45 protein-coding genes and 1 pseudogene are annotated in these 42,566 nt (G+C 72.7%); 9 read left to right on the forward strand and 37 right to left on the reverse strand.

From position 1 onward, the window contains the following. The 4 genes and pseudogenes from GUI43_RS27015 to GUI43_RS34745 all read right to left on the reverse strand — a co-directional run. Positions 1-517 (reverse strand): Trp biosynthesis-associated membrane protein (locus GUI43_RS27015; protein ID WP_112700069.1); only part of this gene is annotated, 517 nt, incomplete at its 3' end. Between the two features lie 55 nt (positions 518-572). Continuing rightward, positions 573-2,126: an anthranilate synthase component I gene (locus tag GUI43_RS27020; protein ID WP_112700060.1), complete on the reverse strand. Its 1,554-nt coding sequence runs from the start codon at positions 2,124-2,126 to the stop codon at positions 573-575. A gap of 58 nt (positions 2,127-2,184) precedes the next feature. Beyond that, positions 2,185-2,616: a phosphoribosyl-AMP cyclohydrolase gene (hisI, locus tag GUI43_RS34740; RefSeq protein WP_112582823.1), complete on the reverse strand. Its 432-nt coding sequence runs from the start codon at positions 2,614-2,616 to the stop codon at positions 2,185-2,187. 186 nt (positions 2,617-2,802) lie between these two features. Continuing rightward, positions 2,803-3,081: pseudogene (locus tag GUI43_RS34745) on the reverse strand (phosphoribosyl-AMP cyclohydrolase); the annotation flags it as partial. 597 nt (positions 3,082-3,678) lie between these two features. Here GUI43_RS34745 and GUI43_RS27030 point away from each other — a divergent pair. From GUI43_RS27030 to GUI43_RS27040, 3 genes are all read left to right on the forward strand, one after another. Beyond that, the gene (locus GUI43_RS27030; RefSeq protein ID WP_112700061.1) at positions 3,679-4,434 is read left to right on the forward strand and encodes an ABC transporter ATP-binding protein; all 756 of its coding nucleotides are present in this window, start codon (positions 3,679-3,681) and stop codon (positions 4,432-4,434) included. Then, on the forward strand, positions 4,431-5,186 hold the full coding sequence (locus GUI43_RS27035; protein WP_112582720.1) for an ABC transporter permease: 756 nt from the start codon (positions 4,431-4,433) through the stop codon (positions 5,184-5,186). Before GUI43_RS27030 ends, GUI43_RS27035 begins: the two co-directional genes overlap by 4 nt. 91 nt (positions 5,187-5,277) lie before the next feature. Next, positions 5,278-5,874: a TetR/AcrR family transcriptional regulator gene (locus GUI43_RS27040; RefSeq protein ID WP_112582721.1), complete on the forward strand. Its 597-nt coding sequence runs from the start codon at positions 5,278-5,280 to the stop codon at positions 5,872-5,874. Between the two features lie 39 nt (positions 5,875-5,913). On the opposite strand, the gene GUI43_RS27045 is transcribed toward GUI43_RS27040, so the two are convergent. The 3 genes from GUI43_RS27045 to GUI43_RS27055 all read right to left on the reverse strand — a co-directional run bounded on the left by GUI43_RS27045 (position 5,914) and on the right by GUI43_RS27055 (position 10,536). Then, positions 5,914-6,663, reverse strand: a complete 750-nt coding sequence (locus tag GUI43_RS27045) for a DUF2470 domain-containing protein (RefSeq protein WP_112582722.1) — start codon at positions 6,661-6,663, stop codon at positions 5,914-5,916. 84 nt (positions 6,664-6,747) lie between these two features. After that, complete coding sequence (locus GUI43_RS27050; RefSeq protein ID WP_112700062.1) at positions 6,748-8,538, reverse strand: ABC transporter ATP-binding protein; 1,791 nt, start codon at positions 8,536-8,538, stop codon at positions 6,748-6,750. A gap of 114 nt (positions 8,539-8,652) precedes the next feature. Further along, positions 8,653-10,536 carry an ABC transporter ATP-binding protein gene (locus GUI43_RS27055; RefSeq protein WP_112582724.1) on the reverse strand — a complete coding sequence of 628 codons (1,884 nt, stop codon included), beginning with the start codon at positions 10,534-10,536 and terminating at the stop codon, positions 8,653-8,655. A 172-nt stretch (positions 10,537-10,708) separates the two neighbouring features. Between GUI43_RS27055 and GUI43_RS27060 the strand changes: the two genes are divergently transcribed. Together GUI43_RS27060 and GUI43_RS27065 are read left to right on the forward strand one after the other, a co-directional pair. Next, positions 10,709-11,338, forward strand: coding sequence for a TIGR03085 family metal-binding protein (locus GUI43_RS27060; RefSeq protein WP_112700070.1), 630 nt, complete (start codon positions 10,709-10,711; stop codon positions 11,336-11,338). A 198-nt stretch (positions 11,339-11,536) separates the two neighbouring features. After that, the gene (locus tag GUI43_RS27065) at positions 11,537-12,412 is read left to right on the forward strand and encodes a terpene synthase family protein (protein ID WP_225855049.1); all 876 of its coding nucleotides are present in this window, start codon (positions 11,537-11,539) and stop codon (positions 12,410-12,412) included. Between the two features lie 43 nt (positions 12,413-12,455). Here the strand turns inward: GUI43_RS27065 and GUI43_RS35180 are convergent, their stop codons facing one another. Beyond that, the gene (locus GUI43_RS35180; protein WP_112700064.1) at positions 12,456-13,574 is read right to left on the reverse strand and encodes an RNA-guided endonuclease TnpB family protein; all 1,119 of its coding nucleotides are present in this window, start codon (positions 13,572-13,574) and stop codon (positions 12,456-12,458) included. 485 nt (positions 13,575-14,059) lie between these two features. Between GUI43_RS35180 and GUI43_RS27075 the strand changes: the two genes are divergently transcribed. Further along, the gene (locus GUI43_RS27075) at positions 14,060-15,886 is read left to right on the forward strand and encodes an AMP-dependent synthetase/ligase (RefSeq protein WP_112582727.1); all 1,827 of its coding nucleotides are present in this window, start codon (positions 14,060-14,062) and stop codon (positions 15,884-15,886) included. A 45-nt stretch (positions 15,887-15,931) separates the two neighbouring features. On the opposite strand, the gene GUI43_RS27080 is transcribed toward GUI43_RS27075, so the two are convergent. Together GUI43_RS27080 and yczR are read right to left on the reverse strand one after the other, a co-directional pair. Further along, positions 15,932-17,236 (reverse strand): low temperature requirement protein A, encoded by a 1,305-nt coding sequence (locus GUI43_RS27080; RefSeq protein ID WP_225855050.1) that lies wholly within the window; start codon positions 17,234-17,236, stop codon positions 15,932-15,934. Between the two features lie 88 nt (positions 17,237-17,324). Then, complete coding sequence (gene yczR, locus GUI43_RS27085) at positions 17,325-18,779, reverse strand: MocR-like transcription factor YczR (protein ID WP_112582729.1); 1,455 nt, start codon at positions 18,777-18,779, stop codon at positions 17,325-17,327. Between the two features lie 59 nt (positions 18,780-18,838). Between yczR and yczE the strand changes: the two genes are divergently transcribed. Beyond that, positions 18,839-19,510: a membrane protein YczE gene (yczE, locus tag GUI43_RS27090; protein ID WP_112700065.1), complete on the forward strand. Its 672-nt coding sequence runs from the start codon at positions 18,839-18,841 to the stop codon at positions 19,508-19,510. Positions 19,511-19,611: 101 nt separating this feature from the next. Beyond that, positions 19,612-20,073: a hypothetical protein gene (locus GUI43_RS27095; protein ID WP_091407765.1), complete on the forward strand. Its 462-nt coding sequence runs from the start codon at positions 19,612-19,614 to the stop codon at positions 20,071-20,073. 5 nt (positions 20,074-20,078) lie between these two features. Here the strand turns inward: GUI43_RS27095 and hisF are convergent, their stop codons facing one another. The 12 genes from hisF to hisD all read right to left on the reverse strand — a co-directional run bounded on the left by hisF (position 20,079) and on the right by hisD (position 28,233). Further along, positions 20,079-20,846 carry an imidazole glycerol phosphate synthase subunit HisF gene (gene hisF / locus GUI43_RS27100; RefSeq protein WP_112582731.1) on the reverse strand — a complete coding sequence of 256 codons (768 nt, stop codon included), beginning with the start codon at positions 20,844-20,846 and terminating at the stop codon, positions 20,079-20,081. Positions 20,847-20,919: 73 nt separating this feature from the next. After that, positions 20,920-21,915 carry an NADP-dependent oxidoreductase gene (locus tag GUI43_RS27105; protein ID WP_112700071.1) on the reverse strand — a complete coding sequence of 332 codons (996 nt, stop codon included), beginning with the start codon at positions 21,913-21,915 and terminating at the stop codon, positions 20,920-20,922. Between the two features lie 47 nt (positions 21,916-21,962). Then, positions 21,963-22,394 carry an organic hydroperoxide resistance protein gene (locus GUI43_RS27110; RefSeq protein ID WP_112582825.1) on the reverse strand — a complete coding sequence of 144 codons (432 nt, stop codon included), beginning with the start codon at positions 22,392-22,394 and terminating at the stop codon, positions 21,963-21,965. A 5-nt stretch (positions 22,395-22,399) separates the two neighbouring features. Continuing rightward, positions 22,400-22,846 carry a MarR family winged helix-turn-helix transcriptional regulator gene (locus tag GUI43_RS27115; RefSeq protein WP_112582826.1) on the reverse strand — a complete coding sequence of 149 codons (447 nt, stop codon included), beginning with the start codon at positions 22,844-22,846 and terminating at the stop codon, positions 22,400-22,402. A gap of 81 nt (positions 22,847-22,927) precedes the next feature. After that, complete coding sequence (locus GUI43_RS27120) at positions 22,928-23,317, reverse strand: RidA family protein (protein ID WP_112582733.1); 390 nt, start codon at positions 23,315-23,317, stop codon at positions 22,928-22,930. Further along, positions 23,314-24,039, reverse strand: coding sequence for a bifunctional 1-(5-phosphoribosyl)-5-((5-phosphoribosylamino)methylideneamino)imidazole-4-carboxamide isomerase/phosphoribosylanthranilate isomerase PriA (gene priA / locus GUI43_RS27125; protein ID WP_091407754.1), 726 nt, complete (start codon positions 24,037-24,039; stop codon positions 23,314-23,316). Before priA ends, GUI43_RS27120 begins: the two co-directional genes overlap by 4 nt. A 14-nt stretch (positions 24,040-24,053) precedes the next feature. Then, on the reverse strand, positions 24,054-24,377 hold the full coding sequence (locus tag GUI43_RS27130) for a hypothetical protein (RefSeq protein ID WP_091407752.1): 324 nt from the start codon (positions 24,375-24,377) through the stop codon (positions 24,054-24,056). A 36-nt stretch (positions 24,378-24,413) separates the two neighbouring features. Next, positions 24,414-25,046 carry an imidazole glycerol phosphate synthase subunit HisH gene (hisH, locus tag GUI43_RS27135; protein WP_091407748.1) on the reverse strand — a complete coding sequence of 211 codons (633 nt, stop codon included), beginning with the start codon at positions 25,044-25,046 and terminating at the stop codon, positions 24,414-24,416. A 13-nt stretch (positions 25,047-25,059) separates the two neighbouring features. Continuing rightward, positions 25,060-25,230 carry a CG2302 family histidine operon protein gene (locus tag GUI43_RS34025; protein ID WP_167362522.1) on the reverse strand — a complete coding sequence of 57 codons (171 nt, stop codon included), beginning with the start codon at positions 25,228-25,230 and terminating at the stop codon, positions 25,060-25,062. Further along, on the reverse strand, positions 25,230-25,841 hold the full coding sequence (hisB, locus tag GUI43_RS27140) for an imidazoleglycerol-phosphate dehydratase HisB (RefSeq protein ID WP_030334475.1): 612 nt from the start codon (positions 25,839-25,841) through the stop codon (positions 25,230-25,232). Before hisB ends, GUI43_RS34025 begins: the two co-directional genes overlap by 1 nt. Continuing rightward, positions 25,838-26,911, reverse strand: a complete 1,074-nt coding sequence (locus tag GUI43_RS27145) for a histidinol-phosphate transaminase (protein ID WP_112582735.1) — start codon at positions 26,909-26,911, stop codon at positions 25,838-25,840. The genes hisB and GUI43_RS27145 overlap by 4 nt, the downstream gene beginning before the upstream one ends. Beyond that, entirely contained in the window at positions 26,908-28,233 is a 1,326-nt protein-coding gene (gene hisD, locus GUI43_RS27150; protein ID WP_112582736.1) for a histidinol dehydrogenase, read from the reverse strand. Before hisD ends, GUI43_RS27145 begins: the two co-directional genes overlap by 4 nt. A 106-nt stretch (positions 28,234-28,339) precedes the next feature. Between hisD and GUI43_RS27155 the strand changes: the two genes are divergently transcribed. Next, positions 28,340-29,038, forward strand: a complete 699-nt coding sequence (locus GUI43_RS27155) for an LON peptidase substrate-binding domain-containing protein (RefSeq protein ID WP_112582737.1) — start codon at positions 28,340-28,342, stop codon at positions 29,036-29,038. On the opposite strand, the gene GUI43_RS27160 is transcribed toward GUI43_RS27155, so the two are convergent. The 15 genes from GUI43_RS27160 to GUI43_RS27230 all read right to left on the reverse strand — a co-directional run. Further along, entirely contained in the window at positions 28,953-29,783 is an 831-nt protein-coding gene (locus GUI43_RS27160) for a DUF2567 domain-containing protein (RefSeq protein ID WP_112603515.1), read from the reverse strand. The two genes, GUI43_RS27155 and GUI43_RS27160, sit on opposite strands and share 86 nt — an antisense overlap. Positions 29,784-29,839: 56 nt before the next feature. Further along, positions 29,840-31,507 (reverse strand): MinD/ParA family ATP-binding protein, encoded by a 1,668-nt coding sequence (locus GUI43_RS27165; protein WP_425271079.1) that lies wholly within the window; start codon positions 31,505-31,507, stop codon positions 29,840-29,842. A gap of 95 nt (positions 31,508-31,602) precedes the next feature. Beyond that, complete coding sequence (locus GUI43_RS27170) at positions 31,603-32,634, reverse strand: hypothetical protein (protein ID WP_112582740.1); 1,032 nt, start codon at positions 32,632-32,634, stop codon at positions 31,603-31,605. 42 nt (positions 32,635-32,676) lie between these two features. Further along, positions 32,677-33,621, reverse strand: coding sequence for an RluA family pseudouridine synthase (locus GUI43_RS27175; protein ID WP_112700067.1), 945 nt, complete (start codon positions 33,619-33,621; stop codon positions 32,677-32,679). Further along, complete coding sequence (gene lspA / locus GUI43_RS27180; protein WP_112603533.1) at positions 33,618-34,235, reverse strand: signal peptidase II; 618 nt, start codon at positions 34,233-34,235, stop codon at positions 33,618-33,620. The genes GUI43_RS27175 and lspA overlap by 4 nt, the downstream gene beginning before the upstream one ends. Before the next feature lie 64 nt (positions 34,236-34,299). Beyond that, positions 34,300-34,719 (reverse strand): TraR/DksA family transcriptional regulator, encoded by a 420-nt coding sequence (locus GUI43_RS27185; protein WP_091407724.1) that lies wholly within the window; start codon positions 34,717-34,719, stop codon positions 34,300-34,302. Positions 34,720-34,944: 225 nt separating this feature from the next. Then, positions 34,945-36,444: a potassium/proton antiporter gene (locus GUI43_RS27190; RefSeq protein ID WP_112582741.1), complete on the reverse strand. Its 1,500-nt coding sequence runs from the start codon at positions 36,442-36,444 to the stop codon at positions 34,945-34,947. Positions 36,445-36,466: 22 nt separating this feature from the next. Further along, positions 36,467-36,772: a DUF167 domain-containing protein gene (locus GUI43_RS27195; protein WP_112582742.1), complete on the reverse strand. Its 306-nt coding sequence runs from the start codon at positions 36,770-36,772 to the stop codon at positions 36,467-36,469. Between the two features lie 10 nt (positions 36,773-36,782). Further along, positions 36,783-37,514 carry a hypothetical protein gene (locus tag GUI43_RS27200; RefSeq protein WP_112603523.1) on the reverse strand — a complete coding sequence of 244 codons (732 nt, stop codon included), beginning with the start codon at positions 37,512-37,514 and terminating at the stop codon, positions 36,783-36,785. Between the two features lie 80 nt (positions 37,515-37,594). Continuing rightward, positions 37,595-38,404: a DivIVA domain-containing protein gene (locus GUI43_RS27205; protein WP_036411965.1), complete on the reverse strand. Its 810-nt coding sequence runs from the start codon at positions 38,402-38,404 to the stop codon at positions 37,595-37,597. A 44-nt stretch (positions 38,405-38,448) separates the two neighbouring features. Then, positions 38,449-38,754: a YggT family protein gene (locus GUI43_RS27210; protein WP_030334503.1), complete on the reverse strand. Its 306-nt coding sequence runs from the start codon at positions 38,752-38,754 to the stop codon at positions 38,449-38,451. Between the two features lie 30 nt (positions 38,755-38,784). Continuing rightward, positions 38,785-39,477, reverse strand: a complete 693-nt coding sequence (locus tag GUI43_RS27215) for a cell division protein SepF (protein ID WP_112582744.1) — start codon at positions 39,475-39,477, stop codon at positions 38,785-38,787. A 191-nt stretch (positions 39,478-39,668) separates the two neighbouring features. Beyond that, on the reverse strand, positions 39,669-40,412 hold the full coding sequence (locus tag GUI43_RS27220) for a YggS family pyridoxal phosphate-dependent enzyme (protein ID WP_112700068.1): 744 nt from the start codon (positions 40,410-40,412) through the stop codon (positions 39,669-39,671). 9 nt (positions 40,413-40,421) lie between these two features. Then, on the reverse strand, positions 40,422-41,537 hold the full coding sequence (gene ftsZ / locus GUI43_RS27225; protein WP_091407710.1) for a cell division protein FtsZ: 1,116 nt from the start codon (positions 41,535-41,537) through the stop codon (positions 40,422-40,424). A 245-nt stretch (positions 41,538-41,782) separates the two neighbouring features. Continuing rightward, positions 41,783-42,566, reverse strand: a 784-nt coding sequence (locus GUI43_RS27230; protein ID WP_249037859.1) for a cell division protein FtsQ/DivIB, incomplete at its 5' end; no start/stop codon positions are given.

The following is a 42,566-nucleotide window of genomic DNA, read 5'->3' on the forward strand; positions in this document are numbered from 1 at the left end:
GGATCCAGCCCGGCGGCCAGCAGCGCCTGCCGCCAGCCGTCGATCCGACCCACGCTGTCGAACCAGTCGGTCGGCCCATCGCCGGCCAGTCACCGCCACGCGCCGCCGTCCACCAGCCGCCCCCGGCGGCCAGCAGGCCGCCGACCAGGCAGAGCGCCGGCCACTGCCGGCTCACGTCGCCACCGATGTCGGCTACCAGCCCATACCCGCCGCCGGCCGCCACGGCCAGACCGAGCACGCCGAGCAGCGCCCCGAGCACCCGACGCAGGCGGCCCCGGGTGGCCAGCACCGCGCCACCCCCGGCCAAGGTCACCAGGGCCAACGCCGGCAGCCAGGGCAGCAGGCTCGCACCGCTGCGGGTGTCACGCACCGGCGGCAGCGGGGCCGGACGTACCGTCAGCTCGACCGACCAGCTGCGCGTCGCGGCCCACAGCGCCAGGGCCGCGCCGGCCAGGCAGAGCAGCACGGCGTACGTCAACGCGCGCCGGCCCACGACAGACCGCTCCCCGCCGCTCACGAGTTCATCCCTTCGTTCGCGACTGCGGCGCTCCGCTTCGCTGCACTCCTCGCGTTCACCGTGCCGGCCGGAGGGTTTCGGCGGCCGCGATCGCGGCCAGCACGGCCGCTGCCTTGTTCCGCGTCTCCTGGTCCTCGGCGGCCGGGTCCGAGTCGGCCACCACCCCCGCTCCGGCCTGGACGTAGGCGCGACCGTCGCGGATGAGCGCGGTCCGGATGGCGATCGCCATGTCCAGGTCGCCGCCGAAGCCGAAGTAGCCGACGGTGCCGCCGTAGAGGCCACGGCGGACCGGCTCCAACTCCTCGATGATCTCCATGGCGCGCACCTTTGGCGCCCCGGAGAGCGTGCCGGCCGGGAAGGTCGCGGCGAGCGCGTCGAAGGCGCTCTGGTCGTCACGCAGCGTGCCGGTGACGGTGGAGACGATGTGCATGACGTGGCTGTACCGCTCGATGGTGGCGAACTCGGGCACCTCCACGCTGCCGGGCTGACAGACCCGACCCAGGTCGTTGCGGCCGAGGTCGACCAGCATCACGTGCTCGGCTCGTTCCTTCGGGTCGGCGAGCAGCTCGGCGGCGAGCGCGGCGTCGGCGGCGGGGGTGCCGCCCCGCGGCCGAGTGCCGGCGATCGGGTGCAACAACGCCCGGCGCCGCCCGTCCGCGGCCCCGGTGACCTTCAGGTGCGCCTCCGGAGAGGAGCCGACGATGTCGAACCCGTCGAAGCGCAGCAGGTACATGTACGGGCTGGGATTGCTGGTGCGCAGCACCCGGTAGACGTCCAGCGGGTCGGCGTGGGTCGTCCGCTCGAAGCGCTGGGAGAGCACGATCTGGAAGCACTCACCGGCCCTGATCGCCTCCTTGGCCGCCTCCACCGCCTTCGGGTAGCCGCCGTCGGGCGTACGGCAGAGCACCTCGCCGGCCGGCGGACGCTCGACCGTGGAGATCATCGGCGGGATGGGTCGGGACAGCGCCGTGGTCATCGCGTCCAACCGGCCGACCGCGTGGTGGTAGGCGGCGGCGACCTGCGGGGCGCGGTCCTGGGCGTCCAACGGCGGCAGTACCGCGTTGGCGACCAGGATCGCGGAGCCGTCGTAGTGATCGAGCACCACCAGGTCGGTGGCGAGCATCATGCCCAGCTCCGGGACGCCCAGGTCGTCCTCGGTCAGCTCGGGCAACCGCTCGAAGCGCCGGATCAGGTCGTAGCCGAGGTAGCCGACCATGCCCCCGGTCAGCGGCGGCAGACCGTCGGACGGGTCCCCGACCGGGCCGGCCAGCGCCTCCACCGTCTCCCGCAGCATCCGCACCGGGTCACCCTCGGTGCTCAGCCCGGCCGGCGGCTGGCCGAGCCAGGTCGCCACGCCGTCGCGCTCGATCAGGGTCGCGCTGCTGCGTACGCCGATGAACGAGTACCGCGACCAGGCCATGCCGGCCGAGCCGACGCCCTGCTCGGCCGATTCCAACAGGAACGTGCCCGGTCCACCGGCCAACTTCCGGTAAACCCCGACCGGGGTCTCCGCGTCGGCCAGCAGCCGCCGGGTGACCGGCACGACCCGCCAGTCGGCGGCCAGCGCCGTAAAGGTGGCCAGGTCGGGGCTGAGGGTGCCGTCGGTCATCAGCCGACCCGCCTTTCGGTCGCGTCTGCGGTGCCTCGCCGCGCTGCACTCCGCGCGCTCACGGTGCCTCCGTCCCGGTGACGGGCAGCTCGGTGAAGAAGCAGGTCCGGTGCCCGGTGTGGCAGGCCGCGCCGACCTGGTCCACGCTCACCAGCAGCGCGTCCCCGTCGCAGTCCAGGGCGACCGACCGCACGTACTGGTGGTGCCCGGAGGTGGCGCCCTTGACCCAGTATTCGCGGCGGCTGCGCGACCAGTAGGTGGCCCGGCCGGTGGTGAGGGTGCGGTGCAACGCCTCGTCGTCCATCCAGGCGACCATCAGCACCTCACCGGAGTCGTGCGCGCGCACCACTGCGGCGACCAGACCGTCGGCGGTGCGGCGCAGCTGGGCCGCGATGGCCGGGTCGAGCCGGGACGGGCGCGCCGGCGCGGGCGCGGGCAGCTCGTTCGGATCGCTGGGGACGCCGGTCACCGGCGGGTCAGGTACGGGCACAGTCACCAATTCTCCCGCACGCGGCGCGGGCACCGCCGACCGCTCCCGGCAGGGCTGCGGCGGGGGCCCGGCCGGCCGGGCCAGTTGGGCGACGTAGCGGTCCAGCCGGGAGTCGACCAGGGCGGCGGCCAGGTCCGGGCCGGCCGTGTCGGCGATCTCCTCGGCGTACGGTCGGATCAACGGCAGCGTGCCGGCGACCAGCCGTACGGCAGCGGCCCAGAGTTGCCCGGTGGCGCCGGGGCGCAGCCCGAGGCAGAGCAGCATGTCCGTCCGGTAGCCGGATGGTGCCACAGGCAGTTCCAGGGCCGCCGCGAAGGCCGCCCGACGGGAGTGGACCCGCACGGACGGGTTGGCCGGTCGCAGCACCGAGGGGCAGAGCCGCGCCAGGTCGGCGACGGCGAGCCGGACCCCGAGGCGGTCGCCGGCCGCGCGGGCGGAGGCGGCCTTACCCAGCGTGGCGATCATCTCTTCGAGTCGGGGTGGCTCGGCGGGCTGGCAGAGCACCGGCAGGTCGATCCGGGGCCGCCAGTGCGGGTCGGCCCAGAGCAGCCGCGCCGGCGCGGTTACCGGCAGCCCGAACGCCCAGTCGGCCGGTTCGCCCAGTCGGTGCACCCAGGACCGGATGTCCCGGGCGGCCACCGAGACATGGGTGACCTGGCCTGCGGACGCGTCCAGGTAGGCCCGGCGGGCAGCGTAGGGGGCGCCGCCGACCAGGACGTCGAGGTCGACGTCGCTGTGCGCGGTGGCGGCGCGGCGGGCGTGGCTGCCGCGCAACAGGATGCCGACCACCGGCCGCTCGGCGGCCTGCCGCAACCGCGCGGCCCAGTCCTCAAGAAAACCGCTATCCGGTAACGGAGCGTGACCCACCGCGCCATCGTGCCGTACGTCCGATCGGCGCGCAATGCCCGTTGGCGGACTTCGTGTCCGGTCCGGAGCCTACTGCCCGTTCTCGCGCTCCGCGCGACGGTCGGCTCCCCGAAGACCGGCGCGGGCGTTGCGCCCGGCGCGGTATTTCATCTAGCGTTGAGTTCAACAGGTGATGAGTTTCTGTGGAGGTGCGTGATGGACGATGCGATAGCCGTCCGAGACCTGGTCGTGGACCGGGGTGGGCGGCGGGTGCTGGACGGCATCAGCTGCCGGGTCCCGCGCGGCGCGGTCACCGGGCTGCTCGGCCCCAGCGGCAGTGGCAAGACCACGTTCATGCGGGCGGTGGTCGGGGTGCAGCTGGTCAGTGGCGGGACGGTCACCGTGCTCGGCCAACCGGCGGGCACCCCCGCGCTGCGGCACCGGGTGGGCTACCTGACCCAGGCCCCGAGCGTCTACGCCGACCTGACCGTCCGGGAGAACGCCCGCTACTTCGCGGCCCTGTACGGGCGCGGGCGCGTCGAGGCCGACCGGGCGATCAGCGATGTCGGGCTGGCCGAGGCCGCCGGTCAGCTGGTCGGCACCCTCTCCGGCGGTCAACGCAGCCGAGCCTCGCTGGCGTGTGCCCTGGTCGGGGAGCCGGAGCTGGTCATCCTCGACGAGCCGACCGTCGGCCAGGACCCGGTGCTGCGGGCCGACCTGTGGGCCCGCTTCCACGCGATGGCCGCCGCCGGCACCACCCTGCTGGTGTCCAGCCACGTGATGGACGAGGCGGCGCGCTGCGACCAACTGCTGCTGATCCGCCAGGGGCGGTTGATCGCCGACGACAGCCCCGCCGCGATCCGCGCCGCCGCCGGTGTGGACGACCTCGACGAGGCGTTCCTGCGGCTCATCCGGGCCGGCGAGGCCGCCGCCACCAGCACCGACGCGACAGCCGCACGGGAGACAGCATGAACGCGCGAATTCTCGCCGCCACCACCGGCCGCATCCTGCGTCAGCTCCGGCACGACCGGCGGACCATCGCGCTGCTCGTGGTGGTTCCGGCCGTCCTGCTCACCCTGGTCTACTTCATGTACGCCGACCAACCGACCCCGCCCGGCCAGCCGACGACCTTCGACCGGGTCGCGCTGGTGATGCTCGGCATCTTCCCCTTTGTGATCATGTTTCTGGTGACCAGCATCGCCATGCTGCGCGAACGCACCTCGGGCACGCTGGAGCGGCTGCTCACCACACCGCTGGGCAAGCTCGATCTGCTCTTCGGGTACGGCATCGCGTTCGGGCTGGCCGCCGCCGTGCAGGCAGCCGTCGCCGCCGCGGTGGCGTACTGGATCTTCGATCTGGAGACCGCCGGCGGCATCGGGCTGGTGATCGGGATCGCCGTGCTCGACGCGGTGCTCGGCGTCGCCCTCGGGCTGCTGTGCAGTGCCTTCGCGCGCACCGAGTTCCAGGCAGTACAGTTCCTGCCAGTCGTGGTGATCCCCCAACTGCTGCTCTGCGGGCTGTTCGTGGCCCGCGACCAGATGGCCGGCTGGCTCCAGGCGCTCAGTGACGCCTTCCCCCTGTCGTACGCCATCGAGGCGTTGCAGGAGGTCGGCGCCCACGCCGAACCGACCGGCCGGATGTGGCGCGACGTCGCTGTGGTGTTCGGCGCTGTGGTGCTGGCGCTGGTGCTCGCGGCGGCCACCCTGCGCCGACGCAGCGGCTGACCGCCGGCGCCGGGGGCGGCGGCCAGCGCGGCAGCCGACCCCGGCGTGGCCGGGCCCACGACGGGCCGAGGCGGACGAACGAAGGGCGGCGATGACGCGGCGGACCGGCCGGCGACCCGGCAACCCGGGCACCCGGGAGGCGATTCTCGACGCGGCGCGGACGGCGTTCGCCGAACGTGGCTACGACGCCGCCTCGATCCGGGGCATCGCCGCTACGGCGCAGGTCGACCCGGCGCTCGTGCACCACTACTTCGGCAGCAAGGACCAGCTCTTCCTGGCCGCGATGAACTTTCCGGTCGACCCCGGTCAGCTGGTGCCGAAGGTGCTCGCCGGCGACCGGGACGGCGTCGGTGAGCGGATGGTGCGCATCTTCCTCGGCGTCTGGGACTCCCCGACCGGCAGCGCGGCGCAGGCACTGCTGCGCTCCGCGGTGAGCAACGAGTGGACCGCTCGACTGCTGCGTGAGTTCGTCACCACCCAGGTGCTGCGCCGGGTGCTGGAAAACCTCGACGTCGACCCGGTCGAGCTACCGCTGCGGGGCTCCCTGGTGGCCACCCAGATGATCGGCCTGGCCATGATGCGGCACGTGGTGCGCCTTGAGCCGGTCGCCTCGGCGGATCCGGAAACCCTGGTGGCCGCGATCGGCCCCACGATCCAGCGTTACCTCACCGGCCCACTGCCGAGCTGACCCGACAGCGAAGGCGGCAGCCCGACCAGCGGAGGGCGGTCAGCGCGGGGGTCGGGCGTCGGCTGTGAGTCGCAGCGGCGGCAGCAGCCGCGGCAGCTCGGCCGGGTCGGCCACCGGGCCCGGAAAGGCCAGCCGGACCCGACGCCGGGCACCGGGTTGGCCGAGGGCCACCACCAGCCCGTAGCGGTCGATGCGCACCACCCGGGGCGGCCCCTCCGGGGTGTGCTCGGTCAACCCGAGCTGCCGGCGCAGGTACTCCGTCACCTGGGTGCCGTGGCACTCGGCGAGGTCGGCGAGCAGGCGGGCCTCGACCGGGTGCACCGGGTCCGGCTCGGCCTCGGCGTACTCCACCGGGTCGATCCGGTGCACGACGCCGGCCCGCTCCCAGCGGACCTCGACCACCTCGAAGCGGAACAGTCGGAACCGGGTGCCCAGGTCGAGCAGGTCGCCGGTCGGCTCCACCGCGGCGAACTCGACCGCCGCGTGGCGGGCCTCGTCGCCGCGCAGCTCGGCCGCCCAGCCGGACACCCAGGCGCGACCCAGCCCGGGCGCGCCGGCGGCGGGCGGCAGGTCGAGCACGTCGAGCACCACCGCGACGTCGCTGCCCCCGGCGGCCGGTTGCAGGGCGGCGGCCAGATGGCTGGCCACCGGCACCAGCAGCAGCACCCGCCCGTCCGAGTCGGTGACGTGCCGGGCGTGGTGCGGACCCGGCCGGTGGGCCAGGTGCACGAGGCCGGGCAGGCGGCCGGCGACGAGGGTACGGACGATCTCGGCGGAGTTGGGCCGCATGGGTGCGACCTCCTTCAGAGGTTAGGCTTACCTAACCCGGAGCCTAGAGCACCCGCCCGTCGACGTCCACCACACCGCCGCACCTCACCGGGTCTGTTCCAGCCAGGAGGCGTAGAGCAGGCCGTACACCGAGTCGGCGTCGCGAACCAGCTCGTCGTGCGGGCCGCGCTGCACCACCCGGCCCCGGTCCACCACGATCACCTCGTCGGCGGCCTGCGCCGTGGAGAGCCGGTGCGCGATGGCGAGGGTGGTCCGGCCCCGGGTGACCGCGTCCAGCGTGCGTTGCAACCGCACCTCCGTCGCCGGGTCCACCGCGCTGGTCGCCTCGTCGAGCACCAGCAGGTCCGGGTCGGCCACGTACGCGCGGGCCAACGCGACGAGCTGCCGCTCCCCGACGCTGAGCGCCTCGCCGCGCTCCCCGACCGGAGTGTCCAGGCCCGCCGGCAGACCCTCCAGCCAGTCCGACAGGCCCAGCTCGGTGAAGGCGGCGCTCAACTGCTCGTCGGTCAACTCCGGCCGGGCGAACCGGACGTTGTCCCCCACTGTCGCGTCGAAGAGGAACCCGTCCTGCGGCACCATCACCACGCGGGAGCGCAGCGAGCCGAACCGGACGTCGGTCAGCGGCACCCCGGACAGCAGCACCGCCCCGTCCGACGGGTCCATCAGTCGGGTCAGCAACTTGGCGAACGTGGTCTTGCCGCTGCCGGTCTCACCGACCACCGCCACCCGGCTCTTGGCCGGGATCTCCAGGTCGATGTCGTGCAGCACCGGCGGACCACCCGGATAGGCGAACCGCACACCGGAGAACCGGATGTCCAGCGGCCCGCCCGGCAGCTCCCGCCCCTGCTCCCCCGGGTCGGCCACGTCCGGGGCTACGTCCAGCACGTCCAGCACCCGACGCCAACCCGCGATCGCGTTCTGCGCCTCGTTGAGCACCTCGGTGGCGATCTGCACCGGCTGGATGAACAGCGTCACCAGGAAGAGGAACGCGGTCAGCTGGCCGATCGACAGCGTGCCGTCCACCCCCAACAGCACGCCGAGCACCACCACGCCGGCCAGCGCCACCCCCGCCGCCAACTCCCCGACCGAGCTGCCCACGATGCTGATCCGGATCGCCCGCTGCTGCGCCAGCCGCTGCCTGTCGATCGCCTCGTCCAGCCGCCGCTCGGTGCGCCCGGCGATCCCGTACGCCCGGATCACCGGCGCGCCCACCACGCTCTCGCCGATCGCGCCGAGCAACGTCCCGGTGCGTTGACGCACCGTCGCGTACGCGCTGCCGAGGCGACGTTGCAGCTGCCGGATGACGAACACCGCCGGCAGGAACGCGGCCAACACCACCACTGTCAACTGCCAGGAGTACGCCAGCATGACGGCGGTGGTGACCACCAGCTGACCGAGGTTGACCAGCAGGATCACCCCGCCCCACTGGAGGAACTGGGTGATCTGGTCCACGTCGCTGGTGACCCGCGAGACCAGCGAACCGCGCCGCTCCGACTGCTGGTGCAACATCGACAGGTCGTGCACGTGGCGGAACGCGCGCGTGCGGACGTTGGCCAGAGCCGTCTCGCTGACCGTGAACAGCCGGCGCATCATCAGGTAGCCGCAGATCGTGGTGATCGTCAGGATCGCCGCGGTGATCGCCACCACCGTCCAGACCACGTTCAGATCCAGACCACCGACGAGGCCCCGGTCGATGCCCTGCTGCACGGCGACCGGCACGGCAACCCGACCGACCATGTAGACCAACGCCAGGGCCAACGTGCCGGCCAGACCGATCCGTAGCTCCGGCGAGAGCGCCAGGCCCCGACGCAGGGTCTGCCAGGTCGTCTCCTGCCGGGCCTCCGGCGTGTCACTCGTTTCCGTGGTCGCGCTCACCGGGCCCGCCTCTCGTTCGCGACTGCGGGACTCCGCTGCGCTGCACTCCTCGCGCTCACCGGTCTGGCCTTTCGTTCGCGACTGCGGGGCTCCGCTGCGCTGCACTCCTCGCGCTCACCGGTCCACCTCGATCTCCAGGCCCGACGGCAGCGGTGCCACGTCGTCGCCGTAGGAACTTTCCTGTGCCCGCTCCACCTCGGCCTGCTCGTAGGCGGTGACCAGGTCGACGTAACCGGGCACGGTGGCCAACAACTCGGTGTGGGTGCCCCGGGCGACCACCCGTCCCTGCTCCACGTAGATGACCTCGTCGGCGAGCGCGATGGTGGCCCGGCGGTACGCCACCACCAGGATCGACGCGGCCGGAACTCCCGCCTGCGTGGTCGACGACCGCAGCCCCGCCAGGATGGCCGCCTCCACTCGAGGATCGACAGCGCTTGTCGCGTCGTCGAGCACCAGCAGGCGCGGTCGACCGGCCAGCGCGCGGGCCAGTGTGAGCCGCTGCCGCTGACCGCCGGAGAGCGAGGTGCCCCGCTCGCCGACCATGGTGTCCAGACCATCGGGCAGCGCGGCGACGAACCCGTCCGCCTCGGCCAGCCGCAGCGCCGCCCAGACCACCTCGTCGTCGACACCGGGCCGGTCGAGGGCGATGTTGGCGCGCACCGTGTCGTCGAAGATGAAGGGCACCTGGGCGACCAGGGCCACCGTGCCGGCCAACGACGCGGAGGTCAGCTCGCGCACGTCCACGCCGTCCAGGCTCACAGTGCCGGAGTCCGGGTCGACGAGGCGCACCGCCAGCGAGGCGATGGTGGACTTGCCGGCGCCGGTCGGCCCCACCAGGGCCACCGTCTTACCGGACGGCACCGTGAAGCCGACCTCGCCGAGGACCTGCGCGCCGGGCGGGTGCGCTTCGGCCGGCGGGTAGGAGTAGTGCACGTCGGTGAAGGTGAGGGTGGCCGGGCCGGCGCCGGCCGGGTCGAGCACCCGCTGCCCGTACGGCATCTCGCCGGTGGCGTCGAGCACCCGGCGCACCCGGTCCCACCCGGCGACGCTGCGCGGCAGCTCGGCCAGCACCCAACCGATGGCCCGCACCGGGAAGGCCAGCACTGTGAAGAGGAAGGCCACGCTGACCAGCTCGGTCACGCTGATCGCGCCCTGGCGCAGCCGGAACGCCCCGACCACCAGTACGGCCAGGGTGCCGAGGCTGGGCAGTGTCTCCAGCAGCGGGTCGAAGATGCCGCGCAGCCGGCCGACAGCGATCAGCGAGTCGCGCAGCTCACCGGCGCGGCCCGCGAACCGGGCGGTCTCCTGGGCCTCGCGGCCCATCGTCTTGACCACCAGGGCGCCGTCGAAGCTCTCGTGGGCGATGCCGCTGACCTCGGCGCGCAGGCGCTGCGCCCGGGCCTGCCGGGGGGCCATCCGGCGGGAGTAGACGACGTTGAGCGCGAACAGCGCGGGGAAGACCGCGAGCCCGACCAGGGCGAGCGCCCAGTCGGTGGCGAAGAGCGACACGATCGCGCCGACCAGCATCACCAACGTGCCGACGGCGAACGGCAGCGGCGCGATCGGGTACCAGGCCGCCTCCACGTCGGAGTTGGCGTTGGAGAGCAGGGTGCCGGTGGAGTTGCGGTGGTGCCAGGACAGCGGCAGCTCCAGGTACCGACGGGTCACCCTGCGGCGGTAGGAGGCCTGGAGGCGGTACTGCATGTAACCGGCGCCGAGCCGGCGGCCGAAGATGCCCGCCACCCGCAGCACGCTGATCCCGAACAACGCGGCCGCGGCCAGCGCCAGGGTGCCGGCGCCCACCTCGCCGCGTTCGATGGCCGGAAGCGCCACCTCACCGATGACCGACCCGACCACCCGGGCGCTGACAATGATCATCCCGCCGAAGAGCACGCTGCCGACGACCGCCACCGCGAAGATCCGCGGCTGCTCACGGATCGCCTGCCGCAGGACCCCCAGCCCTCGACTGAGAACGTCCCGACTTGTCTTGCTCGCCACGCTCTCCCCCGCCGTAAGCCGCAATTATCTCCCTCATCCTTACCGGTCGGGGCCAGTGCCGCCGACCCTGACTGGATATGTCGACCATCACGTACCGGACGGCGGCCTGCCGCAGGCGCCGACCGCCGTCCGGTGTCGCGCGCCGACGGGCCACCGGGCCTACGATCGGGCCATGCCGCGGTACGCCCGAGCCGAGCGCGAGGCGCTGGCCGATCTTCTACTGGCCCTCGGGCCGGACGCCCCGACCATCAACGAGGGCTGGGCGACCCGTGACCTCGCCGCGCATCTGGTGCTGCGGGAGCGCCGTCCGGACGCGGCGGGTGGGATCGTGCTGCCGCCGCTGCGCGGCTATTCCGAGCGGGTCCGTCGGCGACTCGCCGCACGGCCCTACCCCGAGCTGGTGGCACAGGTGCGCCGACCGCCGCTGTGGAGCCCGGTCAGCAACCCGCTGACTGACGAGTTGGCCAACACGATGGAGTTCTTCATCCATCACGAGGACGTCCGGCGGGCCGGCACCGGGTGGCAGCCGCGCGTTCTGCCCACCGGCCTGCAGAGCGCGCTCTGGAAACGCGCGGCCCCGATGGCCCGGCTGGCACTGCGGCGCTTTCCGGCCGACCTCTACGTGCAGGCGCCCGGCCACGGTGAGGTCTCCCTCGGTCGCGGTGGTGAGCCACTGCGCCTGGTCGGCGCCCCGGCCGAGTTGGTGCTGTTCTTCTCCGGCCGGCAACGGGTGGCCCGGGTCCAACTGAACGGCTCGGCGGAGGCTGCTCGGCGGCTGCGCGCCGCCAACCTGGGCATGTGACCGCCTGTACTTAAACGGTCACGATATGCCTGTGGAATTTCCACACCCAACGATACACGCCGATAGCTTCTCCCGTACGCTTCACCGCGCCGCTCCGCGCCGGGCGGCACGGAGTGGGGGCACACTGTGCGGGACTTCGCGATTTCGGCGCTGCGGGAACCCCCGTTTCCCACGGGGCGCCACGGCGCCACGGACCAGGTGGCGAGTGAAAGCATCGAATGGGCGCGCACGTTCGGGCTGGTCGATTCCAGCCAACGCGTACACCGCCTGGAACGGGCCGACGCCGCCGGACTGGCCGGCCGCGCCTGCCCGGACGGCTCGGTGGACGGCCTACGGCTGCTCACAGACCTGATCAGCTGGCTCTTCGTGATGGACGACGCCTGCGACGAGGACGGCCTCGGTGCCGACCCGGCCCGACTGGGCCCGGCGATCAGCACCCTGCTCGACGTGCTGGACCGCTGCGGTGACCCGTACGTCGCACCGCCCGCCGTCGGGCCACTGGGCGACGCGCTGCACGACCTCTGCCGCCGGACCCGACTGCACGATCACGCCGGACTGCTGCTGCGGTTCGTCAGCCAGATGCGCGAGTACCTGCTGGCGCTGCTCTGGGAGGCGGGCAACCGGGAACGTCGGCGCGTACCCGAGGTGGCGGAGTACGTGCAGCTGCGCCGGCACATCGGCGGCGTGCACCCCTGCCTCACCCTGACCGACCTGGCGTCGACGCGGCCCTCCGGGCCGGCCCAGCGCGCCGACCCGGGGCTGGTCGCCCTGGACCTGCTGGCGGTGGACCTGGTCTGCTGGTGCAACGACCTCTTCTCCTACGGCAAGGAGAGCCAGGCCGACCCGGACGCGCACAACCTGGTCACGGTGCTCGCCAAGGACAGCGGCACGGACGAGGTGACAGCGCTCCGGAGTGCGGCACACCGGTTCAACCAGGGGTTGGCGACGTACCTGGACGCGGAGGGGGCGCTGCGCGCCGCCGGCGACGACGGGATCCGCGACGCCCTGGCGGCCCGGCGCAACTGGGTCCGGGCGACCTACGACTGGTCAGTGGTGGCTGCCCGGTACGCCTGATCGGCCGTACCGGTTGATGGGATGGGACGGACGATCACCAGGGCTAGTGCGGTGTCCATGAACGTTCACCGGGTGTCCGGTGGTCGTTGTGGATCCTCGCCTTGTGGGCGAGCGACTCCCCACCGAGTGGTGGGGCGGGCCACCGCGGGCCAACTGATCCTCGCGCCACGCGTGGGCGGCGGGGATCACGTCGGGACTGGCCGGCACCGGGAAGATGCCGTCCGGCTCGACGGTGCGTGAGCACCTCCGACAACACAACAGCTGTCGGGGTGGTGGGTCCGCCGCCCGGGCTACGGGTGGCGATGGTGGCAGCCGCGACCAGGTCACGGTGCCCGGAAAACCGGCAGTGCGGGCAGGACAGGGTCCGCCCACGGGGTTTCGGTACCCGCCGCTGGCAGGCAGGGCAGGTCGAGGACGTGCCACGTTCGTTCACGAGACACAGCGTGATACCGGACAGCGTGGCCTTGTCGGTGAGGACCTGCAAGAGCCGACCGACCTGCCACTGCCGCAACCGCAACCGCAACCGCAGGTTGTGCCGCCGCCCGGCCTCGATGTCAAGCACCCCACGCGGGTCCCCGACGCGCAGCTCACCGATACGCTGTTCTACCGCCCACGACACGACCGAACGGGCGGCTTCGTGCTGGGCCTGACGGACCCTGCGCCGATGCCGGCCCTCCACCATGCGGGCGCGGCGCCGGTACTTGCGCCACCGCCGCGAACCCCGCTGACCCGGCTTCGGCGCCCGGCGAGCGACCGCCCGGCGGCGGGCTTTCGTGTCAGCCAGGTGCATGCGGTGCTCCGCGCGGATCGCCCGCCCTGACACCAGCAACCCCGCACCGTCCGGGCCCGTCACCGCGTACGGATGGATGATCCCCAGGTCCACCCCAGCGACCCGACCCGGGTCCGGTCCAGCGCCGACCGGATAGGTCGCGATCGGAATCTCAGCACTCAAATCCAAGAACAGCCGACCGCCCTCACACAGCAGCGTGATCGAGCGGACCTGCTCAAGCGGGTACGGCACCTCCCTCGCCAACCTCACCCACAACGGCGCCGCGCCCCTGCCCACCGGGATCCGGACCCGACGCCCGTCCAGGACGAACGTGCCGTGATGCCAACGCACCGGCACCAACCCCCGTCGCCGACGCGGGAACCCCGCCGACACGTCACGTCCTTACGCCGCTTCGCTGCCGCGAACCACGCGTCGGAAAACCGGCGCAACACCGACCGGGCCCCCGCCGAGTCCAACTCGGCGAACGTGCCCGGCCCCGAGGCCGCCAACTCCCGACACAACTCCTGATAGCCGGACAACGGCGCGTCCCGACGGCGGCGCCGCCACGCGTTCACCTCCAACACACACGCCCACACATCACCAGCCGAACGCAGCAACCCAAAACACCGCCGCCGCTGCCCTGGCGTCACCCGCAACGCCACCCGCGCGGTGCGATACACCACCCGAGGCGCGGCCGGATCCCGACGACGAGGCATAACCAAACCCAACACCATCGGTACGACAAAACCCCCCGGCCGCCAACCCGGCAAACGTAAATGGACACCGCACTAGCCGATGCACGGTGCCACGCAATACTCTTCGGTAACCATCATGACGTGACGACCGTCACGCCACCACCCCCGAAGGCGGCTACAGCGATGGCTCTCGATGTACCGTACCGCTCCATCCCGGACATGTTCCTCAAGCGCGTGGCGGCCACCCCCGACCGGTCCGCGTTCGCGTCCCCGAACTCCGACGACTCGGGGCCCGTCTGGCTGACCTGGGCGCAGGTCGGCCAGCGCGCCAAGGCGGTCGCCGCCGGCCTGCACGGCCTGGGCGTCGGCCAGGAGGACCCGGTCGCGATCCTCGCCAACACCCGGCTGGAATGGGTGATCGCCGACCTCGGCATCATGTGCGCCGGCGGCGCGACCACCACCGTCTACCCGACCACCGAGCCGGCCGACGCGACGTACATCATCGCCGACTCCGGGTCGAAGGTGCTGTTCGCGGAGAACCCGGCCCAGGCGGCGAAGATCGCCGGGGCATCCCTGCCCGCGCTCACCCACGTGGTGCTCCTCGACGGCGCCGTCGACCCGAACGCCGCGATCGCGCAGTTGACGCTCGCCGACCTGGAGGAGCGCGGCACCCAGGCGCTGGCCGCCGAGCCGGAGCTGATCGACATGCTGGTGGCCGGCATCGGCCCGGACCACCTGGCCACCCTGATCTACACCTCCGGCACCACCGGCCAGCCCAAGGGCGTCGAGCTGCTGCACGGCGGCTGGTGCTGGGAGGCCGTGGCGCAGGCGGAGGTCGGGCTGCTACGCGACGACGACCTGCAGTACCTGTGGCTGCCGCTGGCCCATTCGTTCGGCAAGACCCTGCTCTGCGGCGCCATCCACGTCGGCCTGCCCACCTACGTCGACGGGCGGGTGGACAAGCTGGTCGACCTCCTCTCGGTCATCCGTCCGACGCTGATGTGCGGCGCTCCCCGGGTGTTCGAGAAGGTCTACAACAAGGCCGTGACCACCGCGCAGGGCGCCGGTGGCGCGAAGGCGAAGATCTTCGGCTGGGCCGTCGGCGTCGGCAAGGAGAAGGTCACCCTGGAGCAGGCCGGCAAGCCGGTGCCGGCCGGGCTGAAGCTGCGCTACGGGCTGGCCGAGAAGCTGGTGTTCAGCAAGCTCCAGGCCCGCCTGGGCGGCCGGATGCGGGTGCTGGTGTCCGGCGCTGCGCCGCTCAGCCCGGAGATCGCCACCTTCTTCGCCGCCGCGAACCTGCCGATCTCCGAGGGCTACGGTCTGACCGAGACCAGCGCGGGCAACTTCGTCAACCCGCCGGCCGGGCTGCGGATCGGCACCGTGGGCCGGGCGATGGGCGACCTGGAGTGCAAGATCGACACCGACGGGGAGATCCTGGTACGGGGTCGGCCGGTGATGCGCGGCTACCACAACCTGCCGGAGGAGACCGCCGCCTCGTTCACCGAGGACGGCTTCTTCCGTACCGGTGACATCGGCTCCCTGGACGAGCAGGGCTACCTCCGCATCACCGACCGCAAGAAGGACCTGGTCAAGACCTCGGGCGGCAAGTACATCGCGCCGTCGCACATCGAGGGGATGTTCAAGGCCATCTGCCCGTACACCTCGCAGGCGGTCGTCGTCGGTCAGGCCCGCAACTTCTGCACCATGCTGGTCACCCTGGACCCGGACGCCATCCGGGGCTGGGTCGCCGGCGGTCCGCTCGAAGGACGCAGCTACACCGAGATCGTCGCGTCGGCCGAGGCCCAGACGATGGTCGAGGAGTACGTCGCCCAGCTCAACGCCAAGCTCAACCGCTGGGAGACGATCAAGAAGGTGGCCATCCTGCCGCGCGACCTGACGATCGAGGACGGCGAGATCACCCCGTCGTTGAAGATCAAACGACGTGGGGTGGAGAGCAACTTCGCCGCCGAGATCGACAAGATGTACGCGGGCACGCTCGCCGAGCTGTGAGCCGGCCGAGGGTCCCGTGCCGGCGAGGAAGCCGGCACGGGGCCCTCACAGGTGGTGGCCCCGCCACCTCGTGTGCTCCTCCTCCGCGGCGAGCTGCTCCTCGAACGCCGTCTGCCGAACGCCGGCGCGGCGCCGGGAGTCGACGACCGTCTGCGCGGCCACGACCAGCGCCGCGGCCAGGGCCAACATGCCCAACGCGATCAGCTCGGGCAGCGACCCGGCAACCGGCACCAGCGCGACCAGCAGCAGGATCCCGCCGATGGTGGGCCAGCGGGGGGCGCCGAGCATCAGCCGGCCGAGCACGATGAGCGCGAGCAGGTAGAGCGCGACCCCTCCGTAGAGCGCCAGCAGGTCGAAGCTCGGCAGCGGAACGCCCCAGCTCGGTGTGGTGGGATCGGCGCCTTCGTGGATCAGCCCCTTGAGACCGAGCGCGAAGAGGATGACGCCGGCGATGACCGGCAGGTGCAGGTAGCTGTAGGCGTTGCGGGCCAGGATGGCGCGCGCGTCCGGGTCGCGGGTGCGGTGCAGGGTCTGTTCCATGCCGAGCGCCAGGGTGTCGAAGTACGCCCACCACATCGCGGCGGCCACCGCGATGCCGAGGACCGCGGCGAACAGCACCGGCCAGGTCAGCGGCAGACCCGCGCTCGCGCCGGGGCTGAACCCGAGCGCGATGATGGCCTCGCCGAGGGCGACCAGGACGATCTGACCGTGCCGCTCGGCCCAGTGCCCGGCGGAGAGCACCGTCCACCCGGTGCCCCGCAGCGCCAGTCCGGCCCCGTACTCCACGCCAATGGCCGCGAGCCAGCACAGCAGGCGGGCCACCGACTCGGCTGTTCCGTCGAAGAGCCGCTGCGGCAGCAACCCGGCGACCACGATGAGGCCCGTGGCCACGAGCGCCGGCAGGGCGAGCAGCTGCCAGCGTCGGCGCACGTCGCGGTTCCGGCGGCCGATCCACAGGAAGATCACACTCTCGCTCACCCGCACCAGGAAGTAGCAGGTTGCGAAGACCAGCGGACCGAACAGCCCACCGGGACGGTCGACGAACGCCTTCGGCAGACTCAACGCCAGCACGAAGGCGGCGGCGATGGTGACGAAGCCGACCGCCGGGACGATGCCCTGGTCGGTACGGATCAGATTGCCCAGCACGGCGAACCCCGACCAGCACCACCAGAGCAGGGCCAGCAGCACCAGGCACCGGACCAGGCCCCGGGCGGTCGGATTGTCGGAGGTGGCCGTGGTGACGTGCAGGAACGCGAAGACGAAGACCAGGTCGTAGAAGAGCTCCAGCGGGGTCGCCCGCGAGCCCGGCGCACTCCGGCGGACTCCGCGTGTCCCGCCACCCTGGTCCACCAGGAGAGTCTGGCAGCCGAACCAGGGCGAATGACATATTCCCGGCATAATGGTGCCGGCGGATGCCGATGGTTTGTTGGGCGCCGGCTCAGGCGATGACGGCGGGCTCCCGCCACCGCTGGCGGCCGGCCCGGTCCAGGTCGTAGCGGATCGCCGCGATCCGCCCGACGGCCTCCACGAGGTCCGCCGCGGGCAGTGTGAAGGGCAGCCGCAGGAAGCGCTCCAGGGTGCCGTCCAGGCCGAACCGGGGGCCGGGGGCCAGCCGTACGCCGACCTCCTCCGCGGCCCGGGCCAGCGCGCTCGAGACCGGGCCGTCCAACTCGGCCCAGAGCGTCACGCCACCCCGTGGCACGGTGACCCGCCACTCCGGCAGTTGGTGCGCCAGCGCGCCGAGCAGGGCGTCGCGCTGGACGGCCAACTGGACGCGGCGGTCGGCGACGATGGCCTCGGCGTCGGCGAGCAGGTGCACCGCGACCAGTTGGTCCAGCACCGGGCTGGCCATGTCGACCCCGACCCGCACGGCGGCCAGCCGCTGCACCTGCGGCGCGGACGCGCGCACCCAGCCGATCCGCAGGCCACCCCAGTAGGGCTTGCTCATCCCGCCGATGCTGACCACGCGGCTGTGCCGGTCGTAGGTGGCGACCGGGGGTGGCACCTCGGTGCCGTCCATGGACAGGTCCACGAAGGACTCGTCGATGATCAGATCGGTGCCGACCGCGTGCGCGGCGGCCACCACGCGCTCGCGCAGCGAGGCGGGCATCAGGTGCCCCGTCGGGTTCTGGAACTCCGGAATCAGGTAGGCCAGCTTGGGCCGGGTCTGTCGGAGACTGCCCAGCAGCAGGTCGGGCTCCCAGCCGGCGTCGGCGGCCAGCCCGTGGGTGCTGATCCGGGCCCGCCGGCCGGCCAGCGCGGCGAGGGCGTTGGGGTAGGTCGGGGACTCGACCAGCACGGTGCCGCCCGGGGCCAGGGCGAGCCGCAGCACCAGATCCAGTGCGTGCTGGGTGCCGCTGGTGACCATGATCTGGTCGGCCGAGGTGGGCAGACCCCGCGCGGTGTACGCGTCGGCCACCGCCTCGCGCAGCTCGATGATGCCGGTCGGGTGGTAACCGGCCCCGCTCAGGTAGCGGGGCAGGTCCTCGGCGGCGGCCCGCGCGGCCGACAGCAGTTGCGGCGGGGCGGCCAGCGCCGCCACGCCGAGGTCGAGCATCTCCCGGTCGTCCAGCGGGGTCCAGAGGCCGGTGCTGGCCACCCGGTGGTTGCCGGGCAGCATCGTCCAACTGCCGGCGCCCCGCCGGCTGGCCAGGTGCCCGGTCTCGCGTAGCTGCCGGTAGGCGGCGGTGACAGTGGTCCGGCTGATCCGCAGCGCCTCGGCCAGCTCCCGTTCGGCCGGGAGGCGGACGCCCAGCGGCAGCCGGCCGTCGGCGAGCAGCCCGCGCACCGAGCCGGCCAGCGCGGCGTAGTCCGGGCTGCGGCGGCGGCCCGGCAGGGCATGCCACTGCCCGAGCAGACGGGCCAATTGGACGCCGCGCACCTGCCCAGTCATAGCCACTCCTCCGATATTGGCTTCTTCCTCGACGAGGATTGGCACCTAGGGTGGCATGCATGGCACTGCTTGGCAATCTGCGGCACCGGCCGGTTCGACGGTTGGTCCAGCTCTACCTCGGGCTCACGCTCTACGGCGTCAGCATGGCCCTGATGATCCGTTCCGATCTGGGCCTCGACCCGTGGGACGTGTTCCACCAGGGGCTCTCCGAGCTGACCGGGCTCTCCTTCGGCACTGTCACCATCGGCGTCGGCGCGCTGGTCCTGCTGCTCTGGATCCCGCTGCGGCAGCGGCCCGGCCTCGGCACGGTCAGCAACGTCGTGGTGATCGGTCTGGTCGTGGACGCCACACTGGCCCTGCTGCCCGCGGCTGGCCCGCTCAGCGTCCAGATCGCGATGCTGGTCACCGGGATCGTCGCCAACGGCGCGGCCACCGCTCTCTACCTCGGCGCCCAGTTGGGGCCCGGCCCCCGCGACGGTCTGATGACCGGGTACGTGGCCCGCCGGCCCGGCCGGTCGATCCGACTGGTGCGCACCGTCATCGAGGTCACAGTGCTGGCGCTGGGCGCGCTGCTCGGCGGCACCGTCGGCGTGGGAACCGTCGCGTACGCGCTCGCCATCGGTCCGTTGGCCCAGTTCTTCATCCCGCTGTTCGCCGTGCCGGAGGGCACCGAGCCGGACAGCGCCGCGCCCCAGCCGGGCAACCCCGCGCCGGCCACCCCGGCCGGCTGAACCCTCACCGACCGTCCGCGAACCGGTACGTGGCGGTGGTACCGCGCACCTGTTGGCGGGTGGGTGTTCCCTTCCGCGACGCGCGCCGTCATCATCTCTGCATGGGGGAGAACGGTTGGCGCTGGAACGACGCCTGGATCTTCGTGTCGCTAGTCATCGCGAGCGGTGCCGGACGGCACCGTCGGTCGGCGACAAGCCGGCGGCCGGAGGGCGTCCGCCTGACCGACGTGCTCTCCACCGCCGATCACCTCAACCACGCGATTCCGCAGCGACACGAGGTGGAGGCCGCGGTCCAGCGGCTGGTCGGCGCCGGGCTGGTCAGCGTCGCCGACGGCTGGTTCCGGATCACCGCCGAGGGTGAGCAGCTGTGGCGTACCCGCCCACGCGCGGGTGTGGCGACCATGGTGGACACCGTGCAGGGAGTGTTGACCCGCCGGCACGCGCCCGGCAGCGCGGACTGGATCCTGGACGAGGCCGACCACGCGGCTGCCGTCCAGGAGTACGCGGTCCGTTCGATTCCCACCCCGCGTCGGTCACCGGAGGGGCACTCCGGGGAGCGCTGAGCTGCTCAGCGCACCGGATGGCCGCCGAGGCGCAGCGCGTCCTTGACCTCGGCGACGGTCAGCTCGCCGAAGTGGAAGACGCTGGCGGCGAGCACCGCGTCCGCGCCGGCGCCGATCGCGGGCGGAAAGTGGGCCACCTCGCCGGCGCCTCCACTGGCCACCACCGGCACGTCCACCACCGCGCGCACCGCGGCGATCAGCTCCAGGTCGAAGCCCGCCTTGGTGCCGTCGGCGTCCATCGAGTTGAGCAGGATCTCCCCCGCGCCCAACTCGGCGCCCCGGTGCGCCCACCACACGGCGTCGATGCCGGTGCCACGCCGACCCCCGTGGGTGGTGACCTCGAAGCCGCTGGGCGTGCCGCCGTTCGGCGAGCGCCGCACGTCGAGGGAGAGCACGAGCACCTGCCGGCCGAACCGGTCGGCGATCTCGGCGATCAGCTCCGGACGGGCGATGGCGGCGGTGTTCACGCCGACCTTGTCCGCACCGGCGCGCAGCAGCGTGTCCACGTCGGCGACCTGCCGGACCCCACCGCCGACGGTCAGTGGGATGAACACCGACTCGGCGGTGCGGCGCACCACGTCGAGCATGGTGCCCCGGTCGCTGGAGGACGCGGTGACGTCGAGGAAGGTCAACTCGTCCGCGCCGGCCCGGTCGTACGCGGCGGCCAGCTCCACCGGATCGCCGGCGTCACGCAGGTCGAGGAAGTTGACCCCCTTGACCACCCGCCCGGCGTCCACGTCCAGACAGGGGATCACCCGTACCGCCACCGTCATGCCGCGAGCCTATCCTCCGCACGCGGCACGGCGGTCGACCCGATCGGGTCGACCGCCGTGAGAGAGGTCTGCGTCACACGCGGACGAGCATCTTGCCGAGGTTGTCGCCGCGCAGCACGCCGATGAACGCCTCCGGAGCGTTCTCGATGCCGTCCACGATCGTCTCGTCGTAGGACAGCGTGCCGTCGCGCAGCCAGCCCGAGACGTCGCGCACGAACGCCGCCCGCACGTCGTTGTGGTCGTTGACCAGGAAGCCGCGCAGGGTGAGCCGCTTGCCGATGACCAGCGCCAGGTTGCGCGGGGCGGCCGGCGGCTCGGTGGCGTTGTACTGCGAGATCATGCCGCAGATGGCCGCCCGGCCGTGCAGGTTCATGGCCGAGATCGCGGCCTCCAGGTGGTCACCCCCGACGTTGTCGAAGTAGACGTCGACGCCCTCCGGGGCGGCCGCCCGCAGCGACTCGCGGACCCCGTCGTGGTAGTCGAAGGCGGCGTCGAAGCCCAGCGCCCGCAGCCGCTCGACCTTGGCCGGCGAGCCGGCACTGCCGATCACCCGGCCGGCACCCTTGAGCTTGGCGATCTGGCCGACCAGGCTGCCCACCGCGCCAGCCGCGGCGGAGACGAAGACCGTCTCGCCGGGCTTCATCGCGGCCACCTCCAGCAGACCGGCGTACGCGGTCAACCCGGTCATGCCGAGCACGCTCAGGTACGCGCTGACCGGGGCGATGCTCGGGTCGACGGGGCGGGCCGCGGCGGCGTCGAGCAGCGCGTACTCCCGCCAGCCCAGCCCGTGCAGGACCGTGGTCCCGACGGCGATGTCCGCCGCCTCGCTGGCCACCACCTCACCGATCGCGGCACCGTCGAGCGGCGCGTCGAGCGCGAACGGCGGCACGTACGACTTGACGTCGTTCATCCGTCCGCGCATGTACGGGTCGACGGACATGTACTGGTTGCGGACCACGATCTGGCCCGGTCCGGGCGTCGGGACCTCGGTCTCGACGAGCCGGAAGGTGTCTTCGGTGGGCCAGCCCTGGGGGCGGCTGGCCAGGTGGATCTCACGGTTGCTGGTCACGGTGTGGTCGTCCTCTCGTCCGCGGATGGGGGCCTGGGGCCGCGAGGTCACGCGGACAGGGTCTCGCGGACGGTCAGGGTCACGTCGACGTTGCCACGGGTGGCGTTGGAGTACGGGCAGACCTGGTGGGCCTGCTCGACGATCTGCTCGGCGACCTCGCGGGGCGCGGCGGGCAGGTCGACGACGAGCCGCACGGTGAGCCCGAAGCCGCCGCTGCCGTTCGGGCCGATGCCCACCTCGGCGCCGACCACGGAACCTGTCACGTCGGCCTTGGCCCGGCGGGCCACCAGCCGCAGCGCGCTGTGGAAGCAGGCCGCGTAACCGGCGGCGAAGAGCTGCTCGGGGTTGGCCGCGCCACCGGCGCCGCCCATCTCCTTCGGCACGGCCAGGTCGAGGGCGAACGTGCCGTCGGAGGTCTCGACGTGGCCGTCCCGGCCGTCGCCGGTGGCGGTCGCGGACGCGGTGTAGACAACCTGCATGGTGGTCACTGCTCCTTCTGTCGGTGGATGGTGTCGGTGACCCGGGTGAGGGTGTCGCGCAGCGCGACGAGCTCGTCGAAGCCCAGCCCGGTGGCCTGCGCGATCCGCAGCGGGACATCGCAGACCCGCTCGCGCAGCGCCCGGCCCTGCTCGGTGAGGCCCACCTCGACCCGCCGCTCGTCACGGGCCGACCGCCGCCGCACCACCAGACCCGCCCCCTCCAGCCGTTTGAGCAGCGGGGAGAGCGTGCCGGAGTCCAGCCGCAGCTCGGTGCCCAACTCGGACACCGTGGGGGCGTCGTCGGGACGCTCCCAGAGCACCAGCAGCGCCAGGTACTGCGGGTAGGTCAGACCGACCTCGTCGAGGATCGGCCGGTAGACGTCGGTCAGTGCGCGCGACGCGGCGTAGAGCGCGAAGCACACCTGCCGGCGCAGCACCAGGTCATCGGTCACCACTGAAAGGTAGCCCACAATTAAGTTGTGCACAACTTATCGGGCTGCGGAACGGCCCAGCGGGCCACCCGGGCGGGTACCTCAGCGATCGCCGAGGTACGCCTCCAACTCCACCTCGACCAGGTGCTCCGGGTCCAGCAGACCGGCCACCACCACCAGGGTGGCCGCCGGCCGGACCGCGCCGAAGACCGCGTTGTGCGCCCGACCCACCTCGTCGGCGTGCAGCCGGTCCGTCACGTACATCCTGGTCCGGACCACATCACCCGGCTCCGCACCCACCTCGGCGAGCGCGGCCAGCCCGATCCGCAGCGCCTGCGCGGTCTGCGCGGCCGCGTCACCGACGTGCACCACCCGGCCGTCCACAGTCGCCGTGCAACCGGCCGTCCAGGCCCGCTCACCGGCCCGGACCACCCGGGAGTACCCGTATCGCTGCTCCCACGGGCCGCCCGACCCCAGCCGGGTCGTCGTCACGCCTCGGCCAGCGTCCGCAGCGCCTCGGCCACAGTGAATGCACCCGCGTAGAGCGCCTTGCCGGCGATCACGCCCTCCACCCCGGCCGACTCCAGAGTCGCCAACGCCCGCAGGTCGTCCAGGGTGGACACCCCGCCCGAGGCGATCACCGGCCGGTCCGTACGGGCACACACCTCGCGCAGCAGATCCAGGTTCGGCCCGCGCATCGTGCCGTCCTTGGTGATGTCGGTGACCACGTACCGACTCGCGCCCGCCTTGTCCAACCGCTCCAGCACCTCGTACAGGTCACCACCGTCGCGGGTCCAACCCCGCGCCGACAGGGTGTGACCCCGCACGTCCAACCCGATGGCCACCCGGTCGCCGTACTCCGCGACCACCCGGTCACACCAGACCGGGTCCTCCAGGGCGGCGGTCCCGATGTTCACCCGGGCCGCTCCGGTGCCCAGCGCCGCGCGCAGCGACTCGTCATCACGGATGCCCCCGGAGAGCTCCACCTTCACGTCCAACTGGCGCACCACCTCCGCGAGCAGGTGCGCGTTGGTGCCCCGGCCGAACGCCGCGTCCAGGTCGACCAGGTGGATCCACTCCGCGCCGTCCTGCTGCCAGGCCAGCGCCGCGTCCAACGGGTCGCCGTAGATGCTCTCGCTTCCGACGGCGCCCTGCACGAGCCGGACGGCCCGGCCGTCAGCGACATCCACGGCGGGTAACAGGGTGAGGCTCAAGGTCTTCTCCTCGATCAGGTACGACGGTCCAGGGCGATCACCACGATCGCCGGCAGTACGAGCAGCAGGAGCACGATCAGCGCGATACGCAACGCCAGGTTGTCGACGAACGTCCAGATCAGGATCAACGCCGCGCCGGTGAGCAGCACGATCGCGGCCCGCTCACCCCGAGTGTGCCGGGCCAGCCGCCCGGAGCGACCCCGCCGCAGCCGCGGCGTCAAGCTGCGGACCACAGCGCGACGGCGCTGCCGCCGGGCGACCTGGCGCTGCCGGACCGCCCGCTCCCGGGCCTGCTCCGCCTCCCGCTCCGCCCGCCGGCGGGCGCGCTCCCGGCTCACCGCGACGCCCGCCGCTCGGGCACCGCGCGACGGCGCTCAGTCACCGCTGGGCAACGTGGCGAGCCAGTTGCGCAGCAGCGCGGCACCGGTGTCGGCGGACTTCTCCGGGTGGAACTGGGCCGCCGACAACGAGCCACGCTCCACCGCCGCGACGAAATCCGTGTCGTGGTGGGCGGTGGTCACCGTGGCGCCGGCAGCGGCCAGCGCCGCCGGGTCGCCCATCGCGTACGAGTGGACGAAGTAGAACCGGCTCTGCTCCGTCAACCCGGCGAACAGCACCGACTCCCGCGGCGCCCGAACCGTGTTCCAGCCCATGTGCGGCAACCGGTTGGCGGCCAGCCGGGTCACCCCGCCGGGCAGCAGCCCCAGCCCCTTGGTCACCACGCCGTGCTCGTCACCGTGCTCGAAAAGCACCTGCATGCCCACGCAGATGCCGAGCACCGGCCGGCCGGCAGCCACCCGTTCGGCGATCACCGGGCCGGCGCCCAGCGCCTCGATCCCCGCCATGCACGCCGCGTACGCGCCCACACCCGGCACCACCAGACCATCGGCGGCAGCCGCCGCAGCCAGGTCGTCGGTCACCCGGACGTCCGCTCCGGCGGCGGCCAGCGCCCGCTCCGCCGAGCGCAGGTTGCCCGAGCCGTAATCGAGCACCACCACGTCACTCATGTCGTCACCCCGATCACCCGTTCTCCGGCAGCAGCCGCAGCACCCCGGCGACAGTGGCGAGCACCGCGAGCGCCGCGGTGATCAGCACGGCGGCCTTCGGCGCGCCCTGCCGGTAGAGCGACCAGGTGCCGCCCACCAGCACTCCGGCCAGAATCAGCAGCAACGTCGGCAACGCGGCACCCATCAGAGCGCGCCCTTCGTGCTCGGGATCGCTCCGGCGGAACGCGGGTCGATCGAGGTGGCCTCGCGCAACGCGCGGGAGACCGCCTTGAACTGCGCCTCCACCACGTGGTGCGCGTCCGGGTGACCACCCGGCCGGGCCGCCCGCAGCACGTCGACGTGCAGCGTGACACGGGCCGCCTGGCCGAAGGACTCCCAGATGTGCCGGGTCATGCTGGTCGCGTACACCGGCCCGATGTAGGGGGCGAGCACCGGCTCGTCGTGCACCACGTACGGCCGACCGGAGAGGTCCACCGCGGCCCGGACCAGCACCTCGTCCATCGGCACGGTCGCCGAGCCGTACCGCCGGATGCCGGCCTTGTCGCCCAGTGCCTGGTCGAACGCCGCACCCAGGGCGAGCGCGGTGTCCTCGATCGTGTGGTGCGCGTCAATCTCCAGGTCACCCACGGTGCGCACAGTCAGGTCGAAGCCGCCGTGCCGGGCGATCTGGTGCAGCATGTGGTCGTAGAAGCCGACGCCGGTGCTGATCTCGGCGGCACCGGTGCCGTCGAGATCGATCTCGACGAGGACCTTGGTCTCCTTGGTGATCCGTTCCACCCGGGCGGTCCGACTCATTGCGAAGTCTCCATTGCAGAAAGGAAGGCGTCGGTCTCGGCGGCGGTGCCGGCGGTCACCCGCAGCCAGCCGGGCAGGCCGACGTCACGGACCAGCACCCCCTGCGCCAGCAGGGCGTTCCAGACGACGGTCTGGTCGCCGCCCACCTCGAAGAGCACGAAGTTGGCGTCGCTGTCGGCGACCCGCAACCCCCGCTCGCGCAGCGTCGCCACGATCCGGTCCCGCTGCGCCATGATCGCGCTCACCGTACCGAGAAGGGCGTCGCGGTGGGCCACCGCCGCGCGTGCGGCGGCCTGGGTGAGCGCGGAGAGATGGTACGGCAAACGGACGAGCTGCACCGCCCGCACCACCGCCGGGTCGGCCGCCAGGTAACCCAGCCGGCCACCGGCGAAGCCGAACGCCTTGCTCATCGTCCGGGTGACCACCAGCCGTGGGTGGCCGGGCAGCACCGCGAGGGCGCTGACCGTCCCGGGTCGGGCGAACTCGGCGTACGCCTCGTCGACGACCACCATGCCGGGCGCGACGTCGAGCACCGCGGCGATCACCGCCGGGTCCAGTGCCGTGCCGGTGGGGTTGTTCGGCGAGCAGAGGAAGACAACGTCCGGCCGGTGCTCGCGGACCTGGACGACCGCCTCCTCGGCGGTCAACCCGAAGTCGACGCCGCGCGCGGCGGGCACCCACCGGGTGCTGGTGCCGAGGGCCAGCAGCGGGTGCATCGAGTACGCCGGAACGAAGCCGAGCGCGGTGCGCCCCGGCCCGCCGAACGCCTGGAGCAGCTGCTGCTGGATCTCGTTGGAGCCGTTGGCCGCCCACACCTGCTCGACGGTGAGGCCGTGCCCCAGATATTCGGCCAGGTCGGCGCGGAGCGCCACCGCGTCCCGGTCCGGGTAGCGGTTCAGCTCGCGCAGCTCGGCCGCGAGCGCCTTGCCGATGGCCTCGACCACCGGCTCCGGCACCGGGTGGGAATTCTCGTTGGTGTTGAGCCGCACCGGCACGTCCAACTGCGGCGCCCCGTACGGCGACAGCCCCCGCAGGTCGGCCCGGATCGGCAGATCGTCCAGGCTGGTCACGCCGGTCCTCCTACCGGGAAACGGGCCTGGACAGCCTGGCCGTGCGCGGGCAGGTCCTCCACGTTGGCCAGCGTGACCACGTGCGGGGCCACCTCGCGCAGCGCTGCCTCGGTGTATTCGATCAGGTGCACGCCGCGCAGGAAGGACTGCACGGACAGGCCGGAGGAGTGCCGGGCGCAGCCGCCGGTGGGCAACACGTGGTTGGAGCCGGCGCAGTAGTCGCCGAGCGACACCGGCGACCAGGCGCCCACGAAGATCGCTCCGGCGTTGCGGACCCGCAGCGCCCACTCCCGGGCGTCCACCGTCTGGATCTCCAGGTGCTCGGCCGCGTACGCGTCGACCACCCGCAGCCCCGCCTCGAGGTCGTCGACCAGGACCACGCCGCTCTGCTCACCGGTCAGCGCCGTGGTGACCCGCTCGGTGTGCTTGGTCGCCGGAACCTGCCGGGCCAACTCCGCCTCGACCGCCTCGACCAGCGCCACCGACGGGGTGACCAGCACGCTCGCGGCCAGCGGGTCGTGCTCGGCCTGACTGATCAGGTCGGCGGCCACGTGCGCCGGGTCGGCGGTGTCGTCGGCCAGGATGGCGATCTCGGTCGGCCCCGCCTCGGCGTCGATGCCGACCACGCCGCGCAGCAGCCGCTTGGCGGCGGTCACCCAGATGTTGCCGGGGCCCGTGATCAGGTCGACGGGGTCGCACCGCAGCTCCCCCGCCGGGTCCACCGCCGCGCCGTACGCCAGCATCGCCACCGCCTGGGCCCCGCCCACGGCGTAGACCTCGTCGACGCCGAGCAGCGCGCACGCGGCGAGCACGCGGGGATCGGGCAGGCCGCCGTTGTCCTTCTGCGGCGGGCTGGCCACCACCAGCGAGCGCACCCCGGCCGCCTGGGCGGGCACCACGTTCATCACCACTGTCGACGGGTACATCGCCAGGCCACCGGGCACGTAGAGGCCGACCCGGTCGACTGGCAGCCACCGCTCGGTGACAGTGCCGCCGGGCACCACCTTCGTGGTGTGGTCGGTGCGCCGCTGGTCGGCGTGGACCCGACGGGCCCGGGCGATGGACTCCAGCAGCGCGGCACGCACCGCCGGGTCGAGCACCCCCTCCGCCTCGGTGATCGCTTCGACCGGCACCCGCAGCACCTCGGGGGAGATGCCGTCGAACCGAACGCTGGCCTCCCGGATCGCTGGGTACCCATGCTCACGGACCGCCTCCACCAGGGGCCGGATGCGCTCGACGGCGACGGACACGTCGAGCTGGGCACGGGGCAGCAGGCGGCGCGGGTCACCGAGACCGTCGCGCAGGTCGATCCGATTCAGCACCCTTGCGAGTCTAGGCGGCCGGCTCGACGTCCACCCGAGCCGCCCGTCCGCCGGGACGGTGAGCCGGGCCACGCCCCCGGTGCCGAGATTGGTTAGGCTCGACCATGTGACCGCACGGCTGCCGGTGTTCCCGCTCGCAACGGTGCTCTTTCCCGGGTTGGTGCTGCCGCTGCACATCTTCGAGGAGCGCTACCGGGCGCTGGTCCGGCACCTGGTCGGCCTGCCCGAGGGTGCCCCGCGCGAGTTCGGCGTGGTGGCCATCCAGGCCGGCTGGGAGGTCGCGCCCGCCGGCGCCCCGGCCACGTCGAGCGTCGGCGAGGTGACGCTGCACGAGGTGGGCTGCACCGCCGAGCTGCGCCAGGTGACCGAGTTGGCCGACGGCGGTTTCGACATCGTCACGGTCGGCCGCCGCCGGTTCCGCATCGCCGAGGTCGACGACAGCGCCGAGCCCTACCTGACCGCCGACGTCGAGTGGCTGCCCGACCCGGGCGGCCCGGACGAGGTGGCCGACCTGCTGGCCGCCCGGGTGATCGCGGTGTTCCGGCAGTACCTCGGCCTGATCCGGTCCGACCCGGAGGAGATCTCCGAGCAGTTGCCGGAGGACCCGACAGTGCTCTCACACCTGGTGGCGGCGACCGCGGCGCTCACCGTCGACGACCGGCAACGGCTGCTGGCGATCGACGACACCGCCTCCCGGCTCCGCGCCGAGCTGCGGTTGCTCAACCGCGAGGCGGCTCTGCTGCGTCAGGTGCGGGCGGTTCCGGTGCCGCTGTCGGAGCTGGCGTCCCCGCCGACACCCAACTGAAATCCCCCGGCTCGGGCTCCGGGCGTAGCCCCGGCCACCGCGACCAGCCGGCCAGCAGGGTGTACATGACCGCGGCCCCGAACGCCGGCAGCAGCAGGTTGCCGTGCGGCACCGGCAGCACGCCGAGCAGCCAGTCCACTCCACCGGCCCGCAGGTCGGCGGGTTTGCTGAAGGCCTGTCCGGCCGGGGCGGTCGCCAGCAGTCGGTCGAAGGTGCCCAGACCGATCCGCCGTCCCACCTGCCAGGCCACCGGCGCGGCGGCCAGGGTGCCGAGCACCGCGGCGAGCAACCCGACCGGGCCGCGCCGCCGACGCAGCACGAACCACAGGGTGAGCGCCACGAGCAGCCCGAAGGCGAGCCCGAGCAGGCTGAACCACCCGTCGGCGGCGATCGGCTGCTCCGGTTGCGGCTCGGCGTAGATCGCCCCCTCGGCGGTCTTGAGTACCGGGGTGTCCGGCGCGAGCGCGGCCCAGAGCAGCCCGAGCGGCACACCCAGCGCGGCCAGCGCGAGCACGGCGCCAAGCACCGTCGCCAGGGCACGCAGCGGACGACGCGGTTCGTCGAACCGAAGCTCCAGCGAGCTCTGGTACGCCGCCGAGGCCGGCGGTTGGCCCGGACCGAACTCGCCCGGCGCGGTCCCGGCCGACGGGTCGACCTCCGCCGGTTTCGCGTCCGGCGTACGGGGTGGCGCGGGTTGGTCGGGCTCGTCGACGGGCCGCTCACGGTCGGGGTTGTCCGGGCTCACCCGATGATCCTCTCAGGCCCGGTGCACGGTCGGGGCTCCGGTGGCGGCAGTCCAGCTCACCGGGCGAACGGCTCCACCATCATCGCCGCGGCCCGCAGCCACGCCTGCCGCGTCTCCGGCTGGAGCTGGTGGTACTCGATCGACGACCCGGTCTCCAGAGCCGGGTCGTACGGGACGACGGCCACGCCCCGGGTACGGGTGGCGAAGTGCCGCTCCAGGTCGTCCTGGAGCGTCGAGCGACCCGGGGTCGGGCAGGAGATGAGGGTGATCGCGTTGTCCGCCAACTCGCCCATGCCCTCCTCGTGCAGCAGGTCGAGCATCCAGTCCGCGCTGAACGCCGCGTCCTCCCGGGGCACTGTGGTCACCACCAGCTGGTCGGCGGCCTGCATCACGGTGCGCCAGTTGGGGCTCTCCACGTTGTTGCCGGTGTCCACGCAGACCACGTCGTGGGTGCGCCGCAGCAGCTCCAGCACCCGTCGGACGGTGAACTGGTCCAGTCGCTGGGCGAAGCGCGGGCTCTCCTCGCCGGCCAGCACGTCGTACGAGCCGTCGGAGGCGTGCCGCAGGTAGTCGTCCAGCCGGTCCAGCAGGGTCGCGCCCTCCAGGATCTCGATCTGGGCCAGGTCGCTGATCAGGTGCCGGATCGTCCGGGCGTGCCGGGCGCTGCCGGCGCGCAGGCCGAGGGTGCCACGCAGCTCGTTGTCGTCCCAGGCCAGCACGCCCTTGCCGCGGACGCTGCCGACCGTCGCCGCGGCGAGCACGGTGGCGGTCGTCTTGTGCACCCCGCCCTTGGGGTTGGCGAAGGCGAACACCCGGGGCGTGCCCAGGTCGCGTTGGAGCACTCCGTTGGCGCGCTCCTGCTCCTGGTCAACGGCCGGTGGGCGCCATTCGATCCGGGTCGGGTAGGCACGTTCGGCGACCGCCGAGCCGACCGCCGGGGCGGGTGGTGGCGGGACGGGCGGCGTGACTGGCACGGCGACCGGCGGCGCAGGCGATGGGGCGACCGGCGGGGGCGGTGGCGCGGCGGCCGGGTAGCCGGTCTCCGGCTGGTAACCGGTCTCCAGCAGGGCGTACCGCGATTCCACCGGCGGGTCGCCCGGTCGGTAGCCGTTGTCCAGCAACGCGTAGCGCGACGGGACCGGGTCGGGGCCGCGTGCCGGCGGCTCGGGCTCGGCCCGGTACGTCGGCTCGGCCCGGTGGTCCGGCTCGGCCCGGTAACCCGGGTCAGCCCGATAGTCCGGCTCGGCCCGGTAGCCGGGCGTGGCGAGGTAGTCCGGCTCAGGGCGGTAGCCCGGCTCGGCCCGGTAGCCGGGCTCAGCGCGGTAGTCCGGCTGCTCGGTCCGGTACGCCGGCTCCGCTCGATAGTCCGGCTCGGCCCGATAACCCGGCTCGGTCCGGTACGCGGGCTCGGCCCGGTAGTCCGGCTCGGCCCGGTACGCGGGCTCGGCCCGGTACGCGGGGTCGACGCGGTAGGTCGCCTCGGCCCGGTAACCGGGCTCCGCTCCGTACGACAGGTCGGCCGGATGCCCGATGGCGGGTGCCCGCCCGGCGTAGCCGTTGGGGGCCGCACGCCGTGGCAGCGGGTCCGGCGGCGGTTCCTCGCCGCGCCGCTCCGGCTCGGTCTGCTCCGCGCCGCGACCGCCCAGCCGGGCACGGTCCAACAGCGCGCGCCACCGCGGCGCTGGTTCGGCCGGCCGGCCCCAGCCGGTCTCACTGCCCTCCACGGCCCGCCCTCCCAGCGCCATCGATCTCTGTCTGACAGGCTACGAACCCAACCCTATTCGGACCACACCTCAGAGCGCACACCAGCCGGTGCAGATCACGACGACGGCGGTGGCGGCGACGGCTCGGTGAGGATGGCGTCCGGCGAGGTGGTGACACTCGGCGGCGCCGACTCGGTGGGCTCCGGCTTCGACGGTTCGGGTGACGGAATGGTCACGACTGGTGCAGGTTCCGACGATTCGCCCACGGGGGGCGACGGCGCCGGTGCACTGATCACCGGCGCTGGCCGCTCGGACCGGGTCGGTGCGGGGCTCGGCCCGGTGTCGACCGGCGGGCGCACCACGTCACGCTGCTCGGGCAGGGGCGGCGTGAAGACCGTCCGGTCCAGCCGGTACACCTCGGGGGCGGGGTCGACCGCCCGTACATCCGGCCGGGCCGCGACACCGCGCAGCGCCACCGGCGTCGCGCGAACCACCGCCGCGTAGACGCAGGCGCAGCCGGTGCGGTACGCGGCCGCCTCGGCGGCGGCCACCTCGGCGCCGCTGGCGTACTGCTCCCGCAACTCCCGCTCGCCCACCCCGTCGCCGTCGACCGCGGCGGCCCTGGCCCGGTAGTCGGCGGCCTCGGTCTCCTTGCGGGCCGCCACCTGTTCCATCCCGGCGACCACGTCGTCGGGCACCCGCAGCGCGGGGATCTTGACGATCTCGGTCTGCCGGCCGGGCAGCGGAACCCGCCCGAAGACGGTCGAGACCCCGACGTCGCCGAGCACCGTCGCCAGCCGCTGCGGAGGCAGGTACGCGTCGAGCGTGACCAGCGCGTACGTCCCGTCCTCGGCCGCCGGGGCGGATGCGGGCAGCGCGGCCAGGTCGGCCGCGGCGGACCGCAGGTAGCCGGGGACGGAGTCGCCGTCGGCAACACCGACCCGGGTCACCTCGCCGACAGTCCGGTCGCCGACCGGAGTGTCGTCGACGGCCCAGACGGCGGTGCCCAACACCGCCGCCGCGGAGAGCACCGCGGCCCAACTGAGCACGCCGGAGCGCGCCGACCGGTCACCCAGCCGGGCCACGGCCCGGGTCAGCGGCGGCAGCAACCGCTGGTCCAGCTGCCGCAGCAGGTTGCCGGCGCGCACGGGCGGGATCCCCTCTGTGGAACGGTGTCGGGCGGTCGCCGCTCAGTCACGCAGGATCTGAAGCGCACGGTCCAGGTCGTCAGGGTAGTCGCTGACGAACCGGACCTCGTCCCCCGTTCGGGGGTGCAGAAAGCTCAGTTCGCGGGCGTGCAGCCACTGTCGGGCCAGGCCGAGACGGGCCGAGAGGGTGGGATCGGCGCCGTAGGTGAGGTCACCCACACAGGGGTGCCGCATGGTGGAGAAGTGCACCCGGATCTGGTGCGTCCGGCCGGTCTCCAACCGGACGTCGACCAGGCTCGCCGCCGGGAACGCCTCCAGGGTGTCGTAGTGGGTGATGCTCGGCTTGCCGCCGGAGACCACCGCCCAGCGGTAGTCGTGGGTGGGGTGCCTGTCGATCGGCGCGTCAACGGTGCCGCGCAGCGGGTCCAGGTGGCCCTGCACCACCGCGTGGTAGCCCTTGTCGACCTCGCGGTACTTGAAGGCCCGCTTCAACGCCGTGTACGCCTGCTCGCTCTTGGCCACCACCATGATCCCGGTGGTGCCCACGTCGAGCCGGTGCACCACGCCCTGGCGCTCGGCGGCGCCACTGGTGGAGATGCGGTGCCCGATCGCGGCGAGCGCGCCGATCACCGTCGGCCCGGTCCACCCGGGGCTCGGGTGCGCGGCCACCCCGACCGGCTTGTCGACCACGACGATGTCGTCGTCGGCGTAGACGACCCGCAGGCCGGGCACCGCCTGCGGCACCACAGTCGGCGGTGCGACCGGGGCGGGCAGCGTGACGTCCAGCCAGGAGCCGGCCTTGACCTTGTGCGAGTTGGGCCGGGTGGAGCCGTCGACCAGCGCGTCCCCGGCGTCGACCAGGGCCGCGGCGGCGGTGCGGGAGAGCCCGAACAGGCGGGACACGGCCTGGTCCAGGCGCATGCCGTCGAGGCCGTCCGGAACCGGAAGGGAACGGTGGTCGCCGCCAGCGGCGAACGCGGAGGTCATGCCCGCTCCCGCTGCTCGGCGCCCGATGCGGCGGCGTCCGTCGTGGCCGGGTCGCCGTCGCGCCCCGCCCGCCGGCCGTCACGCTGACGGCCGGTCAGCTCCAACAGGACCGCCAGCAGCACGCCGCAGACCAGCGAACTGTCGGCCAGGTTGAACACCGGCCAGACCTGACCGTACGGATCGAAGAGGCTGATCATGTCCACCACGTGCCCGTGGAACGGGGACGGCGCCCGGAAGATCCGGTCGACGAGGTTGCCCAACGCGCCGCCGAGCACCAGGCCGAGCGAGATCGCCCAGGGCAACGAGCGCAGCCGCAGTGCCATCCAGACGATCCAGCCGACCACACCGATGGTGATCAGTGGGAAGACCCAGGTGTGGTCCGAGCCGATGCTCCAGGCCGCGCCGCTGTTGCGGGTCAGGCTCAGGTAGACGAACCCGCCGAGCAGCCGGACCGGCTCCCGGTCGGTCAGCGCGGCCAGCGCGAGGTGCTTGGTGACCAGGTCGGCCAGCAGGGCCACCAGGGCGACTCCGGCGAGAATCGCGACGGCCCGGGGCCGGCGCGTGCCGCCGCCCGGATCGGTGCGGCCGGGTTCGGCGGACGGTACTGCGGTCATGCGCTCCCCATCGACAGTCTTGGCGGTGATCACTCACCGTCTCATCGCCGCCGGGGAACGGACCTCAGCGCCGCTCCTCCAGCTGCTTGCACGTCACACACAGGGTGGCCGACGGGAAGGCGGCGAGGCGCTCGACCGGGATCGGGTTGCCGCACCGCTCGCACCAGCCGTAACCACCCTCGTCGAGGCGCTCCAGAGCGCGCTCCACCTGCGTGATCCGTTCCAGAATGCTGTTGGCGAGAGAGATCTCCTGCTCCCGCTCGAGCGTCTTGGTGCCCGTGTCGGCCTGGTCGTCCCCGGCCGAGTCGGTCAGCCGATCGCGCTGCAGCTCGGTGATCTCACTCAGCGTCTGATCGTACTCGGCACGAAGCTCGTCCCGACGCGCCGCCAGCGCGGCCCGGATCTTCTCGGTCTCCGCCGTGCTGCGGGTGGCCTTCGCCACCGGCTTGCGCCCGGCGGTCCTGGTGTCGGATGGCTTCGCCATGGGTCGCTCCCTCGGCCGGGGAACCGCGCGGTCCGCGGCGCCTGGACAGGGGGCGCCGACCAGGGCGTCCCCTATGTACGAAAAGGGGCGCACGGCGACGATGGCCGCGCACTCCGGAGGTTGGCAAGAATACGGAACGTACAGGCGTCCGACAACGTGCCGCACCGTCGCACCGTTTAACAGCCCCTAGCCCTGCCTAACTGGGGCAAAGGGAACGCTAGCAGATCAATTGGGCACCTCATCCCCGTACTCACCAAACCATCGGGCCAGACGACCCCGCCGACTGACCGCCCGCAACCGCCGTTCCGCCGCGTCCCGCACCCCGGCGGTCGCCACGATCAGCAGACTGTCGCCGGTCTTCAACCGGGTGTCCGGTGCGGGCACGAAGCCCACGCCGTCGCGCAGCACCAGGGTCACCGACGCGCCCAGCGGAAGGCGCAACTCGTCGACGTGCACGCCGGCCAGCCGTGAGCCCGGTGGCACCTCCACCTGGAGCAGGTCCGCCCGCATTCGCTCCAGCGGCGCGGTCTCCACGTGGATCTCGGCGGCCTCGGCCGGCGCGGTCACCCGCAACCGGCGGGCGAACGACCCCAGCGTCCCGGTCTGCACCAGCGTGAAGATCACCACCAGCACGAAGACCACGTCGAAGAGCCGCTCCGCGCCGGGCACCCGCTCGGAGAGCGGAATGGTGGCCAGCACGATCGGCACCGCGCCGCGCAGCCCGGCCCAGGACAGAAACGCCTGTTCTCGAAGGCCGACCCGGAACGGCAACGCCGAGACGGCCACCGACAACGGTCGGGCCAGGAGCACCAGAGCCAGCCCGGCGACCACCGCGGGCAGCACCGCCGCGTCCAGCCGGCCCGGCGAGGCCAGCAACCCGAGCAGCACGAACAACCCGATCTGGGCGAGCCAGGCCAGCCCGTCCGCGAAACCGAGAATCGCCTGCCGGTGCGACAGGCGGGCGTTGCCCAGCAGCACCCCTGCCACATAGACGGCGAGGAAGCCCGAGGCGTGCAGAACCGCCCCCGCGGCGTACGCCAGCACTGTGATGCCCACCGCGGCGATCGGGTAGAGCCCGGCCGAGGGCAGCGCCGCCCGGCGCAGCGCCCAGGTGCCGGCGACGCCCGCGGCCACGCCCACCGCCGCGCCGACGCCCAGCTCGTAGCAGACCAGCGCGGCCTCGTACCACCACGGGTGCGAGAAGCCCTCGTGGGACAGCAGCACCACCAGCAGCACCACCGGGGCGTCGTTCATCCCCGACTCGGCCTCCAGGGTCGCCACCAGCCGGGGCGGCAACCGCAGTCGGCGCAGGGTGGCGAAGACGGCCGCCGCGTCGGTGGACGAGAGCACCGCGCCGTAGAGCAGCGCCAACCGCCAGTCCAACCCCAGCAGCAGGTGCACGGCGACGCCGACCACCACGATGCTGACGATCACGCCGACCGTGGAGAGCGCGGAGGCCAGCCCGAGCACCGGACGCAGCGTGGTCCACCGGGCGGTGAGGCCGCCCTCCGCGATGATCACGATCAGCGCGCAGAAGCCGAGGGTCCGGGTCAGCTCGACGTCGTCGAAACGGATGCCCAGCCCGCCCTCGCCGATCGCCACGCCCAACGCCAGGTAGACCAGGAGGCTGGGCACGCCGAGCCGGGTGGACAGTCGCACCGCGCCGACAGCGACCAGCAGCACTGCCGCACCGAGCAGCAGCGCGATATCCAACCCGGGCGTCACGGCTGCCTTGCCTGGGCTGTCCTCACTCGGCGGATCCGTCGCGCAGGCGGCGCAGCACCTCGGGCAACTCCGGGCCGGGTCGATCGACGAGGAAGAGCTTGTCCCGGCTGGCCGCGCCGGCACGAAGTGACACGGCGGCCGGTCGGACGCCCAACGCGCCGGCCAACGCCCGGCGGGCGGCCTCGGTGGCCCGACCGTCGACGGCCGGGTCGTGGACCGCGATCACGAGGGCGGGCCCGTGCGGGCCGTCGAAGCGGCCACCCACCCGGTCCCGGGAGGCGCCGGGCTTCACCCGTACCGCCACGGTGAGCGTGTCCTGCGCGGGCACCGGGGCCGCTTCAGATCGGCCGGGCGTCGGCGAGGAGAGCGGTCGCCGGCGCGCAGTGCGCGCACGGGGTGAAGCCGAGTTCCACGGCCTCGGCGACCGGCAACGTCTCGGGCTGCCAGCCGATCAGGTGGGGGCAGCCGTCCAGGTGGTAACGGGGGCGGCCGTCGACGACCTCGACGGCGTCGAGCAGTCGGGCCACCCGGGCCGCCTCGGCGGCCGTGATCTGCTGGGCGGCCGGCTCGTCGACCGCCGCGACCGCCGGGTCGAACACGTCGTCGGCCGACGCCGCGATCGGCGACGCCGGGCTGACCGGCCGGGCCCGCGCGGGTGCCCCGTCCGCCGCACTCACCAACGGCGACGCGTCATCGACGTGCGGCGCGTCGACCGGCGACGCCTCATCGACCGGCGGCTCGGGTGGTTGCCGCCACCCGGTGCCGCCGGTACCAAACGTCGAAGGCACATGCTGGACCGGAACCTCCGGCTCGACCAGCGGCGGCCCGTACGCGACACCCGGTGTGGCCTGGCTGGCCGTGCGGGGCGCGTCGGGGTGCTGCCGGTCGGTCCGGCCGGGATCCGCCATGGCGCGGTTGGCGGCTGCCTGGCGGGCGCCCACCACCAACGCCACGGCGGCCAGCAGACTGGCCGCGATGGAGATGACCAACAAGAAGCTGGAGCCACCGGCCAGGCCGAGCACCAGTAGCACCACCGCGACGAGGATGAGCAGAAGACTTGCGACTATCACGGCTCACCCCCGCCGCGTCGAACCGTCCAGGCTGGGCCGGCGACCGTCACCATTGGCGGACAGCGATCGCCGGCCGGTGCTCAGCGTCCGGCTTCGAGGGCGCCGGAGCGCCCGCCGCCGCCGTACGAACCAGCGAGACCCGCTGCGGCCAGCCCGTTGCCGCCGGCGACCCGGCCAGCTTCGGAGCGGGTCATCTCGGCCTCGAGGCCCTGGCCACGACCGTCGAGGTCACGCAGCTGGCTCTCCAGGTACGCCTTGAGCCGGGTGCGGTACTCGCGCTCGAACTGCTTGAGCTCCTCGATGTGCTTCTGCAGCGCCGTGCGCTTGGCGTCCAGGCCGCCCATGGCCTCCTGGTGCCGCTGGCGGGCGTCCCGCTCAAGGGCGTCAGCCTTGGCGCGCGCCTCCCGGGTCACCTCCTCGGCCTTGCTGCGAGCCTCGGACAACAGCTGGTCGGCCTCGCGGCGAGCGTCGGACACGTGGTCGTCGGCGGTGCGCTGGGCCATCATCAGCACGCGCAGGGCCTGCTGCTCACCGTCACCGGTGACGCCGCCGGCCGGGCCGCCGGTCGCGCGGACCTGCTCCAGCTCGGCCTGCATCGCGCGGGCAGCCTGCTCGGCCGCCGACTTGTCGCGCTGCACCCGGTCCAGTTGGGCCTTGACATCGTTGAGCTCCGCCGCGAGTCGGGCGTCGCCGCCGGGGCCGGCGGGGGCACCGCCACGGCCGCCGCGCTCCACCTGGGCGCGCAGCTCGTTGTTCTCCTCGATGAGACGGGCGAGCTCGCGCTCGACCTCATCCAGGAAGGCGTCGACCTCCTCCTCGTCATACCCCCGTTTGCCGATCGGCGGCTTTTTGAAGGCGACGTTGTGGACGTCGGCCGGGGTCAGCGGCATCGAAACTCCTCGGGTCAGTTGCGGCCGCGAAAGCGCGTCGGTCATCAGGCAGATGCCCTGATCGACGGCCCTAACACGAACTCCATCAGCACGAACAGGATAACCAGGAGCACAAGGGAGGCCAGGTCGATGCTCACGGTACCAATTCGCAGCGGAGGGATCACACGCCTCAACGCGTTGAGAGGGGGATCAGTGACGCTCCACACGGATTCCAATCCTGCCGATGCTCCACGCCCCGGTTGCCAGCGACGGCCGTACTGCAGGACGGCGCTCAACACGAACCGGGACAGAAGAAGGAGCAGGAAGACATAAAGGATCAGGTACAACACTTGCAGTAAGATCGACAACACGGTCAGCGACGTCCCTCGGGTCGGGCGGGATCAACTCAGACTGAAAAAGCCGCCCTCAGCGATCTTGGCTTTGTCCTCTGCGGTGACCTGGACGTTAGCCGGTGAGAGCAGGAACACCCGATTGGTCACGCGCTCGATCGTACCGCGCAGGCCGAACGCCAGTCCGGCGGCGAAGTCCACCAGACGGCGGGCATCGGCCTCATCCATCTCGGTGAGATTGATGATCACCGGGACCCCGTCGCGGAAGTGCTCACCGATGGTGCGCGCCTCCCGGTAGGTGGTGGGGTGCAGCGTGGTGATCTGGTAACGCTGCTCCTCCTCGGGAAGGGCCCGCTCGCGCGACGTGACCTGCGGCGCGAGGGCCAGGTTGTCCCGAGTGTGGTAGGTCAACGCACCGGAGGTCTCGCCCGCCGACGAGCGGGTGATCGACCGGACGCTGGACCGCTCGATCCGCTCCGGCCGCTCACCGTCACCGCGTTCGGACTCGCCCAACCGCCCGCTCGACCGGTCGGAGAGTCGACCCCGCCCGCTGTCGCGCGGCCGGGGAGCCGGCGGCTCCTCGGCGTCGTCCTCGTCGTCGTCGGCGAACTCCTCGGCGTACCGGCTCTGCCGGTAACGCGAGTCGCGGTAGCCACCCTTTTCGTAGCCACCGTCGTCGTAGGCCCGCTCGTCGTCTTCTTCGACCAGACCGAGCCAGACCCCCGCCTTGCGCAGTGCACCCATCCCGCGCCCTTCCGTCCGCCGTGCGGCACGCGCCCCCGTGCCATGTCGCCCGTCGCGAGTGGACAACCATGCCCATCGGACCGGAACGGCAATCCCCCGGCGCGCGATTCGCGTCGCGCGCCACGACCCCCGACTAGGAGACGCCCGCCCCTGAAACAACACTGATGTAATTTGCTTGTCTCGCGGTCAGGCTACCGCAGCGTGGGACGCATTCCGAGCAACGCGCTACCGACGCGGACATGTGTCGCGCCGTAACGGATCGCGATTTCGAAATCTCCGCTCATACCGGCGGACAACGCGGTGGCTCCCGGATGGACAGCCCTGAACGCGTCGGCCACCTCCGCGAGCCGGGCGAACGCCCGCTCCGGCTCCCACCCCAGCGGAGCGACCGCCATGAGACCGACCAGACGCAACCCCGGCGCGTCGGCCACCGCCTCGGCCACCGGCTCCAGACCGGCGGCCGGATCCGCCGAGCCGGGCAGGGCTCCGCCCCGGGCCGCGTCGCCGTCGATGCTCACCTGGACCAGAGCGTCGAGCGGCTCCCGCCGGTCGGCGGTGGCGGTGGCCAACGCCCGGGCCAGCCGGACACTGTCGACGGAGTGCACCACGTCGGCGTAGCGGACCACCGAGCGGGCCTTGTTGCGCTGCAACTGGCCGATGAAGTGCCAGCGGGGACGCACCCCGGCGGCAGTCACCTCGGCGGCCTTGCCGGCTGCCTCCTGGTCGCGGTTCTCCCCCATGTCGGTCACCCCGAGCCCGGCCAGCGCCAACACGTCGCTGGCCGGGTAGGTCTTCGTCACCGCGATCATCGTGACCTCGGCGCGGTCCCGCCCGGCCTGCGCGCAGGCGTCATCGATCCGGGTCCGAACCTGGGCCAGACCGGCAGCGAGTTCGGCGTGCCGATCTGGTCGTACCGTGGCTGAGCTGTCGGTCATCGGCGGTGCTCAGGACCCGTTCTTGAGGAAGTCGGGAACGTCCACGTCGTCGAAGAGCACGCGACGCGGCGACTGGGCCGGAGCCGGGTTGGTGGCCGGCGCCGGCGCCGGGGTGCTCTGCGGTGCCGGCTGGTTGGTGTTGGTCTTGCGGGTCGGCTCGGCCGCCTTGTACGCGGGCGTGCCGCCGTCGAAGCCCGCCGCGATGACCGTCACCCGCACCTCGTCACCGAGCGCGTCGTCGATGACCGCACCGAAGATGATGTTGGCGTCCGGGTGGGCCGCGTCGGTGACCAGCTGGGCGGCGTCATTGATCTCGAACAGGCCCAGGTCGGAGCCGCCGGCGATGGAGAGCAGCACGCCCCGCGCGCCGTCCATGCTCTGCTCCAGCAGCGGGCTGGAGATGGCCGCCTCGGCCGCCTCGACCGCGCGGTTCTCGCCGCGGGCGCTGCCGATGCCCATCAACGCGCTGCCGGCGCCGCTCATCACGCTCTTGACGTCGGCGAAGTCCAGGTTGATCAGACCCGGGGTGGTGATCAGGTCGGTGATGCCCTGCACACCCGAGAGCAGCACCTGGTCGGCCGTGCGGAACGCGTCCATCATGCTGATGTTGCGGTCGCCCAGGGCCAGCAGCCGGTCGTTCGGGATGACGATCAGCGTGTCGCACTGGTTGCGGAGCTCGTCTATCCCCGTCTCGGCCTGCACCTGGCGGCGCTTGCCCTCGAAGGAGAACGGCCGGGTCACGACGCCGATGGTCAGCGCGCCGAGCTTGCGGGCGATGTTGGCCACCACGGGCGCGCCGCCGGTGCCGGTGCCGCCGCCCTCGCCGCAGGTCACGAAGACCATGTCGGCGCCCTTGAGCACCTCCTCGATCTCGTCGCGGTGGTCCTCGGCGGCGTTCTTCCCGACGTCCGGGTTGGCCCCGGCCCCCAGGCCACGGGTCAGCTCCCGGCCGACGTCGAGCTTGACGTCGGCGTCGCTCATCAGCAGCGCCTGCGCATCGGTGTTGATCGCGATGAACTCGACGCCCTTGAGCCCAACCTCGATCATCCGGTTGACGGCGTTGACGCCGCCGCCCCCGATGCCGACGACCTTGATGACCGCCAGGTAGTTGTGCGGAGGTGTCATCTCCGGTCCTTTCCTTCGAGATTGGCTTCGGCCGACCGGTTACGGCGTGGCCAGACCAGCGGCCGACGACAGCTGTCACCAACGAGGATCAGGGGTAAACCCTAACCCTCTACTAGAGGCTTACAGTTATGTCAACCACTGAAGCTCTTCGAGGCAACGTAAGCGCCACCACGCGATGAGCCAAGGACCCGGGCGGCGTGTCGCCGCGCGGAGCGCCACGGGTCACGTCCGCGCACGCTCACCGGTCAACGAAAGGTCACCACATCCGGCGCGCTCACGTCGATCCGATCGGTGTCCTCGTCGAGCAGCGCGGTGGCCACCCGAGCCTTGTCCGTACCCCGGGTCGCGTCGCCCCAGACCACCGTCCGGTCGCCGCGCAACCGCAGGCTGATCCGGGCAAGCCCCGCCACGTTCACGTCCACCAGCTCCGCGCGCAGCTGCGGCGTCAGCGCGACGAGCACCTCCAGCGCGGCCCGGGTGCCCGGGTCGTCGGCGGCCGGCCGGGCCACCGTCACCTGTGGCAGGTCGGCGGGGCGTCGCTCCACGGTCCGGAACGCCACCCCGCTGCGGTCGATCAGGGCGAACGCCTCGCCCTGCGGCACCACCGCCACAGCGGTCCGCTCGGTCACCCGCACCACCAGCGCGCCGGGCCAGTCCCGGGAGACCGTGGCCCGCTCCACCGCCGGCAGCGCACCGACCCGACGGGCGGCGGCGGTCAGGTCCACCCGGGCCAGCGGCACCCCGTCCGGCACCCCGACCGCGTCGTGCACCTGCACCGGGGTGACCAGGTCGGCGCCCTCCACGCGTACCTCCCGCACACCGAACAGCCCGGTGCCGAGCACCGTCCAGGCGACCAGCCCGGCCAGGGCGAGCACCCCGGCGGCCACCGCCCACGGCAGCGCCGCACGCATGCGACGCTGCCGGGCACGAGCCATGAACCGGCGGGTCGAGGGCGGTACCGCGTCGCGGCCCGCCCGGACCAACTGCCACCGCCGGGCCGGACCGCGGCGCGGGGCGCCGCCGTCGGCG

Source organism: Micromonospora noduli (assembly GCF_003264365.1).
Lineage (GTDB): Bacteria > Actinomycetota > Actinomycetes > Mycobacteriales > Micromonosporaceae > Micromonospora > Micromonospora noduli.

What these genes read in the sequence shown, in the direction of transcription:
- GUI43_RS27020 (WP_112700060.1), bottom strand. Translation starts at nt 2,126, where the DNA reads ATGACCGACGGCACCCTCAGCCCCGACCTGGCCACCTTTACGGCGCTG.
- GUI43_RS27030 (WP_112700061.1), top strand. Translation starts at nt 3,679, where the DNA reads ATGGACGATGCGATAGCCGTCCGAGACCTGGTCGTGGACCGGGGTGGG.
- GUI43_RS27035 (WP_112582720.1), top strand. Translation starts at nt 4,431, where the DNA reads ATGAACGCGCGAATTCTCGCCGCCACCACCGGCCGCATCCTGCGTCAG.
- GUI43_RS27040 (WP_112582721.1), top strand. Translation starts at nt 5,278, where the DNA reads ATGACGCGGCGGACCGGCCGGCGACCCGGCAACCCGGGCACCCGGGAG.
- GUI43_RS27045 (WP_112582722.1), bottom strand. Translation starts at nt 6,663, where the DNA reads ATGCGGCCCAACTCCGCCGAGATCGTCCGTACCCTCGTCGCCGGCCGC.
- GUI43_RS27060 (WP_112700070.1), top strand. Translation starts at nt 10,709, where the DNA reads ATGCCGCGGTACGCCCGAGCCGAGCGCGAGGCGCTGGCCGATCTTCTA.
- GUI43_RS27075 (WP_112582727.1), top strand. Translation starts at nt 14,060, where the DNA reads ATGGCTCTCGATGTACCGTACCGCTCCATCCCGGACATGTTCCTCAAG.
- yczR (WP_112582729.1), bottom strand. Translation starts at nt 18,779, where the DNA reads ATGACTGGGCAGGTGCGCGGCGTCCAATTGGCCCGTCTGCTCGGGCAG.
- yczE (WP_112700065.1), top strand. Translation starts at nt 18,839, where the DNA reads ATGGCACTGCTTGGCAATCTGCGGCACCGGCCGGTTCGACGGTTGGTC.
- GUI43_RS27095 (WP_091407765.1), top strand. Translation starts at nt 19,612, where the DNA reads ATGGGGGAGAACGGTTGGCGCTGGAACGACGCCTGGATCTTCGTGTCG.
- hisF (WP_112582731.1), bottom strand. Translation starts at nt 20,846, where the DNA reads ATGACGGTGGCGGTACGGGTGATCCCCTGTCTGGACGTGGACGCCGGG.
- GUI43_RS27110 (WP_112582825.1), bottom strand. Translation starts at nt 22,394, where the DNA reads ATGCAGGTTGTCTACACCGCGTCCGCGACCGCCACCGGCGACGGCCGG.
- hisH (WP_091407748.1), bottom strand. Translation starts at nt 25,046, where the DNA reads ATGAGTGACGTGGTGGTGCTCGATTACGGCTCGGGCAACCTGCGCTCG.
- GUI43_RS34025 (WP_167362522.1), bottom strand. Translation starts at nt 25,230, where the DNA reads ATGGGTGCCGCGTTGCCGACGTTGCTGCTGATTCTGGCCGGAGTGCTG.
- hisB (WP_030334475.1), bottom strand. Translation starts at nt 25,841, where the DNA reads ATGAGTCGGACCGCCCGGGTGGAACGGATCACCAAGGAGACCAAGGTC.
- GUI43_RS27175 (WP_112700067.1), bottom strand. Translation starts at nt 33,621, where the DNA reads ATGACCTCCGCGTTCGCCGCTGGCGGCGACCACCGTTCCCTTCCGGTT.
- lspA (WP_112603533.1), bottom strand. Translation starts at nt 34,235, where the DNA reads ATGACCGCAGTACCGTCCGCCGAACCCGGCCGCACCGATCCGGGCGGC.
- GUI43_RS27185 (WP_091407724.1), bottom strand. Translation starts at nt 34,719, where the DNA reads ATGGCGAAGCCATCCGACACCAGGACCGCCGGGCGCAAGCCGGTGGCG.
- GUI43_RS27205 (WP_036411965.1), bottom strand. Translation starts at nt 38,404, where the DNA reads ATGCCGCTGACCCCGGCCGACGTCCACAACGTCGCCTTCAAAAAGCCG.
- GUI43_RS27215 (WP_112582744.1), bottom strand. Translation starts at nt 39,477, where the DNA reads ATGGGTGCACTGCGCAAGGCGGGGGTCTGGCTCGGTCTGGTCGAAGAA.
- GUI43_RS27220 (WP_112700068.1), bottom strand. Translation starts at nt 40,412, where the DNA reads ATGACCGACAGCTCAGCCACGGTACGACCAGATCGGCACGCCGAACTC.
- ftsZ (WP_091407710.1), bottom strand. Translation starts at nt 41,537, where the DNA reads ATGACACCTCCGCACAACTACCTGGCGGTCATCAAGGTCGTCGGCATC.